This is a genomic window from Sphingosinicella sp. LHD-64 (assembly GCF_031157375.1).
GTDB lineage: Bacteria > Pseudomonadota > Alphaproteobacteria > Sphingomonadales > Sphingomonadaceae > Allosphingosinicella.
In genome coordinates this window covers 957,391-1,011,871 of the sequence record NZ_JAVIFV010000001.1, presented here as the reverse complement: position 1 = coordinate 1,011,871, position 54,481 = coordinate 957,391, and the positions used below count along the sequence as shown (strand labels likewise).

Genomic DNA, 54,481 nt, shown 5'->3' with positions numbered 1-54,481 from the left:
CAACAGATAACGCCCGCGCCCATCGATCGCCTGCGCGCCGGGCGAATGGCGCTGGCCGCGATTGACCGCGACGATGCGGCCGTCGGCGATTTCCACCGTCATGTCCGGCCGCGGTGGCGCACCCGTGCCGTCGATCATGGTCACGCCGACGATCGCGATCCGCTCCTCAGCCAGCGCAGCCGTTGCCAGGAGCAGGAATATGGCGGCAAACAGTCCCGCGATCGAGCGCGACGCAACGGTCATGCGCAATGATCCTCTCCTCTCCGGCCGGCGGATGACAGGGGAGGAGGATGACGCGCCGCCCCTCATGACGACCATGGCCGCTGCTGTCTCGCCCGGCGAGGATATGCCTGCAAGTCACCATTCTCGGGGTGTCAGGAAGTCTCTGGAGGCCCGAGCCGGAATCGAACCGGCGTGCAAGGATTTGCAGTCCTCTGCGTAACCACTCCGCCATCGGGCCGCCGCGGGCGAAATGGTCGGCTTTGGCGGGGCTGTCAACCGGCGAGATGCTGTGGCAGGCTGGGGATATGCCGGCTGCCGATCTCCTGAGCCGCCTGGTTATGCGGCCCGCGCTCGATTTCGCGCTGCCGCCACGCTGCCCCGGTTGCGGGGCTGTGACGGCCGATCCGCATCGCTTCTGCCTGGGCTGCTGGTCTCAGCTCGCATTCCTCGGCGACCCATGTTGTGCGCAATGCGCCCTGCCGTTCGACTATGATGCGGGCCCAGACGCCGTCTGCGGCGGCTGCCTTGCCCATCCGCCGCGGTTCGACCGGTTGCGGGCTGCGGTCACCTATGGCGAGATTCCGCGCGCGGTCGCGCTGAAGCTCAAATACGGCCGGCCGGGAGTGGCCGAGACGATGGCGCGGTTCATGGTGCGGCATATCGGCGCGCAGGCTGATGCCATTCTGGTGCCGGTGCCGCTGCATCGCTGGCGAATCTGGCGGCGGGGGTACAACCAGGCCGCGCTGATCGCAGGCGCGCTGGCGCGACAGGCCGGATTGGAGGCGCGGCTCGATCTCATCGCCCGGATTCGGCGGACGCCGCCGCTCAAGGAGATGAGCCCGCGCGAGCGGCGCGAGGTCTTGCGCGGTGCCTTCAAGGTGCCGGCCTATCGCAAGGCCGAGGTGAAGGGCCGGGCCTTCATCCTGGTCGACGATGTCTATACCAGCGGCGCTACCGCGAACGGTTGCGCGCGGGCGCTGAAGCGGGCCGGAGCAGAGAGGGTCGATGTCGTGACCTGGGCGCGGGTGGTGAAGAACGCCGATCATTGACAAGGTGCGGCGAGGCCCTCACTTCGAGAGCCGAGGACGACATGGCTCACGTCGAGATCTACACCAAGGCTTTCTGCTCCTTCTGCGTCGGCGCCAAGCGGCTGCTGGATCGCAAGGGCGTGATCTACGAAGAACATGACATCACCATGAGCGGTTCGAAGCGTGGCGAGATGATCGACCGCGCCCGAGGCCGGACCACCGTGCCGCAGATCTTCATCGACGGACGCCATGTCGGCGGCTGCGACGACCTGCATGCACTCGAGGACGCCGGCCGACTCGACGGGCTGTTGAGCCCGCAATGAAGATCGCCGTCTACCAGGCGCAGACCGGTATCGATCCGGCCGCGAATGCGCGCGATCTGGTCGGCGGGGTCGAGGAGGCTGCCGCCGGGGGCGCCACGATGCTGTTCACGCCGGAAATGAGCGGCCTGCTGGACCGCGACCGCTCCCGGGCGATGCAGCATCTCCATTTCGAGAGCGACGATCCGGTGCTGGCGGCGGTGCGCGAAGCCGCTGCGAAAGCGGGCCTGTGGGTCCATATCGGCTCACTCGCCCTGCTCGACGCGGATGGCGACAAGCTGGTCAATCGCGGCTTCGTGATCGACGGCACCGGCGGGATCCGTGCCCGCTACGACAAGATCCATCTCTTCGACGTCGATCTGCCGACCGGCGAGAGCTGGCGCGAATCCGCTGCCTATCGCGGCGGTACGCGCAGCGTCGTGGCCGATACGCCGCTTGGCGGCCTCGGCCTGTCGATTTGTTACGACCTGCGTTTCGCGGACCTGTTTTCCGCTCTGACCAATCACGGCGCGACGTTGATCAGCATCCCGGCCGCCTTCACCGTGCCGACAGGCGAGGCGCACTGGCATGTGCTGATGCGGGCACGGGCGATCGAGGCGGGCGTGTTCGTGATCGCGGCCGCGCAGGTGGGCCGGCACGAGGACGGGCGGGTGACCTTTGGCCACAGCGTGGTCGTCGATCCTTGGGGCAAGGTGCTGCTCGACATGGGCGGGGAGAGCCCCGGCCTGGGCTTTGCCGAGATCGATCCGGCGCAGGTCGAGGAGGTGCGCGCGCGACTCCCCGCCATTCTTCACCGCCGTCCGATCCCGCGACCGGAGCGGTTCGCGTCGTGATCGTCTTCGACCTCAAATGCGGTGCCCAGGAGCACGTCTTCGAAGGCTGGTTCGGCTCTTCGGAAGACTATGATTCGCAACGCGCGCGGGGCCTGGTCACCTGTCCGATCTGCGGCGATGCCGAGATCGGCAAGGCGCCGATGGCCCCACATGTCGGCGCCAAGGGCAACCAGGCGCCTGCCGATCCGGCGGCGGTCAAGAAGGCGCTCGCCGAGATGGCGGACCTCCAGCAGCGGATGCTGGAGAACAGCGATTTCGTCGGCGACCGCTTTCCCGACGAGGCGCGCGCCATCCATCTCGGCGAGGCGGAAGCCCGCGCCATCCACGGCCGCGCCAGCCGCGACGAGGCGAAGACGCTGGTCGATGAGGGCATTCCCGTCGCGCCGCTGCCATTCCCCGTGCCGGAGCGCGGCAAGAAGCACTAGAATTTCGCCGGAGGTATGCGTGACGGTCAAACGCGTCGTGGCCAACATCGCCGTTTCCAGCGTCGAGGGGGCCAAAGCCTTCTATGGCGACATTCTCGGCATGCAGGTTGCGATGGACCATGGCTGGATCGTGACCTTCGCGAGCGATGCGCAGGCCAGAGCACAGGTCAGCATCGCGACCGAGGGCGGCTCGGGCACGCCCGTTCCCGACCTGTCAATCGAGGTCGACGATCTGGACGAGATCCATCGCCGCGTCAGGCAGGCCGGGATCGCAATCGAATACGGCCCCGCTTCAGAGCCTTGGGGCGTTCGCCGCTTCTACGTCCGCGATCCGTTCGGACGGCTGGTGAACATCCTCAGCCATGATTAGCTATTGCGCGGCCGGCGCCGTCTGGCATTCGCCGAGGCGGCGGGCGCGCACCCGCATGTCGCTGCGCACGGCGGTCTGGCCCTCACCGGCGCTGAGATCCATCTCCATCTCGTAGCTGGTCGGCGAGATGACGCCCTGCATCGAGACGCGGGTGGGCACGCCACTCTGGACGCAGGAGAAGGTCGCCTGGATGCGGCCGTCCGTCACGTTGTTGCTTTCCGAGACGCAGCCGGGCGGCAGCGCGCCGCCAGCCATGATCCCCTCGACCGGCTTGTTCGCCTGTTCGGGCGTGATGCACTGGCTGGTCGTCGTCGGCGGGGTCTGCGGCATCGGGGTGCCCGGCATGCCGGTCATTTCCATCTTCAGAACCTCGACCGTCGTCTCCCACTGACCCGGTTGCAGTGCGAGGATTCGCGGCGCCGCCGTCTGCGTGTTGGCGCTGGCGGTCGCAGCATTGTTGTTTCCTGCCGTCTCGCTGGTCTGGCCCGAACAGCCGGCGAGAATCGCCACACCCAGGATTGCGGTCACGTGCTTCATTGCTGCCCTCCCTGAAAATTGTTTGCCCTCGGCGCGGGCATAAAGGCAGGACGGTCAGGAAGGTTCCCGATCGGGCAACTACCGGACGGGTCGGCATGGGCGCGGTTGACCCGCTTTCCTCTCTGTGGAAAGGCCGGTGTCGAGGCAAGGCCCCGTAGCTCAGCAGGATAGAGCAACTGATTCCTAATCAGTAGGCCACAGGTTCGAATCCTGTCGGGGTCACCATTTTCTCGAGGCGCTTGATGGCCGGCGATACCCACGAACCCGATCTTTCCAACGGCGATCTGGTCGACGAGCCCGGCAAGGTCGCGGTTCCCGACGACGTGCAGGAGGCGGTTCGCACGCTGATCCGCTGGGCCGGCGACGATCCCGCGCGCGAGGGCCTCGCCGACACGCCCAAGCGGGTGGCGCGGGCCTGGCGAGAGTACGCGAAGGGCTATGAGGAAAACCCGGCTTATCATCTCAGCCGCACCTTCGAGGAAGTGGGCGGCTATGACGAGATCGTGCTCTTGAAGGACATTCCGTTCCAATCGCATTGCGAGCATCACATGGCGCCGATCATCGGCAGGGCGGCGATCGCCTATCTGCCCAACGACCGCGTCGTCGGCATTTCCAAGCTCGCCCGCGTCCTGCACGGCTTCGCCCGGCGCCTGCAGGTGCAGGAGCGGCTGACCGCGCAGGTCGCCGACTGCATTTGGGACAATCTCCAGCCGCAGGGCGTCGCGGTGGTGATCGAGGCGAGCCACAGCTGCATGACCGCGCGCGGCGTCCGCACGCCCGGGGTGATGATGACGACCAGCCGGATGATGGGCGTGTTCCGCGAGGACGAGCGCAGCCGCCGCGAGGTGCTGGCCCTGATGGGTTATTGATGCGCAGTCTGGCGATCGCCTCGCTGTCGCTGGCCGTCGCGGCATGCGGCGGCAGCGGGGATGCGGACGGAAATGCCTCGCGTGAACAGATCGAGCGGCTCTCGACGCCGGAGCAGAACAAGGTCGAGGACGTCAGCGAGACGGCGCGGCTGCAGCCGCTGCAACAGGCGGACGCGGGCAGCCTTTCGGGCGCGTCCTGCCGTTTCATCCGCGAGAACCGGGTCTACGTGCTCGCGTCGGCCGAGGGGGCGGTGGCCAGGCTTAATGACGAGCTGCGCACGCTCGTGCCTGCCGGGCCGGTCGGGCCGACAGGAGGCTTCTTCGAGGACCGGCAGGTCAGCATCAGCGTCGGTGCCGGCGCCGCGATCGGCTCGGGCCGGGTGCTGGTCACCAACCGCCGCACCGGCGTGCAGCAGCAGCGGCTGGGCATCTGGAACTGCGAGGGCAGGGGATGAGCGAGGCGCGCACACCGCTCAAACGGGTGGTGATGTCGAGCATGGTCGGCACCACGATCGAATGGTATGATTTCTTCCTCTACGGATCGGCTGCCGCGCTCGTCTTCAACCGGCTGTTCTTTCCGTCCTACGATCCGCTGACTGGCACCATCCTCGCCTTCGCCACCTATGCGCTCGGCTTCGTCGCGCGGCCGGTGGGCGGCATCGTCTTCGGCCATTACGGCGACCGGCTCGGCCGCAAGAAGCTGCTGATGCTGAGCCTCATCCTGATGGGCGTGGCAACGGTACTGATCGGCCTGCTCCCGACTTATGCCCAGATCGGCATCTGGGCGCCGATCGCGCTCATCCTGCTCCGCCTCGTCCAGGGCTTCGCGGTCGGCGGCGAATGGGGCGGGGCGGTACTGATGGTCGCCGAGCACGGCGATGCGGCGCGGCGCGGCTTTTGGGCGAGCTGGCCGCAAGCAAGCGTGGCCGCCGGCAACCTGCTCGCCGCCGGCGTGCTGGCGCTGATGGCGGGCCTCCAGAGCGAGGAGGATTTCCTGAACTGGGGCTGGCGGGTGCCGTTCCTCCTGTCCGCCGCGATGGTGCTGGTCGGCTGGTATATCCGCAACCGGGTGAGCGAGAGCCGGATGTTCGAGGAGGCGCTGGCCGAGGCCGAGGCGCCGCCGAAGCTGCCGGCGATCGACGTGTTCCGCGAACGTCCCAAAGCGGTGTTGCTCGGTGCCGGCATCCGCTGGGGCGAGAACATCTCCTATTACATTCTCACCGTCTTCTCGCTGACCTTCCTGGTCGATGTCGCATCGGAGAGCCGCAGCCTCGCGCTCAACGCGCTCCTGATCGGCGCCGCGGTGCAGTTCTTCGCCATTCCGGCCTTCGCGCTCCTCTCCGACAGGATCGGGCGCCGCCCGGTCTACGCATTCGGTGGGCTCGGATTGGCCGCCTGGAGCTTTGCGTTTTTTCCGTTGCTGGCAGGCGGCGACAATGGCGGGATCATCCTCGCGATCGTCGTCGGCCTTGTCCTGCACGGCGCGATGTATGGGCCGCAGGCGGCATTCATCACCGAGCTGTTCCCGACCCGCATCCGCTATTCGGGCGTCTCGATCGCCTATCAGCTGACCTCGATCCTTGCCGGCTCGCTCGCGCCGATCATCGCGCTCTGGCTCTACAAGACCTACGATTCGGCATTGCCGGTCGCGATCTATGTCGGCGCGAGCTGCGCCCTCAGCGGCCTCGCCGCGCTGCTGGCACGCGAGACGAAGGGCGTGGAGCTCGCAGCGATACGCTAGGGTCGCCCCTCGGCCTGGAGCCGGGCCAGAAAGCTGCCGTCCGGGGCTGGCGCTTCCTTGCAGCTTTTGATCAGCTCGTTCCACAAATGGACGGCGATGGTTTCCGGACGAACGACGTCGTCCAGCCGGATTGCCGGATTCAGGATCCACCCGGCGCGCTGATAGGACACCGGGTAGAAGGTGGCCTCCGGCAACGCCAGGGACCCGAATCCGGCACGTGCGGCGAGCGCGGTGAGCGCACCGGGGCCCGCCGTTCCCCACGGCATCAACGACAGGCCCGCCCGCCCGGTCTCGCGCAGCCGGATCGCCGCCGCATCCTGTTCGGCGGGGCTCAGCCAGAATGGAATCTCCGTCTCGTCGAACAGTCGGATCAGCGGTTCGAGCAGGGGAGAATCCGGGGGGGGCCGCAGGACCGCGCCGTTGAGGATCGCCGGGCTCTGCCGCCCGAAGAGATAGGGCTCGCCGCTGTCGATCGGGCGCAGCAGGCAGACGTCGGTATCGATCCACGTTCCGGGTCCGCGCCGCAGCAGCGCGTAGCGAAAGAGGTTCGAGAACAGGGAGACGCTGCCCGTGTGGTGATGAAGGATGCGCGTTTCCGGAAGCACGTCCGCAGCATCGCGAATCTCGACGCCGTCGGGCACGCCATCCGGTGTGCGATAGCAATAGAGCGACACCGGATGGCCCTGTCGCAGGGCCGACCGGAGGCAGGCGCGCTCGACCGCGCCGAGCGCCGGGCCGATCCAGAGCGTGGAAAGGCGGGCAGACGACATATCCCCCCAGATGTCGATCGTTTGCGGAGCGAGGGATACGCCTGTCGAAGCGGATTTACGAGCCTTGTGTCAGCGGCTCGGGCCCGGGGGCGGGATCCCTGATCGTGAAGAGCGGCAGGAAGACCTGCACCAGCCAGCCGATCGACAGCGCATAGAGCACGGTGCCGAGGCCGACGGTGCCGCCCAGCAGCCAGCCGACGGCGAGCACTGCCACCTCGATCGTGGTGCGCACCAGCCGGATCGACAGGCCGGTCTTGCGCACGAAGCCGGTCATCAGCCCGTCGCGCGGCCCGGGGCCGAGGCCCGCGCCGATATAGGCGCCGCCGGCGATGCCGTTGAGCACGATGCCGGCGATGAGCATCGACAAGCGCGCCGGATAGCCCTCCGGCGCGGCGATCAGGAAGAGGCTGGCATCGACCGCGAGCCCGATGACGACGATGTTGCTGATCGTGCCGATCCCCGGCTTCTGGCGCAGCGGCAGCCAGAGCAGCAGCACCAGCGCGCCGACGACGATCACCACCGTGCCGAAGCTCCAGCCGGTGCGCAGCGCTACGCCCTGATGGAACACGTCCCACGGATCGAGCCCGAGATTGGCGCGCAGCATCAGTGCCATCGAGAAGCCGTAGAGGACGAGACCGGCCTGGAGCTGAAGGAATCGACGCAGGAACATGGTCCTGGCCTTTGTCCAAATTGGCCTTGTTTAAAATAGCCAATCAAGAGATATTGGCATCATGGATGCACGCACGATTGGTACCACCTCCCTTGTCCGGCAGCTCGGTGACTGGCGGAGCGCCGGCCGAGGCGCCGGCTATCGGCAGCTGGCGGACGCCCTGCGGCTGATGATCCTCGACGGCCGGGCGCCGCTCGGGGCCCGGTTGCCGGGGGAGCGTGAACTGGCGGCCGGACTGGGTGTCAGCCGCACGACGATCACCACCGCTTATGCCGCGCTGCGCGACGAAGGCTATCTCGCCAGCCGCCAGGGTTCCGGCAGCATCACGCGCACGCCGGGAGTTCAATCCGCTCGGCCACAAGGGGAGGGGGCGCTCGGCCCCGACGTGATCGACCTTGCGGTGGCGGCCGTGCCGGCGGGGGACTCGGTCCATCGCGCCTACCGCCGGGCGCTGGAGATGCTGCCGGCCCATCTCGGCGCGCATGGCTATGAACCGGTCGGCCTCGGTGTGCTGCGCGAGGCGATCGCCGGTCACTATGCCCGTCGCGGCTGCCCGACCCGCCCGGAGCAGATCATGGTGACGCATGGCGCGGTGCATGGCTTTGCGCTGTTGCTCAAGCTTTTGACCGGGCCCGGCGACCGGGTGGTGATCGACCATCCGACCTATCCGCACACGATCGACGCGATCCAGCAAGCCGCCTGCCGGCCGGTCCCTGTCGGTCTCCAGGAGGATGGCTGGGATGTCGAGGCGCTGGAGGCGGCGATCCGCCAGACGGCGCCGCGGCTCGCCTTCCTGATCGCCGATTTCCACAACCCGACCGGGCTCTGCATGGACGAGGCCACGCGCCGGCGCGTCGCCGAGCTGGCCGCGCGGACGCGCACCACGATCGTCGTCGACGAGACCCTGGCCGAGCTCTGGCTGGACGCGCCGGCGCCGCCGTCACTCGCCGCTTACGATCAGGCCGGGCGCGTGATCGCGCTGGGCTCGACCGGCAAGACCTTCTGGGGCGGCCTCAGGGTTGGCTGGATCCGCGCCGATGCGGAGGTGATCGAGGCGCTGACCCGGGTGCGCCCGACGATCGACCTCGGTACGCCCGTGCTTGAGCAACTCGCCTCGGCCGTGCTGCTCTCCGACGGGGAGGGCGATATCGAGGCACGCCGCGCCCGACTGCGGGATCAGCGCCGGACGCTGGAAGGCCTCGTCGTGCACCGTTTTCCCGACTGGCGGGTCAACCGGCCGGCGGGCGGACTGTCGCTCTGGGCAGAACTGCCCGAGGCGATCAGCGCCCGGCTTGCGGCGGCTGCCGACGCGCACGGGGTCCGGATCGCCGCCGGCCCGCGGTTCGGGGTGGATGGCGCCTTCGCCCGGTTCGTGCGGCTGCCGTTCGCCTTGCCGGAAGCGGAGCTGGAGAAGGGGATGATGCGGCTGGCGCAGGCCTGGCAGGCGGCCCGGTCGACGCGGTCGGGAGCCGCCGGCTGGCGCCCGGCGTCCGCGCTTGAAGAGGTCTACTGACCCCCGCAAGAAAAAAGCCGCCGGCTCGGTGGAGCGGGCGGCTTCTTCCTGTATCCGACAGACGGGCTCAGGCCTGTTCGGCCTCGCCCTCCGCGACGGCCGGCGCGGCCTCTTCGGCCTCCGGAACGATCTCGCCGGGCTCCAGGCCCTCGATCCGCTCCTCGGTGAAGCCCGCGACGTCCTTTTCGAACATCTCGGCCATCACGTCCTTGCCCTGTGCCTGCAGCTCGGCCTCTTCCGGCGAGCGGGCGACGTTGACCTGGATGGTGACCGACACTTCCGGATGGAGCGCGATCTTCACGTCGGTGAGGCCGATCGCCTTGATCGGCTTGTCGAGCACGATCTGGTTCTTGGCGATCTTGTGGCCTTCGGCCTCCAGCGCCTCGGCGAGATCGCGGGCGGAAACCGAGCCATAGAGCTGGCCGGTGTTCGACGCCTGGCGGATGAGCTGAAGCTTCAGCCCGTCGACCTTCTTCGAGTCCTTCTCGGCCTCGGTGCGGCGCTCGGCATTCTGTGCCTCGATCTTCTCGCGATTGGCCTCGAAGACCTTGCGATTGCTCTCGTTGGCGCGAAGGGCCTTGCCGCGGGGAAGGAGGAAGTTGCGGGCATAGCCGTTCTTCACCTTCACCACGTCGCCGATGGTGCCGAGCTTCTCGATGCGTTCGAGCAGGATGACGTCCATGGGTCTGCCCTCTTTACTTCACGACATAGGGAAGCAGGCCGATGTGGCGGGCGCGCTTGATCGCCTTCGCCAGCTCGCGCTGCTTCTTGGTGGAAACCGCGGTGATGCGGCTCGGGACGATCTTGCCCCGCTCGGAGACGAAGCCCTGAAGCAGGCGGACGTCCTTGTAATCGATCTTCGGCGCATCCTTGCCCGAGAAGGGGCAGCTCTTGCGGCGGCGGAAAAATGGGCGTGCCATATGTGCTGATCCTCAGGCTTCAGGCGTCGAAATCGTCGCGGCTGCGACGGGGACGGTCATCACGATCGCCGCGCGGACCACGATCGCCGCGATCGCCACGGTCACCACGATCGTCGCGGTCGCGCTTGTCGCGGTCGCCGCGGCGCATCATCACCGACGGGCCGTTCTCGTGCTCGTCGACCTTGATGGTCATGTAGCGGATGACGTCTTCGTTGATCTGGGTCTGGCGCTCGAGCTCGGCGACCACGGTCGGCGGCGCATCGAAATCGAGCGCGACATAATGGGCCTTGCGGTTCTTGGCGATCCGGTAGGCGATGTTGCGAAGACCCCAGGTCTCGGTCCGGACGACCTTGCCGCCATTGTCTTCGACGATCTTGGTGGCGGTTTCCGCCAGCGCATCGACCTGGGCCTGGGCCAGATCCTGACGCGCGAGAAACACATGCTCGTAGAGAGCCATGTTGCGCTATTCCTTCATTTGGCCGATCGCTGACGCCGCCCAATGCGGACGCCCCTCCGGCTGTCGTCGTACTTTTGTCTGTCGCGATTTCCGAGCCGGCGGCGTTGCCGCCTCGCAATCGCTTCAAAACGTAAACCGGGGCGCTAAAGGCATGGCCTTTGCCCCGGACGGCGGCCATTTGGCGCAAGTCGCCCGGAAAATCAACCCTGCCGCGACGGCCGGTAGCGCAGCCGCTCCACCAGCAGCGCGAACGCCGGCGTCGGCTGGCGGCGGCTCGAATAATAGAGATGGTAGCCGGGGAAAGGCGGGCACCAGTCGTCGAGCACTTGGACGAGGCTGCCCTCACCGACATGCGAGGCCACCTGGTCCTCCATCAGGAAGGCGAGGCCGAAGCCGGCGAGCGCGGCATCGAGGATCATGGCGAGGTCGTTGAAAACGAGCTGCCCCTCGACCCGTACGTTGAGTGCGCGACCGTCCTTCTCGAACTCCCAGGCGTAGAGGCCGCCCCGCGTCGGCAGGCGCAGGTTGATGCACCTGTGCTCGGAAAGGTCCTGCGGCGTCCGGGGCCGGCGATGCCGGGCGAGATAATCGGGCGCACCGACGACGACGAGCCGCATCTCCGGCCCGATCGGGACGGCGATCATGTCCTTGGCGATCTGCTCGCCCATCCGCACCCCCGCGTCGAACTGCTCGGTCACGATGTCGGTAAGGCCAAGATCGAGAAACAGCTCGACCGTGATGTCGGGATAGTCCGGGAGCATGCCCTTGAGCGCCGGCCAGAGGATCGTCTCGGCGGCATGCGCGCCGGTGGTGATCCGGATCGTGCCGCTCGGCTTCTCGCGCAGCGCGCCGAGCGCCGAAAGTTCCGCGCCGATTTCGTCCAGCGCCGGCCGCAGCGTGCCGATCAGGCGCTCGCCGGCCTCGGTGGGTGCGACGCTGCGCGTGGTGCGGTTGAGCAGGCGGACGCCGAGCCGCGTTTCGAGGCGGCGGACCGTATGGCTCAGCGCCGATTGCGAGGTGTTGAGCCGACCCGCGGCGCGGGTGAAGCTGCGCTCCTCCGCGACGGTGAGGAAGGCGTTGAGGTCGACAAGCTCCTCGCGGCGCATTCATGAACTCCATTCATCACTGCATGCCATTCATAGCCTCTAATCGCGGGGCGAGGTACGGGCTATTTCGGTTGGCGAGGCGCAGCCCGCAGCGCCGGATGTCCCGTCTGTCATCCCCGTTCAAAGGAGAGTCCCATGGTCGTCAAAGCCTATGGCGCCTATGTCGCCGACAAGCCGCTCGAGCCGATCGACATCGAGCGCCGCCAGCCGGGTCCGCACGATGTCGAGATCGACATCGCCTATTGCGGCGTCTGCCATTCGGATCTGCATCAGGTCCGCTCCGAATGGGAAGGGACGCTCTATCCCTGCGTGCCCGGCCACGAGATCGTCGGTCATGTGACGGCGGTCGGCAGCGACGTTTCCAGGTTCGGGGTCGGCGACACGGTCGGCGTGGGCTGCCTCGTCGACAGCTGCCAGCATTGCGCCTCCTGCGCGGATGGTCTCGAGCAATATTGCGAGAACGGTTTCGTCGCGACCTACAACAGCCCGGTCGAGGATGCGCCTGGCCACACGCTCGGCGGCTATTCGCAGCGAATCGTGGTCAACGACCGGTTCGTGCTGAAGATCAGCCATCCCGAGGACCAGCTTCCCGCGGTGGCGCCGCTGCTTTGCGCCGGCATCACCACCTATTCGCCGCTGCGCCACTGGCAGGTCGGCCCGGGTCAGAAGGTTGGCATCGTCGGCATCGGCGGGCTCGGCCATATGGGCGTGAAGCTCGCCCATGCGATGGGCGCGCATGTCGTCGCGTTCACCAGCTCGGAGGCCAAGCGCCAGGATGCGCTCGATCTCGGCGCGGACGAGGTCATCGTCTCGCGCAACGCAGACGAGATGGCGGCCCATGCCGGCAGCTTCGACTTCATCCTGAACACGGTGGCGGCGAGCCACAATCTCGACGCCTATACCCAGCTCCTGAAGCGCGACGGCACCTTGTGCCTGGTCGGGGTGCCGGAACATGCGCATCCGTCGCCAAATGTCGCTGTGCTGATCTTCGGCCGCAAGGCGATCGCCGGCTCGCTCATCGGGGGCCTGCCCGAGACGCAGGAGATGCTCGATTTCTGCGCCGAGAAGGGAATCGTCGCCGATATCGAGATGATCCGGATCCAGGACATCGAGCGTGCGTATGACCGCATGCAGAAGAGCGACGTCAAATATCGCTTCGTGATCGACAGCGCATCGCTCGCCGCCTGAGCCTCAAGGAGAAGACCATGCAGACACGCGCACTCGGCAGGAGCGGCCTCGACGTCTCGGCCATCGGCCTCGGCTGCATGGGGCTCAGCCATGGCTATGGCCATCCGGTGTCGAAAGAGGAGGGGATCGCGCTGATCCGGGGCGCCGTCGAGCGCGGCGTCACCTTCTTCGACACCGCCGAATTCTACGGCCCGTTCACCAATGAGGAACTGGTCGGCGAGGCGCTCGCGCCGGTCCGCGACCGGGTGGTGATCGCCACCAAGTTCGGCTTCAGGATCACCGAGGGCAACGTCCCGCGCGGCATGGACAGCCGGCCCGCGCACATCCGCGAGGTGGCCGACGCTTCCCTGAAGCGCCTGCAGACCGACGTCATCGACCTCTTCTACCAGCATCGCGTCGATCCCGACGTGCCGATCGAGGATGTCGCGGGGACGGTCGGCGAGCTGATCCGGGAAGGCAAGGTGCGCCATTTCGGCCTGTCGGAGGCGAACGCCGAGACGATCCGCCGCGCCCACGCCGTCCAGCCCGTCGCCGCGCTGCAGAGCGAATATTCGATGTGGTGGCGGGAGCCGGAGACGTCGGTCTTCCCGACGCTGGACGAACTCGGGATCGGCTTCGTGCCGTTCAGCCCGCTCGGCCGCGGCTTCCTGACCGGCGCGATCGACGCCAACACCAAATTCGAGGCAGATGATTTCCGCAACAACTTCCCGCGTTTCGCACCCGAGGCGTTGGCGGCAAACCAGGCGCTGGTCGATCTGATCGGCGGCATCGCGGCGCGCAAGAATGTGACCCGGGCCCAGGTCGCGCTCGCCTGGGTGCTGGCGCAGCGGCCCTGGATCGTGCCGATCCCGGGCACGACCAAGCTCCACCGGCTGGAGGAGAATATCGCCGCCGCGCAGGTCCAGCTGACCGCCGAGGACCTTCGCGAGATCGAGACCGCGCTCTCCCAGGTCGAAGTGCAAGGCGCGCGCTACCCCGAACAGATGCAGCGGCTGGTCAATCGCTGAGCCCGGAGCATCCTCGCCAACGCGCGGACGATCGCGACCTTCGATGACGCGCATCGACATCAGTAGCTGCTGTCCGCCTTCCTGCCGCCGACCCGCCGCCACTTGTCGAAGCCTGGATCGGCAGACGACGAATCGTCGCGGTCATAGCGTCGACTGCTGCGCGTTTGCGACGGACTTCAGGAGCATCGTCTCTGCTCGAGGCGGCGAAATGGGCGGTACAGGATGGGTTGGCCCGCGATGCCGGATTGTCGCGCTTCCAGGGCGGCATCCCGGGCTTGCCAGGCGCGAGCGCACTTCCTAACGCCATGCCTTTCGCGAAAGGGGTGAACATGCGCGCTTTCATCTTCCCCGGCCAGGGGAGCCAGTCGGTCGGCATGGGCAAGACCCTCGCCGAAACGAGCCCGGCCGCGCGGGCGGTGCTGGAGGAAGTCGACGCGGCGCTGGGGCAGTCGCTGGCGCGGCTGATGGCCGAAGGGCCGGCCGACGAACTGACCCTGACCGAAAACGCCCAGCCGGCGATCATGGCCAATGCGATCGCGACGCTGCGTGCCGCGGGCATCGATCTGGCGGGCAAGGCGCGTTTCGTCGCCGGCCACAGCCTCGGTGAATATACCGCGCTCTGCGCGGCCGGCACCTTCGATCTCACCACGACGGCGCGACTGCTGAAGACGCGCGGCCTGGCGATGCAGGCGGCGGTGCCGGTGGGCGATGGCGCGATGGCCGCTTTGCTCGGCGCCGATCTCGCCGTCGCGCAGGCGGTTGTGGATGCTGCGGCTCAGGGTGAGGTTTGCGCCGTCGCCAACGACAATGATCCTTCCCAGGTCGTGATCTCGGGCAGCAAGGCGGCGGTCGAGCGCGCGCTCGAGATCGCGAAGGAGAAGGGCGCCAAGCGGGCCATCCTGCTGCCCGTCTCCGCGCCGTTCCACTGCGCGCTGATGCAGCCGGCGGCCGACGCGATGGCCGGAGCGCTGGCCGGGGTCGCGATGGCGCCGCCAGCGGTGCCACTCTACGCCAACGTGACCGCCGAGCCGGTCGAAAGCGTCGATACGATACGGGAGCTGCTCATCGAGCAGGTGACCGGCATCGTCCGCTGGCGCGAGAGCGTTGCCAACATGGCGGCGGCCGGCGTCACCCATTTCGTCGAGTTCGGCGGCAAGGTGCTGGGCCCGATGGTCAAGCGCATCGCCCCGGATGCCCAGGTGACGAACGTGGTGACGATGGACGATATCGACGCGCTGGTGAAGGAGATCTGACCATGTTCGACCTTTCGGGAATGACCGCCCTCGTCACCGGCGCTTCGGGCGGCATTGGCTCGGCGATCGCGCGGGGGCTGACGGCCCAGGGCGCGCGGCTCGCCGTGTCGGGGTCGAATGCGGAGAAGCTGGAGGCTTTCCGGGCGGAACTGGGCGACGATCATGTCGCTCTGGTCTGCGATCTCGGCGCTGGTGCCGCAGTCGATGCGCTGGTGCCGCAGGCGGTTGAGGCGCTGGGCCAGCTCGACATCCTCGTCAACAATGCCGGCGTCACCCGCGACAATCTCGCGATGCGGATGAAGGATGAGGAGTGGGACACAGTGATCCGGGTGAACCTGGAAGCCGCCTTCCGTCTCGCCCGTGCCGCGCTGAAGCCCATGATGCGCGCCCGCTTCGGCCGGATCGTCTCGGTGACCTCGGTGGTCGGCGCCACCGGCAATCCGGGACAGGCCAATTACGCGGCGTCCAAGGCCGGCATCGTCGGCATGTCCAAGGCGCTCGCCCAGGAAGTCGCCTCGCGCGGCATCACCGTCAACTGCATCGCGCCCGGGTTCATCCGCTCGGCGATGACGGAGGTGCTGCCCGAGGCCCAGAAGGAGGCCCTGCTCGGCCGCATCCCGGTCGGCGACCTCGGCACCGGCGAGGACATCGCCGCGGCCGCCGTCTATCTGGCGAGCCGCGAGGCGGGCTACGTCACCGGCCAGACGCTGCACGTCAATGGCGGGATGGCGATGCTCTGATCGCGCGCCCCACTTGCGCACCCCCCGGCCAAGCGGCTAGGGCATTCCCAACGAAAAACGCCTCTAGGGAAAGGTGAACTATGAGCGAGACCGCGGACCGCGTGAAGAAGATCGTCGTCGACCATCTCGGCGTCGAGGCCGACAAGGTCACCGAGGAAGCGAGCTTCATCGACGATCTCGGCGCGGACAGCCTCGACATCGTCGAGCTGGTCATGGCGTTCGAGGAAGAGTTCGGGGTCGAGATTCCGGACGACGCCGCCGAGAAGATCACGACGGTGAAGGACGCGATCGACTATATCGACCAGAACAAGGCCTGACCTGATTTTGAGGGCCTCCCCGCCGGCTGAGGCGGTGTTCGAGCCGATTTGAATGAAAACGGCTCCCCGTCGATGGTCGGGGGGCCGTTTGTCTATCTTGGGAGTATAGAATGCGCCGTGTCGTGGTGACGGGTCTGGGCCTCGTGACGCCTTTGGGCGGAGACGTCGAGACCAGCTGGAGGAACATCATCGCCGCGAAGAGCGGGGCGGGCACGATCACGCGCTTCGACGCGACCGACTATGCCTGCGACTATGCCTGCGAGGTGAAGCCGCCGGAGCACGAATATGGCTTCGACCCGAACCTGCGCGTCGATCACAAGGTGCAGCGCCAGGTCGATCCGTTCATCATCTACGGCATCGATGCCGCCGGCCAGGCGATCGAGGACGCCGGCCTCACCGACATGAGCGAGGAGGAGCGTTTCCGCGCCGGCTGCTCGATCGGATCGGGCATCGGGGGGCTGCCGGGCATCGAGAGCGAGAGCCTGGTGCTGGAGCACAAGGGGCCGCGGCGTGTTTCACCGCACTTCGTCCACGGGCGCCTCATCAACCTCATCTCCGGCCAGGTCTCGATCAAATATGGCCTGATGGGCCCCAACCATGCCGTCGTCACCGCCTGCTCGACCGGCGCGCACTCGATCGGCGATGCGGCACGCATGATCGCGATGGACGATGCGGACGTGATGCTCGCCGGCGGCGCGGAGGGTGCGATCTGCCCGATCGGTATCGCCGGCTTCGCCCAGGCGCGGGCGCTCTCGACCAACTTCAAGGCCGAGCCGCAGCGCGGCAGCCGCCCCTATGACAAGGACCGCGACGGCTTCGTGATGGGCGAGGGCGCGGGCGTGGTCGTGCTCGAGGAATATGAGCGGGCCAAGGCGCGCGGGGCCAAGATCTACGCCGAGGTCGTGGGCTATGGCCTCTCCGGTGACGCCTATCACGTCACGGCGCCGCATCCCGAAGGCTCGGGCGCGTACCGGTCGATGGAGATGGCGGTCCGCAAGTCCGGCCTTTCCCTCTCCGACATCGACTATATCAACGCCCATGGCACCTCGACCCCGCTCGGCGACGAGCTGGAGCTGGGCGCCGTCCGCCGCCTGTTCGGCAACAACATCGCCAACCTGTCGATGAGTTCGACCAAATCGGCGATCGGCCATCTGCTCGGCGGCGCCGGCGCGGTGGAGAGTATTTTCTGCATCCTCGCGCTGCGCGACCAGATCGTCCCGCCGACGCTCAACCTCGACAATCCGAGCGAGGGCGTGGAGGGCGTCGATCTGGTGCCGCATGTCGCCAAGGAACGGCAGGTCCGCGCGGTGCTCAACAACAGCTTCGGCTTCGGCGGCACCAATGCCAGCCTTGTCATGAAGGCGATCTGACCCGATCTCGGCGCTCATGAAGCACGCCTTCCTGCTGCTGCTGATCCTGCCGGCGCTGGCGATTCTGGCCGCCGGCACCGCCTTCTGGATCCTGTGGGCGGGGCCGGGGCCGATCGACCAGCCGAAGACGCTGATCGTCGAGCAGGGCAGCAGCGTTTCGCGCCTCGCCTACCAACTCGAGCGCGAAGGGCTGATCCGCGGCAACGCGACCACCTTCCGCGGCTTCGCGCGGCTGTTCGGTGGCAACGCACCGATCCAGGCTGGCGAGTTCCAGCTCCGGCCGAAGATGAGCGCCGCGGCGATCCTGACGCACCTCCAATATGGGCGGCCGATCCAGCGGCTGGTCACGATCCCCGAAGGCATGCCCTCCGTGCTGGTGCACGAGCGGCTGATGCAGGTCCCCTATCTCACCGGAAATATCGAGGTGCCGCCGGAAGGGTCGATCTTGCCGGACAGTTATTCCTACCGCCGCGGCGAAAGCCGCGTGGCGGTGCTGGACCGGATGCGCGGGGCGATGCGCCGCGAGCTCGAACGGCTTTGGGGGCAGCGCGGCGGCAACAGCGCGGTGGCGAGCCCGGAGGCGGCGATCATCCTCGCCTCGATCGTCGAGAAGGAGACCGGCAAGCCCTCCGAGCGGCGGATGGTCGCGGGCGTCTACACCAATCGGCTGCGACGCGGCATGCCGCTGCAGGCCGATCCCACCGTCATCTATCCGATCACACGCGGGCGCCCGCTCGGCCGGCGCATCCTGCGCTCGGAGCTCAATGCCGACAATGGCTACAACACCTATCGCAGCGCCGGCCTGCCGATCGGCCCGATCGCCAATCCGGGCCGGGAATCGATCGCGGCGGTGCTCAACCCGGCGCAGACCAACGCGCTCTATTTCGTCGCGGACGGGACCGGCGGACATATCTTCGCCGACACGCTGGACCAGCACAATGCCAACGTGCAGCGCTGGTACGCGATCCGCCGCGCGCGCGGCGAAATGTAACGCTCAGAACAGGCGGCGGCGCGCCGTGTCCGGGCCATCGAACGCCGCATAAGGCGCAGTCGTGACCTTGCCGGCGGACCTGCTGGCATGGATCAGCATGAGATCGTCGATCATCAGCCCGGCCTCGCTGTCGGCGACGATCAGATCGCCGGGGCGCAAGGGCGCGCCCGATGGCACCGGCGCGCCGAGGACCGCCAGCTGCTCGACGAAGCGCGGCGCCTCGATTCCGCTCAGGCCGAGCGCGAGCTGGATCAGGCCGGCCGCATCGACGCCTGCGGGCCCGCGCCCGCCCTCCAGATAAGGCGCGCCGATCAGCCGCTCGGCCACCGCGACCGGATCTTCGCAGGGCTCCGCGATCGGCCGCAAATGGCTGAGCGGCACGCAGCCATATTCGGTCGAGAGGCAGGCGCCGCATTCCTCGCCGTGCAGCCGTGCGCCCATGGGCAGCCCCGCCAGCACCGGTGCGGTGATCCGCGCGTCGGGGGCGACGGGTGCCCATTTCTCGCACACGATATGAGTCCAGATCTGCGGCGCCGCGAGCGTGATCGCCTCGACATAGCCGACGACATGATCGGCCGCGCAATAGCCCCAGGCCCAGCCGCCGGCATATTCCAGCACCGCGAAATCCTCGCCCGGCAACAATTCGGAGATCGCCGCGCTCTCTCCATCTGCCCTGCCGCGGACATAGGTCGCATGGGCGCCGCACGCCCGCATCAGCGGCCGGGCATAGTGGGGTGCGAGGATGCGGCCGGCGAGGCCGATATCGGCGAGATCGCTGCGATAGGCGTTCAGCCGCGCATCGAGCGGCACCGAGGGGCCGGACAGGTTGAAGCGCTCATCCGTGCTGGAGGATGAAGCTGCGTTCGCGAGCCGCTCTCCGGTTGGGGCCATCCTGGTCGAGGTTGCGCTGGAAAGAGTCAAGAAAGTCCTGCCCGGTGCTGGTCCTTGCAACGAAGACGTTGCGGCGATCGCTCTCGTCGCGAACCCGCCGCAGATAGCCGAGCGAGCCGAGCGTGTTCAAGGCGCGCGTGATGACCGGTTTCGAGACGCCGAGGATATGGGCGAGGCCGCGGACCGTATGCGGCCCCGGGGTCAGATAGACCATCAGCATCAGCGCCATCTGGCGATTGGTAAGGTCCGGCTCCCCCGATCGGACATAGTTGATGAGCGTTTCCATCCAGCTCTTGAGGGACTGGTCCGCCACGTTGCCAAACTCCGAAAATTGATCGACGTTACGGAGCAAGAACCAGCCAGCGCCCGTTTCGTTTCAGGATTCCTGCAGATTTCCGCGAAAATCAGCGTGGATAACGTGCGCGCAGCACCTCCCAGGCGGCGCGCAGTCCCAGGGCCTCTCCCCCTTTCGGCCGCCCGGGCTTGGCGCTGGAGCGCCACGCGAACGTGTCGAAGTGCGCCCAGGGCGTGCCTTCGGGCACGAACTTCTGGAGGAAGAGAGCGGCGGTGACCGCGCCCGCCATTGGGGCTTCCGAGACATTGCCGAGATCGGCGACATCGGAGGACAGCATCTCCTCGTAGGGCTTCCACAGCGGCATGCGCCAGAGCGGGTCGGAGGCTGCGGTCCCCGCTGCGAGCAGATCGTTCGCCAGCAAGTCGTCATTGGCGAAGAGCGCCGGCAGATCCGGCCCCAGGGCGACGCGGGCGGCGCCGGTCAGGGTCGCGAAATCGAGGATGAGCTCGGGCTTGTCCGCCGCCGCGTCGGCGAGCGCGTCGGCCAGGATCAGCCGGCCTTCCGCATCGGTGTTGCCGATCTCGACGGTGAGGCCCTGGCGGCTCCTGAGAATGTCGCCCGGGCGGAAGGCGGCGGCGGAGACCGCATTCTCGACCGCGGGGATCAGCAGCTTCAGGCGGACCGGCAGATTCGCCTTCATCACCAGCCGCGCGAGCGCGAGGGCATGCGCGGCTCCGCCCATGTCCTTCTTCATCAGGCGCATGCCGGACGCGGGCTTCAGATCCAGTCCGCCGCTGTCGAAGCAGACGCCCTTGCCGACCAGCGCGATCTTCGGGTGGCGCTGGTCGCCCCAGTCGAGCGTGATCAGCCGCGGCGCGCGCGCCGGCACGGCCGCGGCGCCCACGGCAGCGACCATGGGATAGCCGTCTTCCAAGGCCTTGCCGGAGACAATGACGAGCTTGGCGCCGCACGCGTCGGCCACCTCCCGCGCCGCAGCTTCCAGCTCGGCGGGACCAAGATCGCCGGCCGGGACGTTGACGAGGTCGCGGACCAGGAAGGTCGAGGCGGCGACGAGCACCGTGTCCTCGATCCGCGCCGGATCGTCGGTGAGCAGCACCCGCGGGCCCTTCGGCTCGGCCTTCTTGCGGTAGCGGTCGAAGCGATACTGGCCGAGCAGCCAGCCGAGCACCGCCGGGCCCGGCCCGCCCGACGCCAGCCGGTAAGTGCCCTCCGGCAGGGTTTCCGCCGCCTTGGCGAGGCACCAGGGGCTGAGCTCGGCCACATTGGCGACGCCAAGCGCCGCGGACCAGCCGTCGCGCTCCTCGGGTAGGATGGCGAGCTGGTATCCTTCGCCCTTGAATCCCTGCGCCTCGGCGGCGCGGCGCGCCTGCTCGGGCTGCGCCTTCAGCCAGTCCTCGAAGCCCTTCTTGTCGACGAGCCGAAGCGGAGTGGCGGCCTGGCCCTTGTCGGGCTGGAGCAGAGCGGAGAGATCGGTCATGCTCCGGAATTAGGCATTTCCCGTGCGCCGCGCCAGAGCGGCGTAGCACTGCGGTGGGTATGACATTGATCGCGCCGGCCGGCGTGCTCGACTAACGTCGAACGGACCTGCGCGAGGGGATTGGAGCCGGCGCGTCGCGTGACTATGGCACGGCCATGACCAGCTTTCGCGTTCTCCTCGCCGCCCTGTTCCTGAGTCTCGGCATGCCGCTCGCGGCGCAGCCGGCCGTCACCGCCTTCGTGCGCGTCAACGTTCTGCCGATGGACAGCGAGCGCGCCCTGCGCAACCAGACGGTGCTCGTCTCCGACGGGCGCGTCCAGGCGATCGGCTCGCGGCTCAGCGTGCCCGATGGCGCCCGGATCGTCGACGGTGGCGGCACAGCCTGGCTGCTGCCCGGCCTCGCCGACATGCACGTCCATGTCGGGACCCGCGACGAGCTGGCGCTGCTGCTGGCCAACGGGATCACCACCGCGCTCGATCTGGGCGAGGCGCCCAATGCGATGGTCGGGCGCACCCGCGCCGCGGTCGCGCGCGGCGATGTGCCCGGGCCGCGTCTCTTCGTCGCGCTCGCGGTCGACGGATCGCCGCGCTACGGCCATCTCGTCGTCGCGACGCCTGAGGCGGCGCGCTGGGCGGTGCGGCTTGCGAAGGCGAACGGCTATGATTTCATCAAGGTCTACAACGGCCTGAGCCCAGAGGCGTTCGCGGCGCTGGTCGCGGAAGGGCGCGAGGTGGGACTCCCCGTCGTCGGGCACACTGTCGAAAGCCTCGGGCTGGAGCGACAGATCGCCGGCGGGCAGGTGATGGTCGCGCATCTCGAGGAGTTCCTCTACTCCTTCTTCCGCGTTCCCGAGGGCGCGGACCCGAATTCGGCGCCCGCCGACAGCGAAATCCCGCGCGCGATCGACTATCTGCGCCGCACCGGCACGGTGGTGACCGCGGATCTCGCCACATACCAGACCATCGCGGCGCAGCGCGGCCGGCAGGATGTGGTCGACGCCTGGCTGCGCCTGCCCGAGGCGCGCTATCTCGCGCCAAGCGACCGGATCGCGTGGCGGGGCAGCGGCTATGTGCGGCGCGAGGGCAGCCTCGCCACGCGCGCCGCCTTCCTCGCCCGCTTCGTCGATGCGCTCGCCGATGCCGGCATTCCGCTGATCTCCGGCACGGACGCGCCGACGATCCCGGGCCTGGCGTCGGGTTTCGCGCTCCACCGCAACCTCGCGGCGCTCGAGGCGGCGGGGCTCAGCCGCTACCAGGTGCTCGCGACCGCGACGCGCGGGCCGGGCGCGTTCATCGCCTCTACCAACCCGGAGGCGGAGCGCTTCGGCACCGTCGCCATGGGGCAGCGCGCCGATCTTTTGCTCGTGGCGGCCAATCCGCTCGACGACCTTGGCACGTTGCAGCGTCCGCTCGGCGTGATGGCGGGTGGCCGCTGGCACGACGCGGCCGCGCTGCAGGCGCTGCTCGACGCGATCATCGCCAGATATGCGGGTGCGACTCTCTCGCAATAGCGTCGGGTTGAAACCGAACGAACGCGCGATTGTCGCGAGGTTTTCACATTGCGCGAACATAACGGCCCTCGCGGCGCGCACTGGGCGCCGCGCGCAGGGAAGAGCGTCGCGATGCAGCAGGCCGCCGTCCATCCTCGTCACAGCATGCACACCGACCAAGTCGCCGGCGCCTATGGCAAGTGGGCGCCGGTCTACGATCTCGTCTTCGGCCCGGTCTTCCGCCGCGGCCGCGCCGATTCGATCCGGGTCGCCGAGCGGATCGGCGGACGGATCCTGGAGGTCGGCGTCGGCACCGGCATCTCGCTGCCCGCCTACAGTCGGGCCAGCCGCCTCTACGGCGTCGACATCTCCGAGCCGATGCTGGAAAAGGCGCGCCGTCGCGTCGCTGCGCTGGGCCTCGACAATGTCGAGGCGATCGAGGTCATGGACGCGGAGCACCTCGAATTCCCCGACAACAGCTTCGACGTCATCGTCGCCCAATATGTGGTGACCGCCGTGCCCAATCCGGAAAAGGCGCTGGACGAGTTCGCGCGCGTCGTGCGGCCCGGCGGCGAGATCGTGATCGCGACCCGCGTCGGCGCCGAGAAGGGCGTCCGCAAGACGATCGAGAAGACGCTGATGCCGGTCACCACCCGCCTCGGCTTCCGCACCGATTTCCCGTGGGAACGCTACACCGAATGGGCGGCGAAGACGCCCTCGGTCCGGCTCATCGAGCGGCGCGCACTGCCGCCGCTCGGCCATTTCAGCCTCGTCCGCTTCGAGAAGCTGGCCGAGGCCTGAACCTTCACGCAATCCAACTCAAGCGATCGGGGCACGACATGGGCGCGGTCAAACAGAATATCGGTGAATTCAAGGAATTGCTGCACGAACTTCGCTGGGACGATCATCGTTATTACCATCACAGCCTGATCAACCAGAGCCTGCATTTCCTGAGCGCGAGCACCTTCATCTGCGCCTACATCCTGCTCTTCCATGATCCGGCGCTGGCAAGCCTGCTCGGCTGGCTGATCGCGATGACGAGCCGCCAGGCGGGTCATTTCTTCTTCGAGCCCAAGGGCTACGACCACGTCAACCAGGCGACCCACGAATATAAGGAAGACGTGAAGGTCGGCTACAACCTGTTCCGCAAATGGGTGTTCATGTCGATCTGGGCACTTACACCGGTCATGCTCTGGGCCGATCCGACGGCACTGGGCCTGTTCGCGGTGCATAACGGGCCGGTGGAGTTTATCCGCCATCTCGGCCTGCTCTGGCTGGGCCTCGGCGTGGCGGGCCTGGTGTTCCGCACCGTCCAGCTCTTCTTCATCCGCGACGTCGAGACCGGACTCGCCTGGGCGCTGAAGATCGTCACCGACCCGTTCAACGACATCAAGCTCTATCACAAGGCGCCGGTCCGGCTGCTGAAGGGCGAGCGGATCGACGACGAACTCGTCGCCAGCGTGCATTGACCGGTGACGCGCCCCGGCCCCGGCCGCGGCGGACTCCCCAACTGAACCCCGGCCTTCGGGCCGGGGTCCGGTTTCGATGGATCTAGACGGTCTTCCCGTTCCGCCGCGCCGCGAACATCTCCCTGAGGATGCGGCGGCGGATCGTCTTGTCGGTGAGTTCGGGATCGTGGGTCCACCAGTGATCGGCCTGCATGGCCTGAGCGGCGCGAACGACGCGATCGCTGACCTCGGCGAAGTCGGCGTCGGAATGGTTCAGGCTGAAGATCAGCCGGCCGGTGCCAACCCAGGACAAATGCAGCCCCTCGGCACGGAGATAATATTGCAGCATCCAGTTATAGGGCGAGGGGACGGTGAAGCCGACCGTCCAGACGCTGGAAAGATTGGCGACCGCCACCGGCAGCCCCGCGTCGGCCAGCCGCGCGTTGAGCGACGCGGCGCGATTGTTCCAGCGCTCGTCGATCCCGTCGTACAGTGCCCGCACCTCCGCACTTTCGAAGCGGCGCAGGAAGGCGTTCATTGCGCCCATCACATAAGGGTGGCTGTTGAACGTGCCGCGGGCGAAGCAGATGTCGCCCGGCCGGTCGTCGCGGTAGCGCTTCATGAGGGCGTGCGGGCCGCAGATCACACCCACGGGCAAGCCGCCGCCCAGGGTCTTGCCGTAGGTCAGCATGTCGGGCCGCACACCGAAATATTCGGCCGCGCCGCCGGGGGCGAGACGGAAGCCGGTGAAGACCTCGTCGAAGATCAGCACGATGCCGTTCGCGCGGCAGGTGTCGGCGAGACGCCGGAGCCAGTCGGCATAGGCCGTCCGGTCGACGCCCGCCTTGCGGCTCGAATCGACCAGCGCGCTGTCGGCGGGTGCGCCCTTGTTCGGATGCAGCGCCTGCAGCGGGTTCACCAGCACGCAGGCGATGTCCTTGCGGCTCGCCAGCGCGGCCAGCGCCTTGTCCGACATGTCGGCGAGGGTGACGGTGCGGTCGGCGGACACGGGGTTGCCGATCCCCGGCTGCACCTCGCCCCACCAGCCATGATAGGCGCCGGCAAAGCGGACGATGCGCGGCCGTCCGGTGTGATAGCGGGCGAGCCGCACCGCCTGCATCACCGCCTCGGTGCCCGACATGTGGAACGAAACCTCGTCCATGCCGGTGAGGGTCCTGAGCCGCGCGACATTGTCGGCGACGACCGGATGGTAGCTGCCGAGCACCGGGCCGAGGTCCGCAACCAGCTCGGCCGCCTCGGCGATGCAGGCCTTGTAGACGTCGGTGCCGAGCAGGTTGGCGCCGTAGGAGCCGGCGAGATCGTAGAAACGGTTGCCGTCGAGATCGGTCAGCATCACCCCGTCCGACGCGGCCATGAACGCGCCCGTCGGCAGGTGCTGGCGGGCATGGCGGCTGAACTGGAAGGGGACGCGGTAGGCGCCGGTGAACTGGAGGTCGGAGAGGCCCTCGCGCGCGTCCGCGGTCAGCGCCAGCGTCCTGGGGAAGCGTTCGGCGTAGAGGGCAGAGAGGCGCCGGAACCCGGCCTCGCGTGCGGCTGCGACCTCCTCGGCGGGATCATCCGCGCGGAAGAAGCGGTGTTCGTCATAGGCGTAGAAGGGGATCAGCCCCGCGATCCGCTTCGCCATCCGGACATGGCCGGTCAGCGAACGGTGCTTGGCCTGCGAGAGGAGCACGCGGCGCCGCGCGACGCCGAGAGTGAGGAGGGTGGCGGCGCCGGTGACGGCTGCGGTCGCCCAGGTGGTCCGGTTGCTCATGGACGGCAGGGTTACGACAGGGAACGGTACGAAATATGACAGTCCGCGAACGGCTGATGGGCCTCCTGCTGCGCGAGGACGTGAACTTCGCGTTGACCAACAAGCTGCCGCGACGCTCGGCGACCCGGCTGATGGGCAATCTCAGCAAGATCGAGACGCCCTTGGTCAGCAGGCCCTCGATCGCATTGTGGCGCTTCTTCGCCGATCCCGACCTCGAGAATGCCGAGGAGACCCGCTTCCGCAGCCTCCATCACGCCTTCACACGCGGTCTCAGGCCGGGCGCACGGACCTTTGATCCCGATCCGGAAATTCTTTCAAGCCCGTGCGATGCCATTGTCGGCGCCTGCGGCCGGATCGAGGCAGGGCGGCTCTATCAGGTGAAGGGGCGGGACTATGCTCTCGGCGACCTTCTCGATGCCGACGCCGGCACCTTCGCCGACGGCACATTCGCCACTCTGCGCCTCACTGCCGGCATGTATCACCGCTTTCATGCACCGCACGACCTGGTCGTCGACCAGGTCCGCTACATCCCGGGCGATGCCTGGAACGTGAACCGCGCCGCCCTCAACCGGGTCGAACGTCTGTACTGCCGCAACGAGCGCGCCGTGATCGCCACGCACCTTACCGCCACGGGCCATCCGATCCTCCTCGTCCCCGTCGCCGCGATCCTCGTCGCCGGCATCCGCCTCCACTTCGCCGGCGACGGTCGGCTCCTGCGCGAGGGCGGCGCCCGCACGATTCCGGGCGACACTGCCCTTTCAAAGGGCGAGGAAATCGGCTGGTTCGAGCACGGTTCGACGATCATCGTGATTGCGCCGCCTGGCTTCGAACTGGCGGACGGGATCGCCGAAGGCGCCTCTATTCGCGCGGGGCAGGCCCTCATACGGTTCCCCTGAGAGCAAAACCGTCATTCCAGCGAAAGCTGGAATCTCTCTGCCTTTTCGGAGTCGTTTTCAGGAAATGAGATTCCAGCCTTCGCTGGAATGACGAATTGGGAGGTCACGAACAGATCGAACACGTCGCGCTCGTCGATTGAACTGCGGTTACAGGCGGAGATGGATTCCCCGCCGGTGCAGCGGGATCAGCAGCGCCAGCACGACGAGCAGCACCGCCAGCGCATAGAGGAACGAGGCGAGATACGGCGCCCGGAGCACGCCGTCGATTCCCGCGAATGCGGCCGCCTGGAAGCCCAGCCGCATCCCCGCCAGCGCGATCAGCAGCGACACGACATAAGCGAGGATCGCATTCATCCCGAACACATCGAACGGCTGGAATGCGCGGCGCACGATCGCACTGCGGCTCGCGACGATGACGCCGGCGAAGAGCAAGGCCGACAGGCCGGTCGTGAGCAGGACATAGCTGCTGGTCCAGATCTTCTTGTTGATCGGGAACGCAGGCGAGAGTGCGAGGCCGAGCAGGACCAGCGCGACTCCGGTGATGGCGATCCGGGCGATCGCGCGTTCGGGCGCGCGTTGCCAGGCGAGCGCGGCGAGCAGGCCGAACAGCACGTTGGCGGTGGCGGGAAGGGTGGAGAGCAACCCCTCGGGATCGTAGACGACATGGCCCGCGGCGTCTGTGCCGGACTGCCACATATGATTTGTGCCGACGGTGACGCGATCGACCCAACCGGCGAAATTGCCTTCGGGCGTGAAATCGCCGCCGAGCGCCATCGCCGCCCAATAGCCGAGCAGCAGGACGAGGATGACGACGACAATCGCCGACGGGTTGAGGCGCGCCTTGCCGTCCGGTGCGCGGCGCGCGGTGAGGATCGCGATCGTGGCGGCGAGCCCGAAGCAGAGGCCGAGGCGCGGCAGCACGCCGAAGACGCGGAACGTCTCGATGCCCGGCCGTGCCAGCATCTGCCACGCCCAGCCGATCGCGATCAGGGCGAAGACCCGCCAGGCGACGCGTCGCCAGAGCTGCGCGTCGATGACGCGCGGGAAGGACAGGCCGAGCGCGACGCCCATCGCGCAGAGGAAGGCGGGGAAGACGAGGTCGGTCGGCGTGAAGCGGTGCCATTCGGCATGGCCGAGCGGCCACCAGACATGGTCCCACGATCCCGGCGTGTTGACGACGATCATCGCGGCGACGGTGATCCCGCGAAAGCTGTCGAGCGCGGCGAGGCGGGGGCGGGGTTGGGCTTGCATCGCGCCCATCCTAGGCACGATTGTCGTCGTTCGTCATCCCGGCCCCTGGGTGCCGGCGATCAGGCGCCGTGCGGTACTCCGAACAGGTCATGCTCGTCGGCGTCTTCGATCGTGACCTTCACGATGTCGCCCTGGGCGAGATGGCCGGCGTCGCGCAGGTGGACCTCGCCGTCGATCTCGGGCGCGTCGGCCTCCGACCGGCCGGTGGCGCCGCCCTCCTCGTCGACCGAGTCGATGATGACGTCGAGGGTGCGGCCGATCTTCGCCTGAAGCTTCGCGGCGGAGATGGCGGCGCTCTTCGCCATGAAGCGGGCGTAGCGCTCTTCCTTGACCTCTTCCGATACCGCGCCGGGCAGGCTGTTCGCCGCCGCGCCCTTGACCGGCTCGAAGCGGAAGGCGCCGACGCGGTCGAGCTGCGCCTCGTCGAGCCACTCCAGCAGATACTCGAAATCGGCGTCCGTCTCGCCGGGGAAGCCCACGATGAAGGTCGAGCGGATCGCGATGTCCGGGCAGATCTCGCGCCAGCCGTGGATGCGCTCCAGCACCTTGGCCTCGTTGGCCGGGCGGCGCATCGCCTTCAGGACGCTGCGCGAGGCATGCTGGAACGGAATGTCGAGATAGGGGAGGACCAGCCCCTCCGCCATCAGCGGGATGACCTGGTCGACGTGAGGGTAGGGGTAGACATAGTGGAGCCGCACCCAGGGCGCGATCCGCCCGAGCTCGTGGGTAAGATCGGTCATGTGCGGGACGATCTCGCGCCCCTGCCACATCCGCGGCTCCTTGCGGATGTCGACCCCGTAGGCCGAGGTGTCCTGGCTGATGACCAGCAGTTCCTTCGTGCCGGCCGCGACCAGCTTCTCCGCCTCGCGCAGGATCGCGTCCGGGCGGCGGCTGACGAGATCGCCGCGCAGGCTCGGGATGATGCAGAAGGCGCAGCGGTGATTGCAGCCTTCGGAAATCTTCAGATAGGAATAGTGCCGCGGCGTCAGCTTCAGGCCCGCGTCCGGCATGAGGTTCAGATAGGCACTCGGCGGCATCGGCGCGGCGACATGGACGGCGCCGACCACCTCCTCATATTGGTGCGCGCCGGTGACCGCGAGCACGTTCGGGAAACGCTCCCGGATGATCTCGGCTTCCTTGCCGAAGCAGCCTGTGACGATGACCCGGCCATTTTCCGCGATCGCCTCGCCGATCGCCTCCAGGCTCTCTTCCTTGGCGGAATCGAGGAAGCCGCAGGTGTTGACCAGCACCACGTCCGCGCCGGCATAGTCCGGGGACATGGCGTAGCCGTCCGAGCGGAGCTTGGTCAGGATGCGCTCGGAATCGACGAGGTTCTTCGGACAGCCGAGCGAAACCATGCCGACCTTGGGCGGGGCGGGGAGTTCGAGTTCCATGGGAGCGCGCCACATAGTGGCTTCGCGCCGATTTTCCTAGAGCATCTTCCTACGACCCTGCGCCCTCCACGCGCGCGTCGGCGGCGGACGTGGCCTTGGCCGCAGCCGCAGCCGCAGCGAGGGCGCGGCGCTTGATCAGGATGACGACGGTGACGATCGCAGAGGGAATGACGAGCGCGATCACGCCGATGATCAGCCAGAAGACGTCGTCCAGCCCGCCGCGCGAGCCGGACAGCCGGCCGATCGAGCTCGACAGGAACCAGATCGACATCGCCCACATCAGCACTGAGACATAGATGGCGAGCCGCTGGTCGAGCACGATGCCGGAACCGACATCGGCGCTCATGAGCGGCAGCCCGCCCCGCCGCTGGGCGAGGCTCTCGCGCATCGCGGCGAGCTCGCCATCGGCATCGCTGCGCGCCCGTTCCGCCTCGTCGCGCTCGCGCCGCGCTCTGGCGAGGTCGCGGGCGGCGGTGGCGAGCTCGCCGGATTGCGCCCGCGAGGCCTCGACATGGTCGGCGAGTTCGGCCTCGGCGGCCGCCCGACGGGCGCGTTCGGCGGCCAGCTCGGCGCGCAGGCCCGGCACCGCGCCCTCCACCATCCGCTCGACCGCCATGTCGACCAGCGGATCGGCCGGATGGCGCTCGATCCAGCGCCGCCACGCCTCCGGCGGGGCCGGGGGATCGGCGGCCAGCCTGGCGAACTCGGCCAGGCCTGGACGACCGACCAGCTCTCCGATCCGTCGTACCAGGCCCGGCCAGACCGGATCGGCCTCGACCAGGCCCTCGGCGGCGAGCAGCTCCGTCTGGACCGAGCGGAACTCGAGCGGCAGCTCGCACGGCTCGAGGAAGGCGGCGGCGAGCTTGCCGGCCTCGCGCCCGACCCGCGCCTCGGCCCGCACCCAGTCGGAGGCGGCGGAGGTCTGCGACCACAGCACCAGCACCACCTTTGACTCCGCGATCTGGTGCTCGATCTCTCGGTCGAAGACATGGCCCGGCGCGATCCCGGCGTCGAACCACACGTCGATCCGGAGCGCCGCCAGCGCGTCGCGGATCAGGGTGCAGCGCGGCCGGTCGCTGCGCGCATAGCTGATGAACACATCCGCCACTTCGCCCACCCTCCGTTCGTCGCGAATCCCGCTGCAACGCACGATCCACGCCGCAGGTCCCTTGCGCGTTCAGCCGGACAGGACGGCCTCGCGCGACAGGCCGAACTGTTCCAGCCGATAGCGATGGCCCTCATGGCCGCGTGCGCCCGCGACATATCCGGCCATGCGCCGGCGCAACCGATCGTCGAGCGGCTTGCCGAGGAAGTCGTAAATGCGGGTGACCTCGCTCTCCCAGTCGGCATCCATCGCCTCGCATTGCACCTCGATCTGCGGCACGTCCGGCCGGGCCCGGCGCGCCGCCAGCGCCCGTTCCCGGCGCAGGCGCGTCTTGCGCAGCCATTCGCGGCCGACCCAGGCGCGGTCGGTGGTGTCGGACTGGATGCGCATCTGGTGCCAGACCAGCGAGGCGGAGGAGCCGACCACCCGCTCCAGGTCGCGGTCGAGACAGATCAGCCGCGCGTCGGGAAAGGCATCGAGGAAGGCGGGCAGGTCCTGCAGGAATTGTGGCGCCTTCAGCAGCCATGGCCGGTCGACGGGCGCGCCGCGCGCCCAGCTTATGGTCTGGAGGAGGGCGCGGAATTCGCGATAGAGCCAGCCGGTGTCGGCCGCCTCCCACCAGGCCGCGAAGCTCGGCACCCGCCACTGCGCCTCGAACTGGGCGCTGCCGAAAGACAGGCTGAACAACCCGAATTCCTCGTCCGGCTGGCGGGCCCTCATCGGGTGGATAGCGGGGATGGCCGGGTTGAACAGGCGCAGTGCCGCAAGGCTTGCGCAGGTCTTGAGTACCCGGCCCCGCGTCGGCACCGGATGGAGAGATTCGAACAACCGCGTATGCGCGAAGCGGTCGTCGCAGGCGAGCAGCCGCTGCAGCCGGGTCGTGCCCGAGCGCATCGGGCCGAGGATCACGACCGGGGCGGGGATCGGCCGCGTCAGGATTTCGGGATGTTGCTGCCACAGCTCCTGCGCGCGAATCCGCGCCTTGAGCGCGCCGACGACCTGCCCGTGCGCCATGGCGAGGCCGAGCGGATTGAGGTCCGCTTCCTCGCGCAGTGACTGGACGAGCAGGCGATAGGGGGTGCGCCACTCCTGCACCGGTCCGAAGCTATCACGCGCCCGCTTGCCAAGCGCGGCGGCCTCGAAGGCGAGAGGGTCAAGGATCGGTCGCGGCAGCAGGCCGGCGCGCCACGCAGCCTCCAGCCCGCGGCTTGCAAGGGCCGCGGCGCGCGAGGGCGGGCCGTCCACTTCCAGCTCCATCGACTCAGCGTGTGCCGCCGTCATCGAAACCCCTTTGCCGGGAAGGCCTATCACGCTCGCGGACGACAGCGAAGACATGGGAGAACTCGGCTCCCGCAGCCTGACGCGCCGGATTGCCTGCCGGTCGAATTCGGGCCGCGATCTCGACCTATTCTATCGGTTCTGGCCGTTCAGGTCCAAACGGCGTACCACCGGCAGCCTTCATCTCAAGTCGTGCCGACCGGCTTCAGGAAGGCGCCATGCACGAAACCATCGGCCCTGCCATCGCCTTGCAGATCCACCATGAACCAATCGCCATGGCGGGTGAGAATCCCGACCTCCATTCCAAAGGCCAGGTCGCCCCTTTCCGGAAACTCCGCGCCGGGGCCGCTTCGAACCAGTAGGCCGTTGCGGGCAATGACGCTGTGCCGGCCGAGCCCCGGAACGCCGGATGTCGCGCTTTGCAGCGGATCGGGCCCCGGCCGTTCGCCGAGGGGGGAAATCTGGAAATGTGCAAAGATTTCGTCGGCGGGGCAGGAATAAGCCACCCGGCCTTCGTTGCCACCCACATGAAGGGCGACCATTGTCCCGGTCGGGCGACCGTCCGGGCCGGCCAGCATCCAGCACGATCCCGAATCTCCAGTCAGGGAAATAGGGCCGTCGTTCGGCTGCGCGCTGTCGGGCTCGATAACCCAAACCAGCATCTTGTGGCGAAGCGGCAGGCTGCTGAAGTTGAACGAAACGCTTTGCATGCGTGACACGACGCCCTTGGTGAGGCGCGTCGACTTCCCGGACTTCACCACGCGCATGCCGGCTTTGGGCCGCATGACGCCTTCGACCGCGATTCCTAGCCCGGCCAGCCGCGGGTCGATCTGGCGGTGCCGGATCGTGGCAATGGCTGCATCCAGCCGCGAGTTGAGAACGGCATCCTGGACGCGACCGAGAACGTCACGCTCAGCCGTTCCACCATCACCGGGACCCGGCTGAAGCGCGACCGGATCTTGCGCGTTGTTATGCAGGACATGCCAGTTTGACAGGACGACAGGCTGCGCGGTCGGATTGTGCCAAAGGACGGCGCCGAGCGTTCCCGTCTCGTCACGGTTGCCGACGCTGATGCCACCGCAGATGGGGTCCAGTCTGGAGGTCCGAGACGCCGCAGCCTCCTCCGGTTGCGGCCATGACTCGACGACATCCGTGGGCAGAACATGACCGGCGATTTCAATCGTTCCGGGGATCGGTCGGCTGCCGGCCCGCACGATCTCGGCGCGGGCGTCCAGCTTGGCGATGACATCGAAGCGCACGGCGAGCTGATCCGACGGCATTCCGTCCTGCTGCTTCTGCGCGATGGAAACGCCGACGATATTCGGAATGTCGAGCCACCGGAACGCCTCGCCGGCAAGGAAATCGGTGATCGCATCTTCGCCTGGCGCTGCACCACGCTTTCTGCGCGATCTCTTGGGCTTCGTGTCCCTCGGGTGCGTCCGAGCCGTCAATTCGCCCGCTCGCTATCTGATTTGATCAGGGCACGCGGCGACACGGTCGAGGCTCTGCGAATAGGAAGGCATGCCCGAACTTAGACGGGCCGTCAGGGTGATGAGGCCGCTCGTCTTGGTCACGATCCTTTGGATCACGGATGCGACGTCCATCGGATTTGCGCCTTGCGGAGTGCCGACATCAGGCGCCTTGGCCGGCGCCATCGCGTCCCTCAGCGTCGCAAAGTCGACGGCCGGCCGGACGCGGCCGCGTGAAGCGACTCTCACGGAAATCGACGCAACGGCATTGCGGAACACGGTCGGACTGCCGCGATAGGCAGCCTGCTCGACCAAGGCGGCGGTTTCCGCCGTGCGAGCCGCAGTGATCGCCTGATCGGCCATCGCCCGGGCCAGCCTCAGCGCTTCGGCCTGCGAGGCCGAGTTGGTCGGTTCCGTCCAGCGCTCCTGCAAGACATCGGCGATCTGATTGGCGATGTCCTGAAGAAGATCGTCCAGTTCCGAATAGCGCGTCTGGGCATCGGTGCCGGCGAAATTCGATCCTTCGGCGAGGACGCATGTCAAAGCACCGTGCCCGGCAATATAAGCATCCGTAAGGCCCGTGCCGTTCAATTGATCGCGCCCGGCCGTATAGGCGCCGGCAAAGACACCGAAACGCGCAGCGTCGGTGGGATCGGCGTTGCTGTCGAGAAGAATGAGAGCGGCGATGGCGGCCGCGCCGATAATGGGCAATTGACTGAGATCCCGAACCTGGGCGGATTCAAGATAGCCTTCCTCATAGAGGCTCTGGAGCTCCGATGCCGCCGTCAGGGTCCTGTCGATTTCGGTTTGATTGGCTTCATCAGCAGGCGGAACGGGCGGAATCGACACCAGAGGTGGATAGGAAGAAGAAGCGCAGGCAGATGTCAATAAGGCCGATACGGCCAAGAGAATCGTGCCAAGCCGCATGCGAGTCGCCTCCCCCCTTATCTTTGCAGTTTATCGGAGATTCCTGTGGCGACAACAGTTTTCTGAGAGGGTTCGAAGTGCAAATTCAGCTTGCGGCTCAATCAATCAAAAGGAAATTACTCTAATTCTTGCGGCTCAAGGTTCGCATCGCATCGTCCAGTCCTTCCAGAGTCAATGGATACATTCGGTTCTGCATGAGCTGGCGGACGACCTGGATCGAGCTGGTGTAGCCCCAATATTGCTCGGCGACCGGATTGAGCCACACCGCGGCCGGATAGGTGTTGGTCATCCGCTGCAGCCAGGTGGCGCCGGCCTCCTCGTTGAAATGCTCGACCGAGCCGCCGGGATGGGTGATCTCGTAGGGGCTCATCGAGGCGTCGCCGACAAAGACCAATTTGTAGTCGTGGCCATATTTGTGGAGCACCTCCCAGGTAGGCGTGCGCTCGTTGAAGCGGCGGCGATTGTCCTTCCACACCGCTTCGTAAGGGCAGTTGTGGAAGTAGAAGAATTCCAGATTCTTGAACTCGCTCGTCGCCGCGCTGAACAGCTCCTCGCACAGCTCGATGTGCGGGTCCATCGAGCCGCCGACATCGAGGAAGAGCAGCAGCTTCACCGCATTGTGCCGCTCCGGCCGCATGTGGATGTCGAGCCAGCCGCGCCGCGCGGTGCCGCTGATCGTCTCGTCGAGGTCCAGCTCCTCCGCCGCGCCTTCGCGGGCGAAGCGGCGCAGGCGCCGCAGCGCCACCTTGATGTTGCGGGTGCCGAGCTCGACCTGGCTGTCCAGATTCCTGAACTCGCGCTTGTCCCACACCTTGAGCGCGCGCTTGTGGACGCTTTCGCCGCCGATCCGGACGCCTTCGGGATTGTAGCCCGAATTGCCGAACGGTGACGTGCCGCCGGTGCCGATCCATTTGGAGCCGCCCTGATGGCGTTCCTTCTGCTCCTCGAGCCGTTTCTTCAGCGTCTCCATGACTTCGTCCCAGGAGCCCAGCGACTTGATCTCGGCCATCTGCTCCGGGGTCAGATAGAGCTCGGCGACCTTGCGCAGCCACTCCTCCGGGATCGGGGCCTCCTCGGTGCCGTACGTCGTCTCCAGCCCTTTGAAGACCTTGCCGAACACCTGGTCGAACCGGTCGAGCAGCCCCTCGTCCTTCACGAAGGTCGCGCGGGCGAGATAGTAGAATTCCTCCGGCCGCGCCGCGATCACCTCGGCATCGAGCGCTTCCAGGAGCACGAGATGCTCCTTCAGAGAGGCGGGAATCCCGGCGGCGCGCAGCTCGTCGACGAAGGAGAAGAACATGGCGGGGTGTGTAGGTCATCCCACACCCTTCGTCACCCCGGCGAAGGCCGGTGTCTCGTGGAGACACGTCGTGACTTCTTGTTCCGGGATGCCGGGCTGCGCGGGATGACGAGCTACAGGATCGTCTCCCAGAGATCGTTCCAGCTGGCATTTGTCTCCTCGATCCGATGCACCTTCAGCCTCGTTGCCATCCGACGCGAGTGATGAGGTCAGCGCAGACCCCGATATCGAGGACGCCATTCGGCTTGTTGGTCTGATGTAGACCCAGCCACCTCTCATGGCCACAGAATGGCGAAGGATCAGTTCAGGCGCCAGCGACTTCTCGACCCGAGATCCCGGCCTTCGCCGGGATGACGAGCGACTTGTCCCATAGTTAACGTCCTTTCAACCTCTTCGGCTTAGCGGGGGAATTCGCGGGCAAAAAGCAGGGGCGACAGGAGTGGCGAGTTCGGCGGTGGAGCGGACGGACGGCGAGGCGATTGCGGAGGTTGCGCGCAATTGCGGCAGCCTGGCGATCGAATGCAGCGATGTCGCGGGCTATGTCTCCGGCGTCAACGACCGAATCTCGACCAACCTTCGCATGCTCGACGGCCTCGAAGAGGTGTTCACCCGCCTCCTCACCGATCAGGCGACCGTCGCCGATTCGACCGACGAGGCGCGGGTGCTTGCCGAACAGGCGCGTGACAAGCTCGACGAAGGCCGCACTGCGATCGAGGACACGATCCGGGTCTTTTCGGGCCTGACCGATCTCGTCGTCCAGTTGGGCGACCGGATGGCCGGATTCGCCGAGGCGATGAGCCGGGTGCGCACCGTCTCCTCGGCGATCGAGACGATCGCCAACAAAACCAACATGCTCGCGCTCAACGCCACGATCGAGGCGGCGCGGGCCGGCGAGGCCGGGCGCTCGTTCGCGGTCGTCGCCGCCGAGGTGAAGAAGCTCGCCCACGACACCCGCGCCGCGACCAGCGAGATCGCCGGCACGATCGCGTCGCTGACCCGCGAGGCGGAGGCGGTGACCAGCGAGATCAAGAACGGGGTCGAGAAGAGCCGGGTCGCGCAGGGCTCGTTCTCGAAGATCAACGACACGGTGCGCGACGTCGCCGACATCGTCGCCCTGGTCGACCGCCAGACCGACGGCATCGCCCAGTCGACCGCCCATATCCAGGCCAGCGTCGACAGCGTGAAGAGCGGCCTTTCCCTCTTCGCCGAGGATGCGCGCGCCAATGGCGGGCAGCTCCGTCAGACCCGCGAGCGGCTGAGCCGGCTCGAGCTCCTCTCCAACGACATGCTCGACCTGCTCGCCTCGTCGGGCGTCCGGATCGACGACACGCCGTTCATCGAGTTCGCCCAGAAGGGGATGCGCGAGATCCAGTCCGTGGTCGAGCGTGCCGTCCGCAAGGGCGAGATCGGCATCGAGGACGTGTTCGACACCGATTATGTGCCGATGCTCGGCACCAACCCGCTCCAGCATGAGACCCGCTTCTGCGAGTTCGCCGATGCCTGGGTCCGACCGATCCTCGACCGGCTGATGACCGAGGAGCCGCGGCTGATCGCGACCGCGATCACCGACATCAACGGGTATCTGCCGACCCATCTTTCCGAGCGTTCGCAGCCGCAGCGGCCCGACGATCCGGAGTGGAACGCCGAGCATTGCCGCAACCGCCGCAACTTCATCGACGACGTCACCCGCCGCGCCATCGCCAGCGACAAGGAGGCGATGCTCGCCACCTACGGCATGGAGCTTGGCGGCGGGCGCTATCTCGCGGTTAAGAACGTGTTCGTGCCGCTCTATCTCGGCGGTCGGCGCTGGGGCAATTTCGAGCTCGCCTATCGCGACGAGACGGGGCACTGAGCCCTACTCCCGCGGCTGGGTGTCTCCAACGGAAATCTCGACAAGGCCCGGTGACCGTCCGATCAGGACCGGGGCAGCTGCATTGAGGGCAGTCATCAGGTCGGGCAGATCGTCATAGACTTCCGCGACCCGGGTCGAGCGGGCAGTGCTGGCGAATGTCGCTGCACCCTGGCCGGCCGGCGCCAGGCCGCGGCCGGACACGGCCATGCCCGAATCGCCCACCAACGCCACCCAGGCGGAGCCGTCCCGTCGCCGGTAGGCCGAGCCGAGCCGGCTCGGAAGCCCGGTCGTCTCCCGGCACCACGCATCCGGTTCGGCGGCGAGCCCACCGAACCCGCGGGCTTCGGCAAACTCCGTCATGCCGGTTGCCATGGCCCCGGCGAGAACGGCGTCCCGATCGCCGCTCGCGGGAACTCCGCTTAGCGACACATCGTCGGTGCACAGCGCCGGCAATTGCAGCGGGTGCGGCGCGGCCCGCGCGGCAGGCAGACGCAGTGCGTCCAGCAGCGTGTCCATCCGCGCCGAGATTCCCGCGCGATCGAGGCCGGATGAGGTGACCCGCACCTTGACGATCCATTCGTCCAGCTGCGCGAGCGCGACAGCGGTCGTGCGGAAGGGGCCGCCGGCCGGCAGCTCGATCTCCTCGCGCATCCCGTTTGGCGCGGTGCCGCTGCGCAGGGTGAACGAGCGCGGGACGGCTTCGGCGCCACCGGAACCGACATTCGTGTTCATCGCGAGCCGCGTCCGCTCGAACCACAGGGCCGGGTTCGGATAGGCGGAGCGGTAGATATAGAGCGTCGCCGGCTCCTGGTCGGTGCCGAACTGGATCATGACGTCATAACCGGCGCCGCCGGAGAGGTCGCGCGGCTCGCTACGCCGCATCCCGCCGATCGCGCCCGGTATGGTGATTCCGCTCTGCGCGTGCTGCCAGTCGTCCTGCGCCAAGGCCGGCCCGGCTAGGACCAGCAGCGCCGCCGTCGTCACGATCCGGAACATGAGCCCCCTTATCAGGAGGCGTTTCCCCGTCAGCCCCCCGGACGCCGGCTCATGAAGGCGAGCCGCTCGAACAGCATGACATCCTGCTCGTTCTTGAGCAACGCCCCGTGCAGCGGCGGAATCGCCTTGGTCGGATCGCGCGACTGGAGCACCTCCAGCGGCAGGTCCTCGTGGAGCAGCAGCTTCAGCCAGTCGATCAGCTCGCTCGTGCTCGGCTTCTTCTTGAGCCCCGGCACCTCGCGGACCGCGAAGAAGATGTCCATCGCCTTCTGGACGAGGATCGTCTGGATGCCCGGGAAATGGACGTCGATGATCGCCTGCATCGTCTCGCGGTCGGGAAATTTGATGTAGTGGAAAAAACAGCGGCGCAGGAAGGCGTCGGGCAGTTCCTTCTCGTTGTTGGACGTGATGACGACGATCGGGCGTTCCCGGGCCGCGATCGTCTCGTGCGTCTCGTAGACGTCGAAGCTCATGCGATCCAATTCCTGGAGGAGATCGTTCGGGAATTCGATGTCGGCCTTGTCGATCTCGTCGATCAGCAGCACCGGCAGCCGCTCCGAGGTGAACGCCTCCCAGAGCTTGCCCTTCTTGATATAGTTGCGGATGTCGTGGACCCGCGCGTCACCCAGTTGCCCGTCGCGCAGCCGCGCCACCGCGTCATATTCGTAGAGGCCCTGATGCGCCTTGGTGGTCGACTTGACATGCCATTCGATCAGCGGCGCATCGAGTGCGGCGGCAATCTCGTGCGCGAGCACCGTCTTGCCTGTCCCCGGCTCGCCCTTGATCAGGAGCGGCCGGCGTAGCCGCACCGCGGCATTGACCGCGATCTTGAGGTCATCGGTGGCGACATAGGAAGAGGTGCCTTCGAAGCGCATGCCTGCGTGCCTTTACGCGAACGTCAACGTCGCTCCGGCTTAAGCATGCGGGAGGAGGCGGCGCAACCCGCCGCGACTCCGGTCAACCGTCGCGGCGCGCCTGCTGGCGGGCCTCGAGCAGGTCCCAGAGGCCACGGTGCTGGAGGGCGAATTGCTGGGCGCCGAACAGCATGGCGCGCGAAACGGCCGGCGGCTCGCCGGCGTCGTCGGCGATGACGAGCAGCGCCTCGGGTGTGCCGAGTTCCTGCGCCGGAGCATCGAGGCCGAGGCGGCGGGCGGTCTTGTCGAGCAGGCCGCGGATCGGGGTCCAGTCGGCGGCGAAGGCGATCGCCGCGCCGAGCGCGCAGCCGCGCCGGTCGGATTGGGACAGGGTGGAAAGGGCGTTGCGCTGGCCGATCACCGCAGTCTCGCTGGTCGCCCCGCCGGGCGTGCCCGGCGCCGGCCCCGCCGCGACGGCCAGCCGGGTCAGATAGTGCCGCTCCACCGCCATTGCTTCGCCCGCCTCGGCGAGCCAGGCGCGCGCCGCCGGCTCGATCGAGCGCAGGGCGGCGAACTCGACGACGCCGGGCAGCCGCCCGTGCAGCGCGCACAGGAAATGGATCGCGTCGGCGAGGTTGCGCGCCGAGTCGGGGCCGGAGAGCAAAGCCTCGCTGGCGAAATAGGGATGGGCGGCGCTGCCATGTTCGGCGACGCAGGCGAACAGCAACGCTCCGGTTCGCGCCCCATTTGCCTTCTCAACCGAAACCGAAGCCATTCCAGCCCTCCTGGCGCCGCACGATGGCGGCCTTGAAGGACCGGTCTAGCCCAGTCGCCGTAAAGAGGAGGTTTACGCCGACGAAACGGGCGCGGGCTGGGCAGACCCGCGCCCCGGGGGAAGGCGGATGAACCGTTCAGGCGGCGAGCGGCATCGGCTCGCGCTCGGTTGCCGGCTGCGCTTCGACCGGGCTTGCGGCCTCCACCTCCGTCGGCACTTCGGTCACGGGGAGGCGCGGATTGGGGACAAGGAGCCGGGTGGCCAGGACCAGCACGCCGCCCGCGGCATAGGCGCCGATCGCCGCGACCGGATTGAAGAAGGCCAGCACCGGCAGGGCAACGCGCAGCCAGTTGGGATTGAAGCCGAGATCCTCGCCCAATCCCTGGCAGACGCCGAAGAAGGTGTCGTCGCGGGTGAAGAGGTTGCCCTGGGTCTGCATCATCTGGTCCTTTGGTTCAAAACACTCGATGCCGTTCCCTGAGCACAGGCCGTGCCAGAATCATGAAATATATTTATATCAACTAGTTAGAATATAATTGGCTGGAGTGTGGAGCCGTGCAACCCAGCAGTGGGTCCCAAGAATTGGGAAAATGCGCCAACTGGAGCGGTTCCGAAAACCGGGTCGTGTGCGATAGCGGACAGCCCCGGCCCGGGCATGTACGAAATTGAACTCGGTCGCGACGCGACACGCATGCCTTGGAGCAGACGATCATGACAGCGAGTCGTCAACTCTTTATTACTCATACAATTTGACAGAAAATACTCCTACAAGTAGTAAGAAGCCACCTGCTTTGGCCTAACCGACCTTGGCTATTCCTGATCAGCCCCTTGAGCTCCCCTCGAGGCGTATCCCTGAGCCGGCCCGGTCGGGCCGGCTCTTTTTTGTCGGTCAGAGATGAGAGTCTGACGGCCGCCGGATCAGCGGGTCGCATCGCCGCTTTCGTTGCAGACCCAGGCCGCGTAGCGATCGAGGGCGCCGGTCACAGGCCAGGCCACGATGGCGGGCACATCGTAGCTGTGCAGCGCGGCGATGCGCGCGATCAAGGCATCGGCCACCTCCGCACGCGTCTTGAGCACAGCAACGACCTCACCGGCTTCCTCGATCTGGCCTTGCCAGCGATAGATGGACCGGCATGGCCCGAGGATGTTGGCGCAGGCGGCGAGGCGCTCCTCGACCACGGCCCGGGCAATGCGGTTTGCCTCGCTCTCATCGGCGAAGGTCGCATAGACGCTGACGATCGCGCCTCGCGGGGAGTCGGTCACGGCCGGGCCTGCCCCAGCCGGTGCGCCGCATTGAGCAATGCCGCGAGCAACAGGACCGCCATGCCCTGGTGTGCGACGGCAATGTCGATCTGGACGCCGGAGAGAATGGTGAGGATGCCGAGCAGGATCTGCGCGACGACGGCGCCCCACAGCAGACCGGCATCGGTCCGCAACCGGATTGCCCAGGTCTTGACGCCGAGCCAGATTGCAACGCCGGCGACGACGAAGGCCAGCCAGCGGTGGATGAACTGCACGACGATCGGGTTGTCCGCGAAATTCCTGAGGAACGGCTCCAGCATCGGCGTTTCGGACGGGAACCACTCCTCGCCCATGCGCGGCCAGGTGTTGAACGCATAGCCGGCATCGAGTCCGGCGACATAAGCGCCGAACAGGAACTGGAGAAACAGCAGGCACAAGGCCCAGATGCCGAGCAACGGCATCTTCACTGGTGCGGAGGCGGCATCGACGGCGAGGCGCTTCAGGTCCATCGCCACCCAGACCGTCGCCGCGAAGATCAGCAGGGCGGTGAGCAAATGAACCGCGAGCCGGATGTGGCTGACCTCGGGCACGTCGATGAGGCCGGAGGCGACCATCCACCAGCCGATCGCCCCCTGCAGGCCGCCGAGCGCAAGGATGCCGCCGAGTTTCCAGCCATAGCCGGCGGGGATTGCCCGCTTCCACCAGAACCAGAGGAGGGGCAGGGCGAAGACCAGCCCGATCAGCCGGCCGAGCAGGCGGTGGACATATTCCCAGAAGAAGATGTTCTTGAATTCGGCCAGCGACATGCCGGTATTGACCTGCTGATATTGCGGCGTCGCCCGGTAATGGTCGAACTCCGCCTGCCACTCTGCGTCGTTCAGCGGCGGGATGGCGCCCGAGATCGGCTCCCAGCGCACCATCGACAGGCCGGATTCGGTGAGCCGGGTGATGCCGCCCACCACCACCATCAGGAAGACCATCACGGCGACGACGGTCAGCCAGCCGGCGACGGCGCGGGGACGGGGGGACGGCGTGGCGGGGCGCGAAAGCGGCATGGGCGCGCCTATGCCGCCGCGCAGCACGGCGCACAAGGGCGGCGGCTCAAGGTCTGGACCCTACGCGTCCGGGAAGCGCGCGAATTCGGGCAGGGCATGCGCGCCCTTCATCCAGCCGATCCGGTCGGCGACCTGGATCTGTGCCGAGGGTGCGATCACGGCATCGGGATCGTCGAGTGTCGCTGTCTGCAGGTCGATCTCGCCGGGAAAGATGATCGGGTTGGTATAGAATAGTCCCGTTCCGCAGCGTTCGCAGAAGTGTCGCCGCCCGTCCGCTGACGACGCATAGTCTCTCGGCGTTCCGGTGGTCAGGCGAATGTCATCCGCGCGGAATGCGGCCCAGCCAACAAGCGGCGCTCCCGCCGAGCGCCGGCAATCCCGGCAATGGCACAGGCTGTGACGCCGCGCTGGGCCTGACACCTCGTAGCGGATCGCGCCGCAATGGCAGCCGCCGGTCAACATGAGTCTGCTCCCCGTTCCATCTGCAGGCGCCCATCATCCGTGTCGGAAGCAAAAGCGCAACGGCCTCGACGTCGCGTGAATGTTATGTTGTAACTTCGCGATCGCCGGCGTATATCCGGGCCAGGAGGACTCGCGACTCTTGTTGCAGCATGCGTTCAGGACTGGCGCCATCGATCGGCTCGCTATCGGCGTGTCGGGCCTGTGCCTCGTCCACTGCATCGCGAGCGCGGTGCTGGTGACCCTGGTCGCATCGGCCGGCGGCCTGCTGCACCCCTTGATCCACGAGGCCGGCATGATCGTCGCGCTGATGCTCGGCGTGATCGGTCTGGGCCGCGGCATCGGCCAGCACGGCTTCATGCTCCCGTCCGCGATCGGTGGCCTCGGCCTCGGCATCATGGCCGGCGCGCTGACGCTCGGCCATGGCGGCGGCGAGGAGCTGGTCTATTCGGTGGTCGGCGTCCTCATCCTCGCGCTCGGCCACGACCTCAACCGCCGCGCGGTGATCTGACGGACTCACAGGCCGTCACCCCGGCGCAGGCCGGGGTCCCGTCGAGACGCGTCGTGACTTCTGGTCCTGAGATCCCGGCCTGCGCCGGGATGACGGGAAGGGCGCTGTTCCCGCCTTGTCCGGGTGGAGACGAAGGCTTACATTCCCGCTCATGACCCATGTGCATCACAGCCATTCGGGCGCCGATCTCTCCGACGCCGCACGCTCGACGATGGAGCGCTCCGGCGAGCAATGGACGCCGATGCGCGCCGCCGTGTTCGGTGCGCTGGCGAGCTTCGAGAAGCCGGCCTCGGCCTACGACATCGCCGAGAAGGTCAGCCAGGATCAGGGCCGCCGCGTCGCCGCCAACAGCGTCTACCGCATCCTCGACCTGTTCGTCGGCTCGAACCTCGCTCGCCGGGTCGAGAGCGCCAACGCCTACGTCGCCAACGATCATCCGGGCTGCCTGCACGACTGCATCTTCCTGATCTGCGACACCTGCGGCCAGGCCACGCATATCGACGACGACAGGCTCTCCGACGGCGTCCGCAACGCCGCGAAAAAAGCCGGTTTCGCGCCGGCGCGACCGGTGATCGAGGTCCACGGCCGCTGCGAGGATTGCGCGGAGTAACCGCACCGGCGGATTCGTTTTTTCACTTCTGAAAAGCTGAAACTTTTGAAACTTCCGAGCGGGTTCTCTTGCACGCCAATGTGTTAGGGTTCGACTTCCCAGCCGGTCGGCCTTATGAAGATCGGCTGTAGATGGGGACAGCATGACCGATCGACGCGAAACGCCGCTTCTCGACACCGTCGGGACGCCCGATGACCTGCGCAAGCTCGAGCGCGAGCAGCTGAAGCAGCTCGCCGACGAGTTGCGCGCCGAGACCATCTCGGCCGTTTCGGTGACCGGCGGACATCTGGGCGCGGGTCTGGGGGTCGTCGAGCTGACCGTCGCGCTTCACTATGTCTTCAACACGCCCGAGGACCGGCTGGTCTGGGACGTCGGCCATCAATGCTATCCGCACAAGATCCTGACCGGCCGCCGCAGCCGCATCCGCACCTTGCGCATGGGCGGCGGCCTCTCCGGCTTCACCAAGCGGTCCGAGAGCGAATATGACCCGTTCGGCGCCGCGCACAGCTCGACCTCGATCTCGGCCGCTTTGGGCTTCGCCGTCGCCAACAAGCTCTCCGACCGGCCCGGCAAGGCGATCGCGGTGATCGGCGACGGCGCGATGAGCGCCGGCATGGCCTATGAGGCGATGAACAATGCCGAGCAGGCCGGCAACCGCCTCGTCGTCATCCTCAACGACAACGACATGTCGATCGCGCCGCCGGTCGGCGGCCTCTCCAACTATCTCCCCCGCCTGGTGTCGTCGGGCAAGTATCTGACCCTGCGCAGCCTCGCCCAGCGCTTCGCCCGCAAGCTGCCGACGCCGCTCCACACCGCCGCCCGCAAGGCCGAGGAATATGCCCGCGGCATGGCGACTGGCGGCACCCTCTTCGAGGAACTGGGCTTCTATTATGTCGGCCCGGTCGACGGCCACGATGTCGATCTGCTGGTCAAGATCCTCGAAAATGTCCGCGACGCCGATTTCGGGCCGATGCTCGTCCATGTCGTCACCAAGAAGGGCAAGGGCTATGCGCCCGCCGAGGCGGCCGCCGACAAATATCACGGCGTCGTCAAGTTCGACGTCGTCACCGGCAAGCAGGACAAGGGCCCCGGCGGCGGCCCGCCGGCCTATCAGAACGTGTTCGGCGAGACGCTGGCCAAGCTTGCCAATGACGACCCTAAGATCTGCGCGATCACCGCGGCGATGCCGTCCGGCACCGGCGTGGACAAATTCGCGCAGGTCCATCCGATCCGCGCCTTCGACGTCGGCATCGCCGAGCAGCATGCGGTGACCTTCGCCGCCGGCCTCGCCGCACAGGGCATGCGGCCGTTCGTCGCCATCTATTCGACCTTCCTGCAGCGCGCCTACGATCAGGTCGTCCACGACGTCGCGATCCAGAATCTGCCGGTCCGCTTCGCCATGGACCGCGCCGGCCTGGTCGGCGCCGACGGCAGCACCCATGCCGGCAGCTTCGATCTCGCCTATCTCTGCACCCTGCCCAATTTCGTTGTGATGGCCGCCGCCGACGAGGCCGAGCTCGCCCACATGACCAAGACCATGCAGGAGCATGACAGCGGCCCGATTGCGGTCCGCTATCCGCGCGGCAACGGCGTCGGCGTGCCGCTGCCGGAGGTTCCGCAGGCGCTGGAGATCGGCAAGGGCCGCGTCGTCCGCGAAGGCAAGAAGGTCGCGATCCTCTCCCTCGGCACCCGCCTCGCCGAGGCGCTCAAGGCAGCCGATCGGCTCGACGCGCAGGGCTTGTCCACGACGGTCGCGGACCTTCGCTTCGCTAAGCCGCTCGATGAAGCACTGATCCGCCGCCTGCTCTCGACCCACGAGGTCGCGGTGACCGTCGAGGAGGCCGCGATCGGAGGCTTCGGCGCCCACGTGCTGACGCTGGCCAGCGACGCCGGCCTGATCGACGCGGGCCTGAAGCTCAGGACCATGCGCCTGCCCGACGTCTTCCAGGACCAGGACAAGCCCGAGAAGCAATATGCCGAAGCCGGCCTCGACGCTGACGGCATCGTCGAGACCGTGCTGAAGGCGCTCCGCCACAACAGCGCGGGCGTGGTCGAAGGGGCCCGGGCCTGACCTTCTGGATCGTCGCCGGGGCGGTTCTCAGCCTGGTTGTTTTGCTGATCCTCTTTCGCAACCGCCGCTTTGATCGCGCCCAAAGCGCGGCCGCGGCGAAGCGCCCCAACCTGTCTGAAGACAACTTCGTCGCTACGATGGAGGGGTTGGGCGGCGATGAAGTGGTTGCCGTTGAGGTTTATCGCAAACTGACGGCCTATTGCCGGTCAGGCGTTTTTCCCAATCCGGGTGACCTGCTGGACAGCTTTTTCGGTATTGATGCCGATGAGCTGGAGGGTCTGATCGAAGATCTTTTTCAGAGACTTGCTCTGCCAATCCCGTCCGGGCGTACACCCGAGCACATCCCGCCGCTGGAGACGGCCGCCGACCTCGTCTTGTACCTGTCGCACCGTCGCAAGGAGATCGGCTTTGCCGAAGGGCCGCGCTGACCAGCTCCTCGTCGACCGGGGCCTCGCCGAAAGCCGCAGCAAGGCGCAGGCGCTGATCCTCGCCGGGCTCGTCTTCTCGGGCGAGCGCAAGATCGACAAGGCGGGGCAGCCGCTGGCCGGGGACGCGCCGCTGGAAGTCCGCGGCAAGGAGCATCCCTGGGTGTCGCGCGGCGGGATCAAGCTCGCGCACGGGCTCGATCATTTCGGCTGGGGCGTGACCGGCGCGGTGGCGCTCGACGTGGGCAGCTCGACCGGCGGGTTCACTGACGTTCTCCTCCAGCGCGGCGCGGCGAAGGTGTTCGCCGTCGATGTCGGCACCAACCAGCTCGCCTGGAAGCTCCGGCAGGACCCGCGCGTCGTCGTCCACGAGCAGACCAACGCCCGCTACCTGACCGATGAGATCGTCACCGAACCCGTCGACATCGTCGTCTGCGACGCCAGCTTCATATCCCTCGCCAAGGTGCTGGATACGGCCCTGAATTTCGCGAAACCGGACGGCCGCCTGATCGCGCTGGTCAAGCCGCAGTTCGAGGCGGAACGGCACGAGATCGGCAAGGGCGGGGTGGTGCGCGACGCCGCGGTCCACGAGCGGGTGTGCCGACAGGTGGCGGCGTGGCTGGAAAGCCGCGGCTGGACCATCATCGGCGTGACGCAAAGCCCGATCACGGGGCCGGAAGGCAATGTCGAGTTCCTGCTCGGCGCGATGAGGGCACGACCTGCCGATACAAATTGATACAAGGCGCCACTCGACAAGACCCGAAATTTGCGCATTGGGCTGTCAAAGGCCTCAATATGCTCGAAAAGGCGGACGTGACGCAGCGGTTCCTCATCCTGGCTCTCACGGCGATCCTCGCCGCCTGCGGCAGCGGCAGCGGCGGCGAGCGGCAGCGCGAGCAGCCGCTGCCGCTGGTCAAGGCCGAGCCCGCCTCGACGATGCGCTTTGCCAACCGGATCGACGCGGTCGGCACCGCAGTTGCCAACGAGCAGGTGACGCTCGCAGCGCCGGTGACGGAGCGGATCATCCGCCTCAACTTCGACGACGGCGGCTATGTCCAGCGCGGGCAGATCATCGCGGTCCTGCGCCAGGCCCAGCAGAGCGCCCAGCTCCAGGAGATCCAGGCGCGCGAGCGTGAGGCGCAGCAGCAGCTCCAGCGGATCGAAGCGCTGAAGGACCGCGGCTTCGCGACACGCTCCAACTACGATACCCAGGTCGCGGCCACCGCCCAGGCCCGCGCCCAGGCCCAGGCCGTTCGGGCGGAGATCGGCGACCGGATCATCCGCGCCCCCTTCTCCGGCTGGGTATCCCTGCGCAACATCTCGGTCGGTGCGATCGCGAGCCAGGGCGCCGAGATCGCGACGATCAGCGACCTTTCGACGATCAAGCTCGATTTCACCGTGCCGGAAACGATGCTGCCCGCAATCCGCGAAGGGCAGGCGATCGAGGCGCGTTCAAGCGCCTATCCGGATCGGCCCTTCCGCGGCGTGATCCACACGATTGATCCGGTGATCGATCCCAACACCCGCGCCGTCCGGGTGCGTGCACGGCTTCCGAATCCGGATCGCCTGCTGCGCCCCGGCATGCTGCTCAACGTCGGCATCGAAAGCGCGCCGCGCAACGGCCTGTCGGTGCCGGAGCTCGCCGTGGTCGGCGAGGGTGAGAATCGCTTCGTCTATGTGGTCGATGCGCAAGGCCAGGCGCGCCGGACTCCGGTGCGGACCGGCGTGCGGGCGCAGGGCCGCATCGAGATCGTGGGTGGCCTGCGGCCGGGCCAGCGGGTCGTGACGGAAGGCGTGGTCAAGGTCGCCGACGGCATGCAGGTGCGCCTGGCCGGCGATCGCAGCTCGCAGCAACGGGCGCAGCGGCAGGGGCCTTCGCGCGGGCAGGGCGGCTAGCCGATGAAGCTCTCCGACCTTTCCGTCAAACGGCCGGTCTTCGCAGCGGTCGTCGCGATGCTGATCGCGGTGATCGGACTGGTCGGCTTCTTCAGTCTCTCGGTCCGCGAGATTCCCGATGTCGACCCGCCAATCGTGTCGGTCGAGACCCGCTATATCGGCGCCGCGGCGAGCGTGGTCGAGACCCGGGTCACCCAGGTGCTCGAGGAGCAGCTCGCCGGCATCGAGGGGCTCCAGACGATCACCTCGCGCTCGCGGGACGGCCAGTCGGACATCACCATCGAGTTCGCCCCCGGCCGTGACATCGATTCCGCCGCCAACGACGTGCGCGATCGGGTCGGCGCCGCGACGGAAGACCTGCCGGACGAGGTTCTGTCGTCCGAGGTCCGCAAGGTCGACGCCGATGCCTTCCCGATCCTGTTCCTTGTGATTTCGAAGCCGGACTGGTCCCCGCTGCAGCTCTCCGATTGGGTGGATCGCAACCTGCTCGATCGCTTCTCCGCGATCGACGGCGTGGCGCGCGTCTTCATCGGCGGCGAGGCGCGTCCAGCCATGCGGGTCTGGATCCAGCCGCCCCGGCTTGCCGCCTTCGGGCTCACCCCGGCCGATATCGAGAATGCCCTGCGCAGCCAGAATGTCGAGCTGCCCGCCGGCCGCATCGAATCGACACAGCAGAATGTCACGCTGCGCGTCGACCGGCCCTTCGCCACCGCCGAGCAGTTCCGTCAGCTGATCGTCGGGCGCGGCAATGACGGCTATCTCGTCCGGCTTGGCGACGTCGCCCGGATCGAGCAGGGACCTGAAAATCCCTACAGCTTCTTCCGTCTCAACGGAAATCCGGCGATCGGCCTCGGCATCGTCCGCCAGTCCGGCGCCAACACCCTCGCCGTCGCCGAGGCGGCGAAGGCGATGATGGCGCAGATCGAACCGACCCTCCCCGAGGGCATGTCGATCGCCGTTGGCTCGGACGAGTCGATGTTCATCGAACGCGCCATCGAGAAGGTGTGGGGAACCTTGGCCGAGGCCGCCATCCTGGTCGTGCTGGTCATCTATCTGTTCCTCGGCAGCTGGCGGGCGACGTTGATTCCGGCCGTGACGGTGCCGCTCTGCATTCTCGCGAGCTTCGGCGTGCTGTGGATGTTCGGCTTTTCGATCAACCTCTTCACGCTGCTGGCGCTGGTCCTGTCGATCGGCATCGTCGTCGACGACGCCATCGTCGTTCTGGAAAACGTCTATCACCGGATCGAGGAAGGGGAGCCGCCGCTCGCCGCCGCCTTCAACGGCACCCGTCAGGTCGGTTTCGCGGTGCTTTCGACGACGCTCGTCGTCTGCGCGGTGTTCGTGCCCATCATGTTCATCGCCGGCCAGACCGGCCTGCTGTTCCGCGAACTCGCCGCGGCGATGGTCGGCGCGGTCGCCTTCTCGGGCTTCTTCGCGCTTAGCCTGGCGCCGATGCTCTGCTCCAAGCTGCTGCGTCACGAGGAACGCAAGGGCCTCGCCGCCTGGATCGACCGGCGCTTCAAGCAGCTCGAGTATTTCTACGCCCGCCGTCTCGACTGGGCGCTGCGCAAGCCGCTCATCCCTTCGATCGCGATCGCGCTCTTCCTGGCCGCCTCCGGCACGCTCTTCTTCACCCTCCAGTCGGAGCTGGCGCCGACCGAGGACACCGGCATCATCAACGTCAACGTGAACGCCCCGGAAGGCACCGGCTTCGCCGAGATGGACCGCTATATGGGCGAGGTCCAGACGCGGCTTCTGCCGCTGCTCGGCCAGAACGGCAACGAAGGCATCGTGCGTACCGTCGTCACGCGTGCGCCGGCCAGCTTCGGCGCGAGCGACGATTTCAACAGCGGCGCCGCCTCGATCTTCCTCAGGCCCTGGGAGGAACGGGACATTGCGACGCAGGACGTCGTCAACCAGATCAACCACGAGCTCGGCCAGGTCGCCGCGGTGCGCGGCAACGCCTCGATCCGCAACTCCCTGAGCCGCGGGCGCGGCCAGCCGGTCAACTTCGTGATCGCCGGCGCGACCTATCCCGAGCTCGCCGCCGCCCGCGACCGCATCCTCGCTGCGGCGGCGCAGAATCCCGGGCTGATCAACGTCGACAGCGACTATAAGGAAACCAAGCCGCAGCTCCGGGTCGAGGTCAACACCGCCCGCGCCGGCGATCTCGGCGTCTCGGTGGCCGACGTGTCGAATGCGCTCCAGACCCTGCTCGGATCACGCCGCGTCTCCACCTATCTCGACCGCGGCGAGGAGTATCGCGTCGTCGTTCAGGCCGAGGAGGGGGCCCGCGCCAACGAGACCGACCTCGCCCAGATCTATGTGCGCAGCCGGACCGGCACCCTGGTGCCGCTCTCCAACCTCGTGAGCACGCACGATGCGGCTGGCGCACGCGATCTCGGCCGCTACAACAAGCTGCGGGCGATCACGATCAGCGCCAGCCTCGCGCCCGGCTATTCGATGGGCGAGGCGCTCGATTTCATGGAGGCGCAGGCCGCGGCCGCGCCGGAGGTGACCGCGGTCGGCTATCGCGGCGAAAGCCAGTCTTTCCGCGAGGCGGGCGGCTCGATCTATCTGGTGTTCGGTCTCACCATTCTCGTCGTCTACCTGCTACTCGCCGCCCAGTTCGAGAGCTTCGTCCATCCCGGCGTCATCATCATGACGGTACCGCTCGCCGTCGCCGGCGGACTGATCGGCCTCGCCATCATGGGCCAGACGATGAACCTCTACAGCCAGGTCGGCCTGGTCATGCTCGTCGGTCTCGCCGCCAAGAACGGCATCCTGATCGTCGAGTTCGCCAACCAGCTGCGCGACGCGGGCCGCGATATCGGCACCGCGATCCGCGATGCCGCCCGCCGGCGCCTGCGCCCGATCCTGATGACCTCGATCGCGACGGTGGCGGGCGCGGTGCCGCTGATGCTGGCGACCGGGGCCGGCGCAGCCGCGCGTTCGGCGATCGGCGTGGTCATCGTCTTCGGCGTCGCGATCGCGACCGTCATCACCCTCTTCCTGATTCCGTTGCTCTATTCGCGTCTCGCGCGTTTCACCGGCTCGCCGCTCGCCGTGAGCCGCCGGCTCGAGACCCAGTTGAACCAGCCGGGCGGGCTGCAGCCGCATCCAGCCGAGTGAACGCAAAAGGGGCCGGATGACGGGACTCGCTTCGAAATCGCAGCTCCGCATGAGCTTCCTGCGCTATGCGCTGGTGACCGTCCCCGCCGTGGTGCTGCTCGGGACCCTGTCCGGCGCACTGTCGGGGTCGGGCTACGACAATCCCTGGTTCGCCGCGCTCGACAAGCCGGCTTTCATGCCGCCGGGCTGGGCGTTTGGCGCAGCCTGGACCCTGGTCTACATCCTGCTTGGCCTGTCGTTGGCGATGGTGCTCCACGCCAGGGGCGCGCGGGGGCGGGAGCGGGCGCTGGTCCTGTTCGGGCTTCAGCTTGCCCTCAACCTCGCCTGGTCGCCGGTCTTCTTCGGCATGCACGAGATGTCATTGGCGCTTTCGCTGATCGCGGCGATGATCGTCGTGGCGGTCGCGATGATCCTGTTCATCTGGCGAATCCGGCCGCTTGCGGCGTTGCTGCTCTTCCCCTGTCTCGGCTGGCTGATGCTCGCCGCCGCGCTCAATTTCCAGATCCTCGTCCTCAACCCCGGCGCCGAAACGCTTGCGCCCGGCGCCGCAAGCACCGATATCTCGCTCTGATTGGGTTTGGGAGGACGTGCGATGCAGTCCCAGAATAAGTTGTTCGACGATTTCGTGAAGGTTCTGAACGGCGCCGCCGGCACCGTCGCCGGCATGACCCGCGAGGCGCAGAGCGCGATGCAGGAGCGTGCGCGCGAATGGGTCGGCGGGCTCGATATGGTGAGCCGCGAAGAGTTCGAGGCGGTGAAGGCGATGGCTATCGCCGCGCGCGAGGAAAACGAGGCGCTGAAGGCGCGGATCGCTGCTCTCGAGACTGTTGCACCGGCCGAAAAGGCCGCATCCAAACGCAAGCCGCCCGGCAAGGGCGCCTGACCTATCCACAATTTTCTTTGACGGCGTGCCACGGCCTTTCTTGCGCTTTGCCGCGGGGAAAGGCAGTTAATGCGAACAAAAGCGGGCCGGGATCGCTTTATGAATATGGATGAATATGAGCTCGAGCGGGAGGCCAGCGCGCCTATCGACATGCTCGAGACCTATTATACGGCGCTCGGCTGGGATTTCGAGCGCAGCGGCGACGACGAGATCGTCTCCAGCTTCCAGGGCAGCTGGACGCAGTACGAGCTGCGTGCGATCTGGCGGCCGGAGGACCACGTCCTCCAGTTCCTCGCGCTCCCCGACATCCGCGTCTCGGCCGAGAAGCGCGACGCGACCTACGAGACGATCGGCCTGATCAACGAGCAGCTCTGGCTCGGCCATTTCGAGCTCTGGTCGGCCTCGGGCCTCGTCCTCTTCCGCCACGCCGCCTTGCTGGAAGGCGAGGACAGCGGGACGCTGAGCCTCCAGCAGGCCGAGACCCTGGTCGAGGCGGCGATCGAGGAATGCGAGCGCTTCTACCCGGTCTTCCAGTTCGTCCTGTGGGCCGACAAGACCCCCCAGGAAGCGATCGCCGCCGCCCTCATCGAGACGCAGGGCGAGGCCTGAGGCGCTTCGAAACGCCTCCTCTCGTCATTGCGAGCGGAGCGAAGCAATCCAGCAGGGCGGTGCCATTTCTGGATGCTTCGTCGCTTCAATTTCGGTGACGGTGTACTGACTTGCAATTGAGTATTGTGTCCTGGGAATTGAACCCGGCACTCTCAAGTCGATGATTCGCCAAAGCGATCTACCAGTCCCATTGTTCCGCAACTAACCCACTTGTCCTGTTAGCGTTTCTACTGGGAAGATGCGGCTCGTTTCGGATGAGGTATAAGGCGCTGGGGAGGATCGGAGATGCGTATAGTCATCATATTGGCTGCGATTGGGCTTGCCGGATGTGAGAGGATACCGCATCCGAATTAACAAGGGCTGGCGAGATCGTTGACCTAAATTCAGATGTGGCTATCCTCAGAAGAGAGGTAGCGGAATTGCGGGGTCAAGTTTCACGTCTCGAATCAGAATCTTACCGATCTGCTCAGCTTACGCCTGGCAGCAGCGGCTTCGTTGACATAGGAAGCACTATCGGCACGCTGACTGTAAGTCTTCAGGATGTCCGCCCTTATGCGAACGGCTCTCGCGTCCGACTGAGGTCTGGAAATCCGACAAGGGCTACGATCAATCGAGGCGAGCTTCGCATAACCTATGGCAAAACTGACCAAAGCGGCGCGCCTACTGGCGAGCCACGCACGATGACATTGGCATTGACTGATGAACTTGAAGAAGGCGGATGGACGGCCATCAATGTAAATCTCGAAGGCGTCCCCCCATCGGATCTTGGTTATCTACGTCTGACCGAGATAATCGCCACGAGCATTAGTCTTCGTAGTGAGAATAGCTCTCCGGCACCATAACCCCCTTCCCCCGCAGTTGCGAGGACACGATACCTAATTCAAACCCATTGCCGTTTCGGCGGCAGCTATTCACGCAAAGACGCGAAGGCGCAAAGAGTCCGAGGAACGCATAAGCCGATGCGCCTCTCCGGCCCTTCGCGTCTTTGCGTCTTCGCGTGAAATATGGGGCCTTCAGCCCAGACGCAGGCGAGCGCCTGCATGGCGCGAATGCTGCCCGGTACGATTGTTGGATACAAATAGGATTTCTTCTGATCCAAGCTGACGGATGGAACAGCATCCCGATCCTCCACCCCGGATTCCCGCACATCTCCTTGCGCTCCTGACCTTCGCGCCCGTCCCGCTCCGTGCCCGGCGCGACGGGTGGACGCCGGCGCGTCAGCGCTGCTACGTCCTCGCGCTCGCCGCGACCGGCCATGGCGGGCGGGCCGCGGCGCTGGCGAGGATGACCCCGCAGAGCGCCTGCGCGCTGCGCCGCCGCCCCGGCGCCGAAGGCTTCGCCCGTGCCTGCGCGGCCGCCTTGTTCCTTGCCGCTGAACCTCCCGGCGCCGAACGCGGCGACCCCGCCCGAAAGCCCTGTGGGCACCGCGAACTTTCGGACGTTATGAA

59 protein-coding genes and 2 tRNA genes (2 of these 61 running past the window's edge) are annotated in these 54,481 nt (G+C 67.1%); 34 read left to right on the top strand and 27 right to left on the bottom strand.

The genetic code is table 11. The features are described 5' to 3' along the window. Window positions 1–243: the 5' portion of an amidohydrolase family protein gene (locus tag RCO27_RS04875; protein WP_309001508.1), read on the bottom strand. The gene continues 1,221 nt to the left of window position 1, outside the view; the window shows 243 of its 1,464 coding nt (coding positions 1–243); it begins with the start codon at window positions 241–243; its stop codon lies off the left edge, out of view. Between the two features lie 143 nt (window positions 244–386). Continuing rightward, window positions 387–460 (bottom strand) — tRNA-Cys (locus RCO27_RS04870). 67 nt (window positions 461–527) lie between these two features. Here RCO27_RS04870 and RCO27_RS04865 point away from each other — a divergent pair. The 5 genes from RCO27_RS04865 to RCO27_RS04845 are packed head-to-tail and all read left to right on the top strand — an operon-like array spanning window position 528 to window position 3,198. Further along, a complete protein-coding gene (locus RCO27_RS04865) occupies window positions 528–1,271 on the top strand; it encodes a ComF family protein (RefSeq protein ID WP_309001507.1) in 744 nt (247 codons plus the stop codon). Between the two features lie 41 nt (window positions 1,272–1,312). After that, window positions 1,313–1,573 carry a glutaredoxin 3 gene (grxC, locus tag RCO27_RS04860; RefSeq protein ID WP_309001506.1) on the top strand — a complete coding sequence of 87 codons (261 nt, stop codon included), beginning with the start codon at window positions 1,313–1,315 and terminating at the stop codon, window positions 1,571–1,573. Then, window positions 1,570–2,403 (top strand): carbon-nitrogen hydrolase family protein, encoded by an 834-nt coding sequence (locus RCO27_RS04855; RefSeq protein WP_309001505.1) that lies wholly within the window; start codon window positions 1,570–1,572, stop codon window positions 2,401–2,403. Before grxC ends, RCO27_RS04855 begins: the two co-directional genes overlap by 4 nt. Continuing rightward, a complete protein-coding gene (locus tag RCO27_RS04850; protein WP_309001504.1) occupies window positions 2,400–2,828 on the top strand; it encodes a DUF1178 family protein in 429 nt (142 codons plus the stop codon). The genes RCO27_RS04855 and RCO27_RS04850 overlap by 4 nt, the downstream gene beginning before the upstream one ends. Before the next feature lie 19 nt (window positions 2,829–2,847). After that, on the top strand, window positions 2,848–3,198 hold the full coding sequence (locus RCO27_RS04845) for a VOC family protein (RefSeq protein ID WP_309001503.1): 351 nt from the start codon (window positions 2,848–2,850) through the stop codon (window positions 3,196–3,198). On the opposite strand, the gene RCO27_RS04840 is transcribed toward RCO27_RS04845, so the two are convergent. Beyond that, on the bottom strand, window positions 3,199–3,735 hold the full coding sequence (locus tag RCO27_RS04840; RefSeq protein WP_309001502.1) for a DUF3617 domain-containing protein: 537 nt from the start codon (window positions 3,733–3,735) through the stop codon (window positions 3,199–3,201). Window positions 3,736–3,883: 148 nt separating this feature from the next. Here RCO27_RS04840 and RCO27_RS04835 point away from each other — a divergent pair. The 4 genes from RCO27_RS04835 (at window position 3,884) to RCO27_RS04820 (ending at window position 6,345) form a co-directional block, all read left to right on the top strand. Beyond that, window positions 3,884–3,960 (top strand) — tRNA-Arg (locus RCO27_RS04835). A 17-nt stretch (window positions 3,961–3,977) separates the two neighbouring features. After that, window positions 3,978–4,604 carry a GTP cyclohydrolase I FolE gene (gene folE, locus RCO27_RS04830; protein ID WP_309001501.1) on the top strand — a complete coding sequence of 209 codons (627 nt, stop codon included), beginning with the start codon at window positions 3,978–3,980 and terminating at the stop codon, window positions 4,602–4,604. Next, window positions 4,604–5,059, top strand: coding sequence for a hypothetical protein (locus tag RCO27_RS04825; RefSeq protein ID WP_309001500.1), 456 nt, complete (start codon window positions 4,604–4,606; stop codon window positions 5,057–5,059). The genes folE and RCO27_RS04825 overlap by 1 nt, the downstream gene beginning before the upstream one ends. Next, on the top strand, window positions 5,056–6,345 hold the full coding sequence (locus RCO27_RS04820; protein WP_309001499.1) for an MFS transporter: 1,290 nt from the start codon (window positions 5,056–5,058) through the stop codon (window positions 6,343–6,345). The genes RCO27_RS04825 and RCO27_RS04820 overlap by 4 nt, the downstream gene beginning before the upstream one ends. On the opposite strand, the gene RCO27_RS04815 is transcribed toward RCO27_RS04820, so the two are convergent. Beyond that, on the bottom strand, window positions 6,342–7,115 hold the full coding sequence (locus RCO27_RS04815; protein ID WP_309001498.1) for a hypothetical protein: 774 nt from the start codon (window positions 7,113–7,115) through the stop codon (window positions 6,342–6,344). The genes RCO27_RS04820 and RCO27_RS04815 overlap by 4 nt on opposite strands. A 55-nt stretch (window positions 7,116–7,170) precedes the next feature. Next, window positions 7,171–7,785 carry a hypothetical protein gene (locus RCO27_RS04810; protein ID WP_309001497.1) on the bottom strand — a complete coding sequence of 205 codons (615 nt, stop codon included), beginning with the start codon at window positions 7,783–7,785 and terminating at the stop codon, window positions 7,171–7,173. Between the two features lie 61 nt (window positions 7,786–7,846). On the opposite strand from RCO27_RS04810, the gene RCO27_RS04805 reads away from it, so the two are divergent. Then, a complete protein-coding gene (locus RCO27_RS04805; RefSeq protein ID WP_309001496.1) occupies window positions 7,847–9,298 on the top strand; it encodes a PLP-dependent aminotransferase family protein in 1,452 nt (483 codons plus the stop codon). A 67-nt stretch (window positions 9,299–9,365) separates the two neighbouring features. Here RCO27_RS04805 and rplI read toward each other — a convergent pair whose 3' ends face one another. From rplI to RCO27_RS04785, 4 genes are all read right to left on the bottom strand, one after another. Next, window positions 9,366–9,980 carry a 50S ribosomal protein L9 gene (gene rplI, locus RCO27_RS04800; RefSeq protein ID WP_309001495.1) on the bottom strand — a complete coding sequence of 205 codons (615 nt, stop codon included), beginning with the start codon at window positions 9,978–9,980 and terminating at the stop codon, window positions 9,366–9,368. A gap of 13 nt (window positions 9,981–9,993) precedes the next feature. Further along, complete coding sequence (rpsR, locus tag RCO27_RS04795) at window positions 9,994–10,218, bottom strand: 30S ribosomal protein S18 (protein ID WP_309001494.1); 225 nt, start codon at window positions 10,216–10,218, stop codon at window positions 9,994–9,996. 19 nt (window positions 10,219–10,237) lie between these two features. After that, window positions 10,238–10,675: a 30S ribosomal protein S6 gene (gene rpsF / locus RCO27_RS04790; RefSeq protein ID WP_309001493.1), complete on the bottom strand. Its 438-nt coding sequence runs from the start codon at window positions 10,673–10,675 to the stop codon at window positions 10,238–10,240. 200 nt (window positions 10,676–10,875) lie between these two features. Further along, on the bottom strand, window positions 10,876–11,781 hold the full coding sequence (locus RCO27_RS04785; RefSeq protein ID WP_309001492.1) for a LysR family transcriptional regulator: 906 nt from the start codon (window positions 11,779–11,781) through the stop codon (window positions 10,876–10,878). Between the two features lie 135 nt (window positions 11,782–11,916). Here RCO27_RS04785 and RCO27_RS04780 point away from each other — a divergent pair, with 135 nt between their 5' ends. The 7 genes from RCO27_RS04780 (at window position 11,917) to mltG (ending at window position 18,647) form a co-directional block, all read left to right on the top strand. Beyond that, window positions 11,917–12,969 carry an NAD(P)-dependent alcohol dehydrogenase gene (locus RCO27_RS04780; RefSeq protein WP_309001491.1) on the top strand — a complete coding sequence of 351 codons (1,053 nt, stop codon included), beginning with the start codon at window positions 11,917–11,919 and terminating at the stop codon, window positions 12,967–12,969. A 17-nt stretch (window positions 12,970–12,986) separates the two neighbouring features. Beyond that, on the top strand, window positions 12,987–13,976 hold the full coding sequence (locus RCO27_RS04775; RefSeq protein WP_309001490.1) for an aldo/keto reductase: 990 nt from the start codon (window positions 12,987–12,989) through the stop codon (window positions 13,974–13,976). Window positions 13,977–14,305: 329 nt separating this feature from the next. Beyond that, window positions 14,306–15,229, top strand: coding sequence for an ACP S-malonyltransferase (fabD, locus tag RCO27_RS04770; RefSeq protein ID WP_309001489.1), 924 nt, complete (start codon window positions 14,306–14,308; stop codon window positions 15,227–15,229). Window positions 15,230–15,231: 2 nt separating this feature from the next. Continuing rightward, the gene (gene fabG, locus RCO27_RS04765; RefSeq protein WP_309001488.1) at window positions 15,232–15,969 is read left to right on the top strand and encodes a 3-oxoacyl-[acyl-carrier-protein] reductase; all 738 of its coding nucleotides are present in this window, start codon (window positions 15,232–15,234) and stop codon (window positions 15,967–15,969) included. A gap of 80 nt (window positions 15,970–16,049) precedes the next feature. Next, window positions 16,050–16,286: an acyl carrier protein gene (locus RCO27_RS04760; protein ID WP_309001487.1), complete on the top strand. Its 237-nt coding sequence runs from the start codon at window positions 16,050–16,052 to the stop codon at window positions 16,284–16,286. A 110-nt stretch (window positions 16,287–16,396) separates the two neighbouring features. Continuing rightward, entirely contained in the window at window positions 16,397–17,656 is a 1,260-nt protein-coding gene (gene fabF / locus RCO27_RS04755; protein ID WP_309001486.1) for a beta-ketoacyl-ACP synthase II, read from the top strand. Window positions 17,657–17,672: 16 nt separating this feature from the next. After that, a complete protein-coding gene (gene mltG, locus RCO27_RS04750) occupies window positions 17,673–18,647 on the top strand; it encodes an endolytic transglycosylase MltG (protein WP_309001485.1) in 975 nt (324 codons plus the stop codon). Window positions 18,648–18,650: 3 nt separating this feature from the next. Here the strand turns inward: mltG and RCO27_RS04745 are convergent, their stop codons facing one another. The 3 genes from RCO27_RS04745 to RCO27_RS04735 form a co-directional block, all read right to left on the bottom strand. Next, a complete protein-coding gene (locus RCO27_RS04745) occupies window positions 18,651–19,538 on the bottom strand; it encodes an NlpC/P60 family protein (RefSeq protein WP_309001484.1) in 888 nt (295 codons plus the stop codon). Then, a complete protein-coding gene (locus tag RCO27_RS04740) occupies window positions 19,483–19,824 on the bottom strand; it encodes a MarR family winged helix-turn-helix transcriptional regulator (RefSeq protein WP_374990365.1) in 342 nt (113 codons plus the stop codon). Before RCO27_RS04740 ends, RCO27_RS04745 begins: the two co-directional genes overlap by 56 nt. Window positions 19,825–19,942: 118 nt before the next feature. Next, window positions 19,943–21,331, bottom strand: coding sequence for a leucyl aminopeptidase family protein (locus tag RCO27_RS04735; RefSeq protein ID WP_309001482.1), 1,389 nt, complete (start codon window positions 21,329–21,331; stop codon window positions 19,943–19,945). A gap of 155 nt (window positions 21,332–21,486) precedes the next feature. On the opposite strand from RCO27_RS04735, the gene RCO27_RS04730 reads away from it, so the two are divergent. The 3 genes from RCO27_RS04730 (at window position 21,487) to RCO27_RS04720 (ending at window position 24,290) form a co-directional block, all read left to right on the top strand. Further along, a complete protein-coding gene (locus RCO27_RS04730; RefSeq protein ID WP_309001481.1) occupies window positions 21,487–22,842 on the top strand; it encodes an amidohydrolase family protein in 1,356 nt (451 codons plus the stop codon). A 144-nt stretch (window positions 22,843–22,986) separates the two neighbouring features. Continuing rightward, entirely contained in the window at window positions 22,987–23,622 is a 636-nt protein-coding gene (locus RCO27_RS04725; protein ID WP_309001480.1) for a class I SAM-dependent methyltransferase, read from the top strand. A gap of 38 nt (window positions 23,623–23,660) precedes the next feature. Next, entirely contained in the window at window positions 23,661–24,290 is a 630-nt protein-coding gene (locus RCO27_RS04720) for a hypothetical protein (RefSeq protein WP_309001479.1), read from the top strand. Between the two features lie 82 nt (window positions 24,291–24,372). On the opposite strand, the gene RCO27_RS04715 is transcribed toward RCO27_RS04720, so the two are convergent. Beyond that, window positions 24,373–26,043 (bottom strand): aminotransferase class III-fold pyridoxal phosphate-dependent enzyme, encoded by a 1,671-nt coding sequence (locus tag RCO27_RS04715; protein WP_309001478.1) that lies wholly within the window; start codon window positions 26,041–26,043, stop codon window positions 24,373–24,375. 35 nt (window positions 26,044–26,078) lie between these two features. Between RCO27_RS04715 and asd the strand changes: the two genes are divergently transcribed. Further along, the gene (asd, locus tag RCO27_RS04710) at window positions 26,079–26,939 is read left to right on the top strand and encodes an archaetidylserine decarboxylase (protein ID WP_309001477.1); all 861 of its coding nucleotides are present in this window, start codon (window positions 26,079–26,081) and stop codon (window positions 26,937–26,939) included. A gap of 147 nt (window positions 26,940–27,086) precedes the next feature. Here asd and RCO27_RS04705 read toward each other — a convergent pair whose 3' ends face one another. The 7 genes from RCO27_RS04705 to RCO27_RS04675 form a co-directional block, all read right to left on the bottom strand. Next, window positions 27,087–28,190: a hypothetical protein gene (locus tag RCO27_RS04705; protein WP_309001476.1), complete on the bottom strand. Its 1,104-nt coding sequence runs from the start codon at window positions 28,188–28,190 to the stop codon at window positions 27,087–27,089. A gap of 59 nt (window positions 28,191–28,249) precedes the next feature. Beyond that, a complete protein-coding gene (gene rimO, locus RCO27_RS04700) occupies window positions 28,250–29,584 on the bottom strand; it encodes a 30S ribosomal protein S12 methylthiotransferase RimO (RefSeq protein ID WP_309001475.1) in 1,335 nt (444 codons plus the stop codon). A gap of 49 nt (window positions 29,585–29,633) precedes the next feature. Further along, a complete protein-coding gene (locus tag RCO27_RS04695) occupies window positions 29,634–30,692 on the bottom strand; it encodes a toll/interleukin-1 receptor domain-containing protein (protein WP_309001474.1) in 1,059 nt (352 codons plus the stop codon). Window positions 30,693–30,761: 69 nt separating this feature from the next. Further along, window positions 30,762–31,970: a sulfotransferase gene (locus tag RCO27_RS04690; protein ID WP_309001473.1), complete on the bottom strand. Its 1,209-nt coding sequence runs from the start codon at window positions 31,968–31,970 to the stop codon at window positions 30,762–30,764. Window positions 31,971–32,152: 182 nt separating this feature from the next. Beyond that, window positions 32,153–33,418 carry an SH3 domain-containing protein gene (locus tag RCO27_RS04685; RefSeq protein ID WP_309001472.1) on the bottom strand — a complete coding sequence of 422 codons (1,266 nt, stop codon included), beginning with the start codon at window positions 33,416–33,418 and terminating at the stop codon, window positions 32,153–32,155. Between the two features lie 12 nt (window positions 33,419–33,430). Then, window positions 33,431–34,363 carry a hypothetical protein gene (locus tag RCO27_RS04680; RefSeq protein ID WP_309001471.1) on the bottom strand — a complete coding sequence of 311 codons (933 nt, stop codon included), beginning with the start codon at window positions 34,361–34,363 and terminating at the stop codon, window positions 33,431–33,433. Window positions 34,364–34,484: 121 nt separating this feature from the next. Next, window positions 34,485–35,663, bottom strand: a complete 1,179-nt coding sequence (locus tag RCO27_RS04675) for a VWA domain-containing protein (protein ID WP_309001470.1) — start codon at window positions 35,661–35,663, stop codon at window positions 34,485–34,487. A 439-nt stretch (window positions 35,664–36,102) separates the two neighbouring features. On the opposite strand from RCO27_RS04675, the gene RCO27_RS04670 reads away from it, so the two are divergent. Further along, window positions 36,103–37,515, top strand: a complete 1,413-nt coding sequence (locus RCO27_RS04670; RefSeq protein ID WP_309001469.1) for a methyl-accepting chemotaxis protein — start codon at window positions 36,103–36,105, stop codon at window positions 37,513–37,515. Window positions 37,516–37,518: 3 nt separating this feature from the next. Here RCO27_RS04670 and RCO27_RS04665 read toward each other — a convergent pair whose 3' ends face one another. The 7 genes from RCO27_RS04665 to RCO27_RS04635 all read right to left on the bottom strand — a co-directional run bounded on the left by RCO27_RS04665 (window position 37,519) and on the right by RCO27_RS04635 (window position 42,899). Then, the gene (locus RCO27_RS04665; protein ID WP_309001468.1) at window positions 37,519–38,511 is read right to left on the bottom strand and encodes a hypothetical protein; all 993 of its coding nucleotides are present in this window, start codon (window positions 38,509–38,511) and stop codon (window positions 37,519–37,521) included. Between the two features lie 29 nt (window positions 38,512–38,540). Continuing rightward, on the bottom strand, window positions 38,541–39,386 hold the full coding sequence (locus RCO27_RS04660; protein WP_309001467.1) for a MoxR family ATPase: 846 nt from the start codon (window positions 39,384–39,386) through the stop codon (window positions 38,541–38,543). An 82-nt stretch (window positions 39,387–39,468) separates the two neighbouring features. Next, window positions 39,469–40,140, bottom strand: coding sequence for a DUF6975 family protein (locus tag RCO27_RS04655; RefSeq protein WP_309001466.1), 672 nt, complete (start codon window positions 40,138–40,140; stop codon window positions 39,469–39,471). 136 nt (window positions 40,141–40,276) lie between these two features. Continuing rightward, window positions 40,277–40,582: a PspC domain-containing protein gene (locus RCO27_RS04650; RefSeq protein WP_309001465.1), complete on the bottom strand. Its 306-nt coding sequence runs from the start codon at window positions 40,580–40,582 to the stop codon at window positions 40,277–40,279. A gap of 476 nt (window positions 40,583–41,058) precedes the next feature. Next, window positions 41,059–41,403, bottom strand: a complete 345-nt coding sequence (gene cutA / locus RCO27_RS04645; RefSeq protein WP_309001464.1) for a divalent-cation tolerance protein CutA — start codon at window positions 41,401–41,403, stop codon at window positions 41,059–41,061. Next, window positions 41,400–42,437, bottom strand: a complete 1,038-nt coding sequence (locus RCO27_RS04640) for a COX15/CtaA family protein (protein WP_309001463.1) — start codon at window positions 42,435–42,437, stop codon at window positions 41,400–41,402. The genes cutA and RCO27_RS04640 overlap by 4 nt, the downstream gene beginning before the upstream one ends. Window positions 42,438–42,497: 60 nt before the next feature. After that, window positions 42,498–42,899, bottom strand: coding sequence for a GFA family protein (locus RCO27_RS04635; protein ID WP_309001462.1), 402 nt, complete (start codon window positions 42,897–42,899; stop codon window positions 42,498–42,500). Window positions 42,900–43,038: 139 nt separating this feature from the next. Between RCO27_RS04635 and RCO27_RS04630 the strand changes: the two genes are divergently transcribed. The 12 genes from RCO27_RS04630 to RCO27_RS04580 all read left to right on the top strand — a co-directional run. Further along, entirely contained in the window at window positions 43,039–43,407 is a 369-nt protein-coding gene (locus RCO27_RS04630) for a MerC domain-containing protein (protein ID WP_309001461.1), read from the top strand. A gap of 151 nt (window positions 43,408–43,558) precedes the next feature. Beyond that, window positions 43,559–44,017 carry a transcriptional repressor gene (locus RCO27_RS04625; RefSeq protein ID WP_309001460.1) on the top strand — a complete coding sequence of 153 codons (459 nt, stop codon included), beginning with the start codon at window positions 43,559–43,561 and terminating at the stop codon, window positions 44,015–44,017. Between the two features lie 142 nt (window positions 44,018–44,159). Further along, entirely contained in the window at window positions 44,160–46,088 is a 1,929-nt protein-coding gene (dxs, locus tag RCO27_RS04620; RefSeq protein WP_309001459.1) for a 1-deoxy-D-xylulose-5-phosphate synthase, read from the top strand. A 41-nt stretch (window positions 46,089–46,129) separates the two neighbouring features. Further along, window positions 46,130–46,516 carry a hypothetical protein gene (locus RCO27_RS04615; RefSeq protein ID WP_309001458.1) on the top strand — a complete coding sequence of 129 codons (387 nt, stop codon included), beginning with the start codon at window positions 46,130–46,132 and terminating at the stop codon, window positions 46,514–46,516. Then, window positions 46,497–47,249 carry a TlyA family RNA methyltransferase gene (locus tag RCO27_RS04610; RefSeq protein ID WP_309001457.1) on the top strand — a complete coding sequence of 251 codons (753 nt, stop codon included), beginning with the start codon at window positions 46,497–46,499 and terminating at the stop codon, window positions 47,247–47,249. The genes RCO27_RS04615 and RCO27_RS04610 overlap by 20 nt, the downstream gene beginning before the upstream one ends. Before the next feature lie 59 nt (window positions 47,250–47,308). After that, window positions 47,309–48,409, top strand: coding sequence for an efflux RND transporter periplasmic adaptor subunit (locus RCO27_RS04605; RefSeq protein ID WP_309001456.1), 1,101 nt, complete (start codon window positions 47,309–47,311; stop codon window positions 48,407–48,409). Window positions 48,410–48,412: 3 nt separating this feature from the next. Further along, window positions 48,413–51,541 (top strand): efflux RND transporter permease subunit, encoded by a 3,129-nt coding sequence (locus RCO27_RS04600; RefSeq protein ID WP_309001455.1) that lies wholly within the window; start codon window positions 48,413–48,415, stop codon window positions 51,539–51,541. Between the two features lie 16 nt (window positions 51,542–51,557). After that, window positions 51,558–52,112 carry a TspO/MBR family protein gene (locus RCO27_RS04595; protein ID WP_309001454.1) on the top strand — a complete coding sequence of 185 codons (555 nt, stop codon included), beginning with the start codon at window positions 51,558–51,560 and terminating at the stop codon, window positions 52,110–52,112. A gap of 21 nt (window positions 52,113–52,133) precedes the next feature. After that, window positions 52,134–52,424, top strand: a complete 291-nt coding sequence (locus RCO27_RS04590; RefSeq protein ID WP_309001453.1) for an accessory factor UbiK family protein — start codon at window positions 52,134–52,136, stop codon at window positions 52,422–52,424. Between the two features lie 99 nt (window positions 52,425–52,523). Next, the gene (locus tag RCO27_RS04585; RefSeq protein WP_309001452.1) at window positions 52,524–53,033 is read left to right on the top strand and encodes a YbjN domain-containing protein; all 510 of its coding nucleotides are present in this window, start codon (window positions 52,524–52,526) and stop codon (window positions 53,031–53,033) included. 368 nt (window positions 53,034–53,401) lie between these two features. Then, a complete protein-coding gene (locus RCO27_RS19255; RefSeq protein ID WP_374990364.1) occupies window positions 53,402–53,875 on the top strand; it encodes a DUF3251 domain-containing protein in 474 nt (157 codons plus the stop codon). A 265-nt stretch (window positions 53,876–54,140) separates the two neighbouring features. Beyond that, window positions 54,141–54,481, top strand: partial view of a hypothetical protein gene (locus RCO27_RS04580; protein WP_309001451.1) — the 5' portion only. The gene runs 82 nt beyond the window's last position; the window shows 341 of its 423 coding nt (coding positions 1–341); it begins with the start codon at window positions 54,141–54,143; its stop codon lies off the right edge, out of view.

Coding starts and splice junctions, on each gene's coding strand:
- RCO27_RS04865 (WP_309001507.1), top strand. CDS start 528: ATGCCGGCTGCCGATCTCCTGAGCCGCCTGGTTATGCGGCCCGCGCTC.
- grxC (WP_309001506.1), top strand. CDS start 1,313: ATGGCTCACGTCGAGATCTACACCAAGGCTTTCTGCTCCTTCTGCGTC.
- RCO27_RS04855 (WP_309001505.1), top strand. CDS start 1,570: ATGAAGATCGCCGTCTACCAGGCGCAGACCGGTATCGATCCGGCCGCG.
- RCO27_RS04840 (WP_309001502.1), bottom strand. CDS start 3,735: ATGAAGCACGTGACCGCAATCCTGGGTGTGGCGATTCTCGCCGGCTGT.
- folE (WP_309001501.1), top strand. CDS start 3,978: ATGGCCGGCGATACCCACGAACCCGATCTTTCCAACGGCGATCTGGTC.
- RCO27_RS04825 (WP_309001500.1), top strand. CDS start 4,604: ATGCGCAGTCTGGCGATCGCCTCGCTGTCGCTGGCCGTCGCGGCATGC.
- RCO27_RS04820 (WP_309001499.1), top strand. CDS start 5,056: ATGAGCGAGGCGCGCACACCGCTCAAACGGGTGGTGATGTCGAGCATG.
- RCO27_RS04815 (WP_309001498.1), bottom strand. CDS start 7,115: ATGTCGTCTGCCCGCCTTTCCACGCTCTGGATCGGCCCGGCGCTCGGC.
- RCO27_RS04810 (WP_309001497.1), bottom strand. CDS start 7,785: ATGTTCCTGCGTCGATTCCTTCAGCTCCAGGCCGGTCTCGTCCTCTAC.
- RCO27_RS04805 (WP_309001496.1), top strand. CDS start 7,847: ATGGATGCACGCACGATTGGTACCACCTCCCTTGTCCGGCAGCTCGGT.
- rplI (WP_309001495.1), bottom strand. CDS start 9,980: ATGGACGTCATCCTGCTCGAACGCATCGAGAAGCTCGGCACCATCGGC.
- rpsR (WP_309001494.1), bottom strand. CDS start 10,218: ATGGCACGCCCATTTTTCCGCCGCCGCAAGAGCTGCCCCTTCTCGGGC.
- rpsF (WP_309001493.1), bottom strand. CDS start 10,675: ATGGCTCTCTACGAGCATGTGTTTCTCGCGCGTCAGGATCTGGCCCAG.
- RCO27_RS04785 (WP_309001492.1), bottom strand. CDS start 11,781: ATGCGCCGCGAGGAGCTTGTCGACCTCAACGCCTTCCTCACCGTCGCG.
- RCO27_RS04780 (WP_309001491.1), top strand. CDS start 11,917: ATGGTCGTCAAAGCCTATGGCGCCTATGTCGCCGACAAGCCGCTCGAG.
- RCO27_RS04775 (WP_309001490.1), top strand. CDS start 12,987: ATGCAGACACGCGCACTCGGCAGGAGCGGCCTCGACGTCTCGGCCATC.
- fabD (WP_309001489.1), top strand. CDS start 14,306: ATGCGCGCTTTCATCTTCCCCGGCCAGGGGAGCCAGTCGGTCGGCATG.
- fabG (WP_309001488.1), top strand. CDS start 15,232: ATGTTCGACCTTTCGGGAATGACCGCCCTCGTCACCGGCGCTTCGGGC.
- RCO27_RS04760 (WP_309001487.1), top strand. CDS start 16,050: ATGAGCGAGACCGCGGACCGCGTGAAGAAGATCGTCGTCGACCATCTC.
- fabF (WP_309001486.1), top strand. CDS start 16,397: ATGCGCCGTGTCGTGGTGACGGGTCTGGGCCTCGTGACGCCTTTGGGC.
- mltG (WP_309001485.1), top strand. CDS start 17,673: ATGAAGCACGCCTTCCTGCTGCTGCTGATCCTGCCGGCGCTGGCGATT.
- RCO27_RS04745 (WP_309001484.1), bottom strand. CDS start 19,538: ATGGCCCCAACCGGAGAGCGGCTCGCGAACGCAGCTTCATCCTCCAGC.
- RCO27_RS04740 (WP_374990365.1), bottom strand. CDS start 19,824: ATGGAAACGCTCATCAACTATGTCCGATCGGGGGAGCCGGACCTTACC.
- RCO27_RS04735 (WP_309001482.1), bottom strand. CDS start 21,331: ATGACCGATCTCTCCGCTCTGCTCCAGCCCGACAAGGGCCAGGCCGCC.
- RCO27_RS04730 (WP_309001481.1), top strand. CDS start 21,487: ATGACCAGCTTTCGCGTTCTCCTCGCCGCCCTGTTCCTGAGTCTCGGC.
- RCO27_RS04725 (WP_309001480.1), top strand. CDS start 22,987: ATGCACACCGACCAAGTCGCCGGCGCCTATGGCAAGTGGGCGCCGGTC.
- RCO27_RS04720 (WP_309001479.1), top strand. CDS start 23,661: ATGGGCGCGGTCAAACAGAATATCGGTGAATTCAAGGAATTGCTGCAC.
- RCO27_RS04715 (WP_309001478.1), bottom strand. CDS start 26,043: ATGAGCAACCGGACCACCTGGGCGACCGCAGCCGTCACCGGCGCCGCC.
- asd (WP_309001477.1), top strand. CDS start 26,079: ATGACAGTCCGCGAACGGCTGATGGGCCTCCTGCTGCGCGAGGACGTG.
- RCO27_RS04705 (WP_309001476.1), bottom strand. CDS start 28,190: ATGCAAGCCCAACCCCGCCCCCGCCTCGCCGCGCTCGACAGCTTTCGC.
- rimO (WP_309001475.1), bottom strand. CDS start 29,584: ATGGAACTCGAACTCCCCGCCCCGCCCAAGGTCGGCATGGTTTCGCTC.
- RCO27_RS04690 (WP_309001473.1), bottom strand. CDS start 31,970: ATGACGGCGGCACACGCTGAGTCGATGGAGCTGGAAGTGGACGGCCCG.
- RCO27_RS04680 (WP_309001471.1), bottom strand. CDS start 34,363: ATGCGGCTTGGCACGATTCTCTTGGCCGTATCGGCCTTATTGACATCT.
- RCO27_RS04675 (WP_309001470.1), bottom strand. CDS start 35,663: ATGTTCTTCTCCTTCGTCGACGAGCTGCGCGCCGCCGGGATTCCCGCC.
- RCO27_RS04665 (WP_309001468.1), bottom strand. CDS start 38,511: ATGTTCCGGATCGTGACGACGGCGGCGCTGCTGGTCCTAGCCGGGCCG.
- RCO27_RS04660 (WP_309001467.1), bottom strand. CDS start 39,386: ATGCGCTTCGAAGGCACCTCTTCCTATGTCGCCACCGATGACCTCAAG.
- RCO27_RS04655 (WP_309001466.1), bottom strand. CDS start 40,140: ATGGCTTCGGTTTCGGTTGAGAAGGCAAATGGGGCGCGAACCGGAGCG.
- RCO27_RS04650 (WP_309001465.1), bottom strand. CDS start 40,582: ATGATGCAGACCCAGGGCAACCTCTTCACCCGCGACGACACCTTCTTC.
- RCO27_RS04640 (WP_309001463.1), bottom strand. CDS start 42,437: ATGCCGCTTTCGCGCCCCGCCACGCCGTCCCCCCGTCCCCGCGCCGTC.
- RCO27_RS04635 (WP_309001462.1), bottom strand. CDS start 42,899: ATGTTGACCGGCGGCTGCCATTGCGGCGCGATCCGCTACGAGGTGTCA.
- RCO27_RS04625 (WP_309001460.1), top strand. CDS start 43,559: ATGACCCATGTGCATCACAGCCATTCGGGCGCCGATCTCTCCGACGCC.
- dxs (WP_309001459.1), top strand. CDS start 44,160: ATGACCGATCGACGCGAAACGCCGCTTCTCGACACCGTCGGGACGCCC.
- RCO27_RS04605 (WP_309001456.1), top strand. CDS start 47,309: ATGCTCGAAAAGGCGGACGTGACGCAGCGGTTCCTCATCCTGGCTCTC.
- RCO27_RS04600 (WP_309001455.1), top strand. CDS start 48,413: ATGAAGCTCTCCGACCTTTCCGTCAAACGGCCGGTCTTCGCAGCGGTC.
- RCO27_RS04595 (WP_309001454.1), top strand. CDS start 51,558: ATGACGGGACTCGCTTCGAAATCGCAGCTCCGCATGAGCTTCCTGCGC.
- RCO27_RS04590 (WP_309001453.1), top strand. CDS start 52,134: ATGCAGTCCCAGAATAAGTTGTTCGACGATTTCGTGAAGGTTCTGAAC.
- RCO27_RS04585 (WP_309001452.1), top strand. CDS start 52,524: ATGAATATGGATGAATATGAGCTCGAGCGGGAGGCCAGCGCGCCTATC.